We start from the raw sequence: 57,253 nt of genomic DNA, 5'->3' as shown, positions 1-57,253 counted from the left end.
CGCCGCTGCGAATGGCGTAGGTTTCGCGCCGGTATTGGCCGCCGGCCGCGATATTGCCGCCCGCGAGCACGCCATCGAGGGGGAGGGACAGGGCGAGGTCGCCGACATGCTGGGCATAGGTCACGCCGCCCGAATCGAAGGTGGTCGGGCTCGCCAACCCCAGCGAGACATTGGCGGTGTCATAGACGCGGAAGTCCGCCTGATTCTCGCCATAACCATAGCTGACATCGGCGCGCAGCCGGCCTAGTTCGGTCCGCAAACCGACGGTCCCGCCGATGTCCTGGATGCGCGGTTCGATGATCGGCAGGAAGCCATCGGGATAGAGCTGCGAAAAACCCGGCACGCGAAATCCCGCGGCATTGTTCGAAATTTTCCGCGTGACCGCGCCGAACGCATAAAGTTCTGCGGTGCCGAGCGGCAACGCGGCATCGAAGGCGAAATTGGAGACGCGCGCCTCAGGATCGCCGATGCGATAAGTCACGCGGTTGAAACGCCGATCGACGAAGGCGCGGTTGGTCGCCTCCTGTCCGCGCGCGAGGACGGTCAGCGTCAGATGGCCGCCGTCGCCCACGCGGAATCCGGCGCTGGCGGTGGCCATCGCGTTTGCGCCATCGCCTTCCTCGGTGATACCGGCGAGCAATTCGCCATAGCCGCCCGACGCGTTCGATTTGAGGATGATGTTGATGACGCCGGCGATCGCGTCCGACCCATATTGCGCCGCCGCGCCGTCACGCAGCACCTCGATCCGCTGGATGGCGCTCTGCGGGATCGTGTCGAGATCGACGCCCGCCGACCCGCGACCGATGCTGTTGTTGACGTTGAGTACGGCATTGGCATGCCAGCGCTTGCCATTGACCAGCACCAAAGTCTGGTCGGGTGAAAGCCCGCGCAGCGTGATTGGCCGTGTGTTTGCGGCGCTTGCCGTGGTCGCGGCGCGGGCGAAGTTCACCCCCGGCTCGAGGAAATTGAGCGCGCGCCCCATATCCGGAAAGCCGCTATCGAGAATCTCCTCGCCGGCAACGACGTCGATCGGCGCCGAGGATTCGAGGGCCGCGCGTCCTTCGGCACGCGTGCCGGTCACGACGATGTCGTCTTCGTTCGACGTGTCCCGACTCATTTCCTGGGCATGTGCCGCGAATGCCGAAAATGCAGCGGTTGTCAGTAGCAGTGTGCGAATCATAATTACCCCCGGAAGTGCCGTTCGGGGGCGCCTCTAGCTTCGATCGAAGGGGCCTCGGTATCGCTCTGTCGGCGACAGCTGTTGCGCGTTCGGCAACAGCGGAATTTCTCTCAGTCAACGACGACCGTGAACTGCATACCATAGGCTTTCGTCACGGCTGGGCTTCTTATCGCCGTAAATCTTTCGGAATCCGATCTAAGCGAGAGGCCGAACTTGGGCATCAAACCGGGCAGGGGGCAGCTATCGCCATGCAGCTGCATATTTATGCGATAATATATATTATGTTAAATCATAATGGAGACGAGTGAGACAAAACCCCCCTGCCATTGGGATCACGCCATTTTTCCCGCGACGTCGGTGCCGTCGCATAAGTCCCGCGATCAAGTGACGACCTGCCACGTCCGGATGACCAGGAACACCAGTCCAAAGATCGCCACCCACGCCAGCGCCATCTTGATCCAGTCGGCCATCGGCAGCCGCCGCGCGACCAGTGAGCTGATCACCAACGCGAACGCCCCGACAAACCATATCAGCTGTACACTCGTGTCGCCGCTCATAGCTGCACCTCCAGCCCATCATACCCCGGCTCGACCCCCGGCGGCAATTCGGCCGCAAGGTCGTCATAATCCATCGTATTGTCCATATGCGTGATGATCGCGCGCGGATTGCCGCATTTGTTCAGCGCCTCGAGCGTCATCGCGAGGTGCGGATGCGTCGGATGCGGGTAGCGCCGCAGGGCGTCGATCACGAACAGGTCGACGCCCTGGAAAAAATCGACCATATCATCTGTAAACTTAGAAAAATCAGTAGCATAGGCGATCTTGTGCGCACCATCGCTGAAGATCAGACCGGTCGCCTTGATTGGTCCGTGCGGCATTTCGATTGCCGACACCTCGATCGGGCCGATCGACTGGTGGTCCTTCAGGTCGATCGGATCGACCGACGCCGGATAACCCGCGTTGCCGGCAAAGGCGTAGGTGAAGCGCCACTTCAATATGTCGAGCACATGATCGCGGGCATAAGCCGGAACGGCGGAGCCGCGCAGGTGCATGACCTGGCGCAGGTCGTCGAGCCCATGGGTGTGGTCGGCGTGTTCGTGCGTCCAGATGACCGCATTGACCTCACCGACCCCGGCGTCGAGCAGTTGGAGCCGCATATCGGGGCTGGTATCGACGAGCAGGCGAAAGCCGCCGAGCGAGATCAGGATCGAGGCGCGGCTGCGCAGGTTGCGCGGATTGTCGGGGTCGCACTGCCCCCAGTCGTTGCCGAGCCGCGGCACGCCCGACGAGGTGCCGGAGCCGAGGATACGGACCTTCATGCGGCGCGTGACGTCATGGCGCCGCCTTGTTGAAAAGCGCGTAGAAATTGGCGCTTGTCGCTGCTGCCAGCGCGTCCTTGTCATCGCCGCGGAGTTCGGCGAGGAACGCCAGCGTATCGGCAACGAACGCCGGCTCGCCGGTTTTGCCGCGGTGCGGGACGGGGGCAAGGAAAGGGGAATCGGTCTCGATCAAGAGGCGGTCCTGCGGCAGCCATTTGGCGGTTGCCTGCAGGTCGGCGGCGTTCTTGAACGTTACGATGCCCGAGATCGAAATGAAGAGCCCGAGATCGAGCGCCTTGCGGGCAAAATCGTCACTTGCGGTGAAGCAGTGGATCACGCCGGGGAATTCTGCTTTCCCCATTTCCTCGCCGAGCAATGCCAGCGTGTCTTCCTCGGCATCGCGCGTATGGACAATGATCGGCAGCCCGGTCTGTTGCGACGCATGGATATGGCGGCGGAAACTGTCCTGCTGCCGCGCGCGGTCACTCTTGTCGTAATAATAGTCGAGCCCGGTCTCGCCGATCCCGATCACGCGCGGATGCGCGGCGCGTTCGACGAGTTTCGCGGTGTCGACATCGGGGTGATGATCGGCGTCGTGCGGATGGATGCCGACGCTCGCCCAGACATCGGCATTCGCTTCGGCCGCTGCGAGCACATCGTCCCACTCGCTTTCGCGCGTCGCGATGTTGAGCATCGCGGTGACGCCTTTCGCGCGCGCGCGCGTCAGCACCTCGCCCTGCTGTTCGGCGAGCCCCTTGTAATTGAGGTGGCAGTGTGAATCGACGAGCATTATGCCTCCCCTTCCCCTTCTCCCTCGGGCAGTTCGAGGCGCGGGAAGATCGGCACCGGCTGGCCGACGGTGAAGCCGCTTGCGGCGAGCTTGGCAAACCAGTCCGGGTCGGAAAGCGCCACAAAATCGCGGGCATCGGCGGCGATACCCATCTGGTCGAGCAACTTGTCGGCAGCTGCCGGCACGACCGGACGGATCGCTATCGCGAGCGTCCGCACCGCCTGTAACAGGGTCATCAGCACCGCGCGCATCCGCTCGGGGTCGGTCTTGCGCAGCGCCCAGGGTGCCTGCGTGTCGACATATTGGTTGCACGCGAACACGGCGCGGATCCAGTCCTCGATACCCACGGAAAAGGCGAGCTGCTCGAATTCACGCGGCAGGCGGATCGCCGCCATATCGGAAAGGTCGGCGAGCAGGTCAATATCGTCCTGCGTCGGTGCATAGTCCGCCGACAGTTTGCCATCCAGATTCTTGAAAATCATCGACAAACTGCGCTGCGCCAGATTGCCGAAACTGTTCGCGAGATCGGCGTTCGCGGTGCGCACGATCGCCTCGGCCGAATAGGTGCCGTCCTGGCCGAAGCTGACTTCGCGCAGCAGGTAATAGCGCAGCGGGTCGACCCCGAACTGGTCAGCGAGCGCCATCGGGTCGACGACATTGCCGAGCGACTTCGACATCTTTTCGCCGCGGTTGAGCAGGAAGCCGTGGCCAAACACCTGCTTGGGCAGCGGCAGACCCGCACTCATCAGGAAGGCTGGCCAGTAAACCGTATGAAAACGCACAATATCCTTGCCGATCATATGGATGTTCGCCGGCCAGAACCGGCCGAAATCGCCGTCGGGATCGGGATAGCCCAGCCCGGAGAGATAGGTGGTCAGCGCGTCGACCCACACATACATCACATGCCCCGGCGAACCCGGCACCGGCACGCCCCAGTCGAAGCTGGTGCGCGAGACGCTGAGGTCCTTGAGCCCGCCCTCGACGAAACGCATCACTTCGTTGCGGCGGCTTTCGGGGCGGATGAAATCGGGCCGGCCGTTATAGAGCGCGAGCAGCTTGTCCTGATATTCCGACAGCTTGAAGAACCAGCTTTCCTCGACGGTCCATTCGACTGGCGTCCCCTGCGGCGACAGGCGGACGCCCCCTTCGCCATCGGTCAGCTCGCTCTCGTCGTAATAAGCCTCGTCGCGGACCGAATACCAGCCCTCATAACGGTCGAGATAGAGGTCGCCATTCGCCTCCATCGCACGCCAGATTGCCTGCGACGCCGCGTGATGCGCGGCATCCGACGTGCGCATGAAAACATCATAGCTTATGTTCAGGGCAGCATACATTTCACGGAAATATCCCGACATTTCATCGGCGAGATCGATCGTTTCGCGCCATTGGTCACGCGCCGTCTGGAACATTTTCAGCCCATGTTCGTCGGTGCCGGTGATCAGCCGCACGTCGCGGCCGCGCGCACGTTGGAAACGGGCCATGACGTCGGTCGCGATCGCCTCATAGGCGTGGCCGATATGCGGGCGGCCGTTAGGGTAGCTGATCGCGGTGGTGATATAGAAAGGTTCGGTGTTTTCGGACATGCGCGCGCCTTAGCCGGTGTGGCGCGAGAGGGAAAGCGTCAGCGTGCGGCCTGCCCTGTCCGCGGCGCCAGTTCGGCGAGGCAATTGCCGATTTCAAAGCCCACCATCGCCCCGTCATACGAACCGCGAATCGCGTCGCGAACGGTGCGTTGCACCCGGTCCCATTGCGCGAGGATCGGCGCGATCTCGGCAACCGGGCGTTCGCGTGCGAGGCGGGCTAGCAGGCCCGGAACGATGTCGATCACCAGTTCGAGCCGCGCGCGATTGCTCGTGCCGCCGACTTCGCGCGCGAGCGCTTCGCGCAGCCGGTTCTCGGGGTCGCCGCTCGTCGCAATGGCGAGCAGCTTCTTCTCCATCACTGCGACATCGCTGTCGATCAGTGCCAGCGCCTTGCCCGGAACGCCGCCTGACGCCGCGACGATCGCGCGCACCTCGGTCATCTCGAGCATCGGGCGCAGATCGTGCAGCCAGGCTGTCATGACGTCACGGGCAACGGGTTGAAAACGCAGCGTTCTGCACCGCGACCTGATCGTCGGGAGCAAGCGCCCCGGCGAGTGGCTGACGAGCAGGAACAGCGTCTTGGCGGGCGGCTCCTCGAGCGTCTTGAGCAGCGAATTGGCGCCGTCGGTCTCAAGATCGTCGACCGCATCGACGATGATCACGCGCCACTCGCCGAGCGACAGCGACAGGTGCAGGCGGCGGATCATCGTCCGCACCTGATCGATCGTGATGTTGCGCGCGAGTTCCTTGCCCTTGTCCTTCGGCTGGCGCGCGAGGTGGAGAATCTCGGGATGATTGCCGGCGTCGACAAGACGGCCCGCTGCGCCGTCGCCCACATCGTCGAGGGTCAGCGCCTGCCCATCGCCGCCGCGGCCATGGGTGACGAGGAAGCGCGCGATGCGCGCGGCGAAGGCGCCCTTGCCCATCCCTTGCGGCCCAGCGAGCAGCCAGGCGTGATGAAGCCGCCCGCCCTGCCAGCCTTCCAGAAAAGCGGTCACTGCGTCTTCATGCCCGATCATGGCAGCCACAGCTCGAGTTCGGCGAGGATGGCCGCGGTAACCCGATCGGCGGGCGCATCGGCATCGACCACCCGCCAGCGCGCGGGCTCGGCTTCGGCGATTTCGACGAAACGCGCGGCGAGACGCGCCTGATAATCGGCGGGTTTGCTGCCCATCCGGTCGCTGCCGCCGCGCTCGGTCAGCCGCCGCGCAGCTTCGACGGGACTGACCGTGAGCAGGAAGGTGCGGTCGGGAAGCAGCCCGACCGAGCCGAAACGGTGCAGCGCCAATATATCGGCGTCGGTGATCCCGCCGCCGCCACCCTGATAGGCGCGGCTCGAATCGACAAAACGATCGCAAAGCACCCACGCGCCGCGCGTCAGCGCCGGGCGAATGGTCCGCGCGACATGGTCGGCGCGCGCCGCGGCAAACAGCAACGCCTCGCTCCGCGCGTCCCAGCGGTCGTCGCTGCCTTCCATCAGCAGCGTGCGGATCGCCTCGGCCCCCGCACTGCCACCGGGTTCGCGCGTCGCCACAACCTCGACGCCGCGCGCTTCGAGTGAGGCGGAAAGTGCGCCGATCTGGGTCGACTTGCCCACCCCCTCGCCGCCTTCCAGGGTGATGAAGCGCCCGCTCATAATCCGGTCAGCCGGTGAAAGCCGGTGCGCGCGCGGGCCCACCACCCGCCTTGACCGACATCCGCCGCGGCGAGCAGCGGTGTCGTCTGCGGCGGCAGGCCGTCGGGGGTGACGACCAGGTCGGCAACCCGCGTCCCGCGTGTGACGGGCGCGATGATGGGAGTATGTGCGCGCATCACCGCGCGATAACCGCCGGCATAGCCTTTGGGAACCGTCATGCGGACCGCGATACCCGTTTCGGTGGCGACCGTGGGCGCTGCCCCCTTCCCCACGTCGATGCGGCCAAGGCTGGCGCCGGCGGGGACGAGTTCGCGCCCCTCCCATTGCTCGAAACCCCATGTCATCAGCCGCTCGGCCTCGTCGCGGCGCGCTTTTTCGCTGCCCATCCCCGCGACGACCATGATCAGGCGGCGCCCGCCGCGTTTCGCCGAACCGAGGAAGCAATAACCCGCTTCGGCGGTGTGGCCGGTTTTGAGGCCGTCGGCGCCGTCAAAACGGCCGAGAATGGGGTTGCGATTGGGCTGGACGATCGGCTTGCCGTCGGGCGATTTGCCATGTTGGAGCCTGGGCAGCGAGAAATAGCGCGCATAGCCGTCCGGATGGTCGCGGATCAGCCGGTCGGCGAGCGTGATAAGGTCGGCGGCGCTGACCTTGGTGACGCCACCATCGGGCCAGCCGTTCGGTGTGCCGAATTGGCTCGATGCCATCCCAATTTTGGCCGCTACTACATTCATTCTTTTGACGAATGCTTCTTCGCTGCCGTCGATGCCGACCGCCAGCGCGGCGGCGGCATCATTGCCCGAGACGGTGATCAGACCCTTGAGCAGCTCATCGACCGAAATCTTTTCGTTCGGGCGCAGGAACATCGTCGAGCCGCCGGTGCTGCCGTTCCATTTCTTCCATGTCGCTTCGCTGACGATGAGCTGCTTGTCGCGCGCGAGCTCGCCCTTTTTGATAAGGTCGAGCACGACATAGGCGGTCATCACCTTCGCCATCGAGGCGGGAGCAAAGCGCTTGTCGGCACCGCGCGAGAACAGGATCGCGCCCGAATCCATATCCTTCAGCAGCACGATCGGCGCCTGCGTGACATAGAGCGGGCGGCTGGCGGGGGCGCTTTTCGGGCGTGCATCGCCCGCCGACGCCGCTGGAAAGGCGGCGGCCAGCGCGAGCACGGCCAGCGCCGTGGCGCCGCTCCTCGCGATGATGGCCGATCGTCGCACGCGCCCGACCGTCAGCGGTCGCGCTGGACCACCGCGTCGCGGAAGCCCTTGGCCTTTGCTTTGCCGAGCGCGCTTTGCGCTTCGGCTTCGCTGGCGAAAGGCCCGACGCGCACACGCCAGAGGTTGCCCGCCTTGACCACGGTTCCGCCCACCGACCTGGCGGCGGCATTGGCACGGCTTTCGCTGCTGAACGCCGCAACCTGGACGGCATATTTTCCGCCGGGGGCCGGTTTGGCGACCGCGGGTGCCGGTTTCGCAGCGGGCGCGGGTTTGGCTACCGGTGCAGGCCTGGCAGCTGGCTTTGCCGCGCCCGGCCCTTCGACAATGAAGCGATCATCGCCCGGCTTGGCTTTCGCCGACGCGATTGGCGCTGCTGGCTGGGCCGCTACAGGCGCCGCGGCAACCGCAGCTTTCGGTATCGGCAGCGCCTTCATCTTGCCGCGTAGGATGGTCAGCAGCGAATCGGGTGTCGCGAGCCGTTCGGGAACTGGCTGTCCGGCACGAAGCTGCGCGCGTTCGGCGGCGGGCGGGTTGGTGCGGCGGACGCGCACCGCTGCAACACCGCCGCTGATGCCCAGCTGGTCCGCCGCGCCGCGCGACAGGTCGATCAACCGGTCGCCGACCATCGGCCCGCGATCGTTGACGCGCACCAGGATCGTCCGCCCGGTGTCGAGCGCGGTGACTTCGACATAGCTTGGCAGCGGCAGCGTCTTGTGCGCCGCGCTGATTCCCGCGGGGTTGAAAATCTCGCCATTGGCGGTCGGCCGCCCGGCGAGTTCGTCGCCGTACCAGCTCGCGTAACCGACATCGTCATATTCGGGGATGTCGGCGGGAGCATAAGTGACGCCGCCGATCGAATAGGGATCGCCGATCTTCACCGGCGTGTCGGTCACACCCGACGCGGTCAGCGCGGGCGTCGGACTCGCGGTCGGTCCGCCCTCGCGCTTACCATCGAAACTGCCGCAACCTGCGAGCAGCAACGCCGCTCCCGCCATCAGGCCCCCGCCCCTAACGATCGATTTCATCCGCCAATAACCCCACAGACAGTGCGTAAAAGTTGGAACAATTATAGTCCAATATCGCACGATAATTACCGGTCAGCAAATAGGCTGTGCGACCGGGTCCGTCGGGCTCGAGAAGCGTCGCCTGCACATTGGCGTCGGGCCAGCGTCCGCCGAGCGGCGCGATGCCGTCGGCGCGCCATTCGGCCATCGAGCGCCAGCGGCTGTGGCGGTCGAAAACGCGCGGGCAGCGGGGTGGGGAAAGGCGGTTTGCAACGCGCGCGCGGTCGAAGCCGGCGGGCACGCTGACCGCGACGCCCCAAGGCTGCCCGGCGCGCCAGCCCGCGCGGCGCAGATAGGAACCGATCGATTCGATCGCGTCGGCCTCGCTCGACCAGATGTTCGCGCGCCCGTCGCCGTCGCCGTCCTCGGCGACCTGCAGATACACCGACGGCAGGAATTGCGGATAACCGAAGGCGCCGGCCCAGCTGCCCTTGAGCGCATTGCGCGGTACGCCGCGTTCGACCATCACCATCGTCGCGATCAGCTCGGGTTCGAACAGGCTGCGCCGCCGGCCTTCATACGCCAGCGTCGCCAGCGCTTCGGGAAGGTCGAAATTGCCCGTCACCTGCCCATAAGCGGTTTCATGGCCATAGATGGCGATCATGATGCTCGTCGGAACCCCGGTGCGTGTCTCGATGCGCGACAGGAGCGGGAGCAAGCGGTCGTGAACACGCCGTCCGCCGCCGATGCGCGCCGCGTCGACATGCTTGGCCCGGTATGGGGCAAAAGCGGGGATCGGCGTATTGGGGCTGGGCGGACTGCCCAGATTGTCGCGGTCGAGCGCCACGACGCGCGCGTTGTAGCTGAGCCCCGCGGTTACCCGGTCGAACGTCGTTCGCGACACCCCGCGCGCCTGCGCTTTGGGCCATAGCGACTGGATATAGGCATCGAAGCCAGTATCGCCGCTCTGCGCATGGAGCGGGGCTGAGGCCGTGAGCATCCACGCCGACAGGATCGCGGTGGCGAGAGCGAAAAGGCGTCCGATTCTGAAAGTGATAGCGTGCATGATGTCCCCACCCATAGGACGTGTTTCGCACAGATGCGAGCGGCTTGGCTAGCTCACCGCGGGACAAAGCGAGTCATTCGCACGGCGGATCGAGCGGGCAAGGTTTCGCTTGCCGCAAGGCCGTCACGCGCTATGGCGGCGAACGCCGGACAGGTGGCCGAGTGGTTTAAGGCAGCGGTCTTGAAAACCGCCGTGGGTGCAAGCTCACCGTGGGTTCGAATCCCACCCTGTCCGCCACCGCTTCGCTTCGGATTTCACGAGCGCCACGCCGCCACGATTTTTTTCCAAGGCCGCGCCGTGCCGGCTCCGTCTTGTGTTTGTCCCCGGGAAGATGTCCCGGGCCCGATCACAAGAGGAACCCGATGCGCAAGACCTTGCTGGCCTCCACCTGTCTGGCCGCCCTTCTTTCGACGACCGCCCAGGCGGAAACGACGATCACCACCGCCACCACGACGCCGGTGCGCACCTCGACCGTCAAGGCGGGCGCGCCTGATGATGTGAAGATCACCTCGACCGGGTCGGTCAAGCCGACGTCGGGCACCGCGGTCACCATCGACAGCAACCACAAGGTCATCAACGAAGGCACGATCGAGATCAACAACGTCAACGGCGCGACGGGTATCTTTGCCAATGCCGGGACGGGCGGTATCACCAACGCCGCGACCGGCAAGATCATCATCGACGAACCCTATGCGCCGACCGACATCGACAATGACGGCGATATCGACGGCCCCTTCGCTCTGGGCAGCAACCGGGTCGGCATCGCGACGGGCGGCGCCTTTGCCGGCAATATCGTCAACAGCGGCTCGATCACGATCGAAGGCAATGATTCCGCCGGTATCCGCCTCGGCGGCCCGCTGACCGGGAATTTCACCAACGACGGCACGATCGCGGTCCTCGGCGATCGCGCGCTGGGGGTCGGGCTGCAGGATGTGACGGGCAATGTCCGTCTCGCCGGCACGATCACCGCGACGGGCGTCGACGCCACGGCGGCCCGCCTTGCCGGCAACATCAACGGCGCGCTTGTCGTCCAGGGAAAGCTGGTCTCCACCGGTTACCGCTTTACGACGCCGCCGGCCGACCCGTCGAAGCTTGATGCCGACGACCTGCTCACCGGCGGCGTCGCGCTGTCGATCGAAGGCAATGTCACCGGCGGCATCATCCTTGCCGCGGCCCCGAAGGACACGAAGCCCGACGACAAGGACGAGGATAAGGACGGCATCGACGACGACAAGGAAGGCACCGCCGCCGTGGCCTCCTTCGGTTCCGCCGCTGCGCTCCGCATCGGATCGGCGACCCAGGCCGTCACGATCGGTCCTGTCGCGGGAACCGGGACCGGGCTTGGCCTGATCATCGACGGCGCCGTGGTCGGCAATGGCCTTTACGCCGGCAAGGACGGCAACGGGATGCAGATCGGCGGCCTCGGCGGCACGGTGAACATTGCGGGCGGGATCGGCATCGGCGGCAGCGTCTCGGCGCTTTCGAAAGATTCGGCGGCAACCGCGATCCGCATCGGCAGCGGTGCGACGACCCCCGAGATCCGCAACGCCGGCAAGGTCGAGGCGACCACCGCCGGCAACGCCGCGAACGCCGTCGCGACCGCGGTGCTGGTCGAGGCCGGCGGCGATGTCGCGCTGATCCGCAACAGCGGCACGATTGCGGCCAAGACGGGCGGCGACAATGGCACCGCGCGCGCAATCGTCGACCTGTCGGGCAAAGTCGGCACGGTCGAAAACAGCGGCACGATCAGCGCCACCGGCGCGCTTGCCAGTTCCGACCGCAATATCGCGATCGACCTGTCGGCGAACGCCGCCGGCGCGACGGTCAAGCAGACCGCGGTCGCCTCGGGGGTCACCGCCCCCAGCATCGTCGGCGACGTCCGCTTCGGCGGCGGCAACGACGTGTTTGACATCGCCGACGGCTCGGTGAAGGGGAACAGCTTCTTCGGCGCCGGCAACAACAAGCTCGCACTGTCGGGGGACGCCACTTATGCTGGCAACGCGCGCTTCGGCGGCGGCAACGACACGATGACGCTGGCCGGAACGTCGAAATTCACCGGCGCGGCCGATTTCGGCGGCGGCACCGATACGCTGACCATCGGCGGTACCTCGATCTTCTCGGGTTCGCTGGCGAATTCGCAAGGTCTGGCGGTTGCGGTCAGCGGCGGCACCTTCGACGTCACCGGCGCGGCGACGATCGCCTCGCTTGCGGTCACCGACAAGGGTGTGCTGGGGGTGTTGCTCGACACCGGCAGCACCGGCACCGCGCTTCAGGTGACCGGTAACGCCAGCTTCGGCGCTGAATCGAAGCTCGCGCTCAAATTGACGAGCATCGAGAAGGCCGAAGGCCAGCATATCGTGCTGACCGCCGGATCGATCACCGGCGCGGACAAGCTCACCGCCTCGTCGGCGCTGATGCCGTTCCTCTACAAGGGCGCGCTGAGTTCGAGCGCCACCCAGCTGATCGTCGATGTGTCGCGCAAGAGCACGACCGAACTCGGGCTCAACCGTTCCGAATCCAGCGCGTTCGACGCGGTGCTCGATGCGGTCGTCGCGGATCAGAAGATCGAGGATGTCTTCCTCGGCATCGTCGATGGCAACCAATTCCACAACCAGCTCGGCCAGATGCTGCCCGAACATGAGGGCGGCGTTTTCGAAACAGTCACCTCGGGCTCGCGCGCGCTGTCGCGCTACCTCCAGGATCCCAATGCGCCGTTCCAGGACGAGGGCAAGTGGGGTTATTGGGTCAACCAAGCGATCTGGGGCACGTCGAAAAGCGTCGGCAACACCGCGAGCTATGACGTCAGCGGCTGGGGCATCTCGCTCGGCGCCGAAATCGAAAGCGACGCCGGCAATTTCGGCGGCTCGGTCGCCTATCTCAGCGGCAAGGACGGCAACGGCAGCAACGCCAATGAAGTCAGCACCAGCCAGTTCGAAGGCGCGCTGCACTGGCGCCTGCGGTCGGACGGCTTCATGGCGAATGCCCGCGTTTCGGGCGCGCCGATCAGCATGAAGGGCACGCGCATCTTCCGCGCCGAAGCCGGCGCCGAAGACATCGAAAAGACGATGAAGGGCAAATGGGACGGCACCCTGTGGTCGGCCTCGGGCTCGCTTGCCTATGACGCGCGCGCCGGTGGTCTGACGATCCGCCCGATGGTCGCCGTCGATTACTTCAAGTTGAAGGAAGACGGCTATCAGGAAACCGGCGGCGGCGATGCGCTGGACCTCAAGGTGCTCAGCCGCGACAGCGACGAGCTTGCCGTGTCGGGTACGGTGGCCGTCGGCCTCGATTTCGGCGGCCTCGACCAATATGACGGCTGGACGCGCTTCGAAATCGAAGGTGGGCGCCGCCAGATCGTGAGCGGCACGCTGGGCTCGACGACTGCGTCGTTCAAGAACGGCACGCCCTTCACGCTAGTTCCTGATGATCGCACGAGCGGCTGGGTCGGCCGTCTCCGTGGCATCGCCGGCAATTCGGCCTTCCAGGTCGCCGGCGAAATGTCCGCGGAGGAACAGCAAAGCCATATCGGCTGGGCTTTCCGTGCGAGTCTGCGGGTCGGCCTCTAGCCCCCCTGGCCGGCCCCGCCTGCAAGGGGGAAGCGACCCCTCCCCTACCCACGCTTCCCCCTTGCTTTGGCGAACCGAACGAAGAAACCGATGCTTGCACAGGCCATCACCCCTCTCCCCCCGCCGCGGTTGCACCGCAGGGCATTGGCGCTATATGACGGCTGCATCAGGGGGACGTATGGCGCACATCGGGGTGGCGCCCACCGGCAAAAGATGGCGTTCCAAAGCAAGCAATCCATGACCAGTTCGCGTGACCGAACCGACGCCGCACAGGGCATCGAAGGCGTATTGCTCGCCAACCGGGACCGTATCGTCCGGTTTCTGGAGGTGCGCGGCGCCGGCGATAGCGCCGAAGACCTGTTCCAGGATCTGTGGATGCGCCTGACCGACCGGCGCACGGGCCCGATTGCCGAGCCCCTCCCCTATATCATGCGCACCGCGAACAATCTGATGCTCGACCGCTATCGATCGGCGCGGCAGCGCGAATTGCGTGACACGGCGTGGGGAGAAACCTCCGCAGCAGAGAGCCCATCGACCGAAACCTCGCTGATCTCGCGCGAGCAGCTCGCGCTTGTCGAAACGGCGATCAGCGCCACCGGCGAGCGCCCCGCCCGCATCTTCCGCCGCTTCCGTGTCGACGGTCTCGGCCAGCGCGACATCGCCAGCGAAATGGGGGTCAGCCTGAGCACCGTCGAAGCCGATCTGCGCAAGGTCTATGCGGCGCTCGCTGCGATACGGAGGCAGTTCGATGCAAGCTGACACGGCGAACGCCGAAGCGCGCGCGATCGACTGGCTGATCCGCCAGCGCGACCCCGCTTTTGCCGACTGGGACGGCTTTGCCGATTGGCTCGCCGAAGCCCCCGAACATGCCGCCATCTATGACGCGGTCGCGAGCCTCGACCAGGACCTGGGCGCGCTGCCGCCGACGCACAGCCCCTCGGTCGCGATCATGCCCGACGCACCGCGCCGGCCTTCGCGGCGCGTCTGGTTCGGCGGCGCTGTGGCGGCCGCACTTGTCGCCGTGGTCGGCCTGTCGACCTTCAATCCGTTCGGCGGCGCTGGCCGGATCGAAACCGCGGCGGGCGAACATCGCACGATCGAACTGGCCGATGGTTCGAAGATCGAGATCAACGGCGCCTCGGTGGTCGAGATCGACAAGGATCGCCCGCGCTTTGCTCGGCTCGAATCGGGCGAAGCGATGTTCCATGTCGTGCACCGCGACGACGATCCGTTCGTGGTCGAAGCCGGCGGCGCGAAGATCGTCGACCTCGGCACCGCCTTCAATGTCGTGCGGCGCAATCGCCAGACATCGGTCGCGGTTTCCGAAGGCGTCGTCCTTTACAACCCCGATCGCGACAAGGTCCGCGTCGTCGCCGGCAAGGGGATCGACGCGCGCGACGGTGACCCGAAGGCGCCGGTCGTGCAGGACGTCGATGTCGCGAGCGTTGGCGGCTGGCGCACCGGGCTCCTCGTTTATAACGGCACCCCGCTTGGCGTCGTCGCCGAGGATCTCGAGCGGACCGCCGGGATGCGCGTGCGCATCGCGCCCGAAGCCGCCAACCTGTCCTTTCGCGGCGCACTGATCGTCGACAAGGACCGGAGCCGTACCATCGCCGATCTCGCCGCCTTGTCGGGAACGACGGCCCGGCGGCAGGGCAATGGCTGGATATTGACACGCTGAGCATGAACCCGCGCCTTTCCCTCCGTCTCTCCGCTGTCGCGACAGCGATCTTGCTGAGCCTGCCGGCGCAGGCAATGGCGGCGGAGGAGCGCGCGTTCGACGTTCCCAAGGGCAATCTTTCCCGCGTGCTGCCCGTCATCAGCCGGCAAGCCGGGGTCAGCATCAGCGTCGTCGATGCCAATCTATGGCAGTCGCGGGTCAAATCGGTGCGCGGACGGATGAGCGTCGAAGAAGCGATCCGGCGGCTGCTCGCGGGATCCGACGCCCGCGCGGTGCGGGTCAGCGCGACAAGCTGGCGCATCGAACGTCGCCCGGCCCCGCCGCGCGTCGCATATCGCGCCGCCCCGCCCCCGCGTCAGGCGCCGCAGCCCCGGGCACGCGAGCCCGCCAACGATATGGTCGCGGCGGCGCACGACGAAATCATCGTCACCGCGTCCAAGACCGACCTTCCCTATTCGCACTTTGCGGGCGTCGCCACCCAGTTGGATGGCGGCGATTTGGCGTTTGGCGGCGAACGCGGAATGGACTCGATCCTGTCGCGGACCGCGAACGTCTCCTCGACCCATCTGGGGTCCGGGCGCAACAAGCTGTTCATTCGCGGCATCGCCGATTCAAGCTTCACCGGCCCGACGCAGGCCACCGTCGGGCAATATCTCGGCGACATCCGCCTCAGCTATAACGCGCCCGACCCCGACCTGCGCCTCTATGACATCGATAATGTCGAAATCCTCGAAGGACCGCAGGGCACGCTCTATGGTGCCGGATCCTTGGGCGGCATCATCCGCGTCGTGCCCAAAGCACCCGACCCGCGCGCGATGTCGGTGCAGGCGATTGCCGGGCTCTCGGTGACGCAGCATGGCGATCCGGGCGGCGACATTGCCGCGATCGCCAACCTCCCTGTCGGCGACAATGGCCATGCGCTGCGGCTGGTTGGCTATATGCTCACCGATGGCGGCTACATCGACAATCCGCTGCGCGGGCAGGACGACGTCAACCGCGTCCATGTGCGCGGCGGCCGCGGCACCTTTCGCTTCGAGGCCGGCGACGGCTGGACGATCGATCTCGGCGGCATCTATCAGGCGATCACGTCCGACGACGCCCAATATGCCGACAAGGACGCGCCGCCGCTGATCCGCAATTCGCTTGTCCAGCAGAATGCGAAAGCACGCTACGCGCTCGGGACGGTGGTGGTGATGAAGGATTGGGGCGACCTCCGCTTCCAGTCGTCGAACGCCTTTATCGACCACCGCCTGTTCGAACGCTTCGACGCGACCGTTCCCGACGGCGATCAACAGGGAAGCGTCGATGTCACCCGCCTCTTCTCGCCGGTCAATGTCAGCCTGATCATCGACCGCCCGCGCGTTCTCGACCAGCGGAACGAAACCCGCATGTTCGTCAGCGAGAACCGGCTGTCGCGTCCCTATCACGATGGCCTCGGCTGGGTGATCGGCGCGAGCTTTATCGACAATCGCGCACGGCAGCGGCGCGATTTCGGTATCGCGGGTTTCGGTGTTGCGGGTTTCAGCAAGGCGCTGCCCGCCAGCATCGATTTTATCGGTCCGCCCGAAGCACTGCAAGGCGTCGTCACCTCGCGCGGCATCAGCGCGATGTTGCCCGGCGTGACCAACCGGATCACCGAAGTCACCGGCTATGCCGAGGCGACCGTCGAACTGATGCCCGACCTGATTGCGTCGGGCGGGCTTCGCCTGTCGCACGCGCGGCTCGGCGGCGCCGCCGAGGGGGTGTCCTTCGCGGTCGCCGAAGCGCAGCGCGCAACGACCGCCTCGCGCAACGAAACCGACCTCTTGCCATCCGTCTCGCTGCTCGCGACCCCGCTGCACAATGTCCGGGTCTATGCGCGCTATCAGGAAGGTTTCCGCCCCGGTGGCCTTGCGGTCGACGGCAATTTCGTGCGGCGCTTCCTCAACGACCAGGTGCGGACATGGGAAGGCGGGGTCCGGTTCGGCGACAAGGGGCACAGCCTGTTCGATGCGAGCCTTTCGCTCTCGCATAGCCGCTGGCGCAATATCCAGGCCGATTTCATCGACAGCAACGGTTTCCCGACCACCGCCAATATCGGCGACGGGCGTATCACCAGCCTGTCGGGGGCGCTTGCGGTGCGGCCGACCGAAGCGCTGACGTTCGAACTCGGCGCGGTCTATAATCACAGCCGCGTCGACGATCTCGCGCCGCAGATCCTGCCGGTGTTCGACGCGGCGCCTGCCCGGCTCGGCCGCATTCCCAATGTCGCGAAACATACGGTCCGCGGGTCGATCAACTATGCGACCGTCATCGGCGACCAGGATTTCCGCGTGAACGGCTGGGCCAATTATATCGGCCCGTCGCGGCTCGGGATCGGCCCGGTCCTCGGCGAAAGTCAGGGCGATTATGTCGACACGGGGCTCGCGATGCGCGTCGGCAACGCGCGCCGCGGTGTGTCGCTGACGCTGACCAATCTGTTCGATTCGCGCGGCAACCGCTTTTCGCTCGGCACGCCTTTTGTCGAGGGCAACGAGGGTTTCATGACGCCGCTGCGCCCGCGCACGCTCCGGATTGCGGTGGACGTGGCTTATTGAGTAAGTCCGCCCTCCCCCTTGATGGGGGAGGCAGCGAGACTTGCCAGCTTGCTGGCTAGTCGCAGCGGTGGGGGTGCGGTCTCGGCCTGAAACGACGGTGCAGGGACGCACCATCACCCCCATCCAACTTCGCTTAATCGCTTCGCGATAAGGCTACATATTCTTCCCCATCAAGGGGAAAGATTTCCAAATGTTCAATCCCCCAGCGTCAGCCGCTCGTATCGATCCATGTGGTAATCATGGCTGCCGAACTGGCCCTCGATCATCGTCGCGCGCTTGAAATAGTGGCCGATCGCCAGTTCCTGCGTGATGCCGATGCCGCCATGCGTCTGGATCGCATTCTGGCCGACGAAGTTCGCGCCGCGGCTGACTTTCGCCTTGGCCGCCGAAACCGCTGCCATGCGCTCATTCGCGGGCAGGTCGAGCTTCAAAACGCCCATGATCGTCATCGACCGCGCCTGTTCGACCTCCATGAACATGTCGACCATGCGGTGCTGAAGAACCTGGAACTTCGCGATCGGCACGCCGAACTGCTTGCGCTGCTGCGTATAGTCGAGCGTGCCTTCATGCAGTTTCTGCATCACGCCGGTCGCCTCGGCACACACTGCGACGGTCGCTTCGTCGACAATCTGCTCGATCAAAGGCAGGCCGGTGCCCTCGCCGCCGAGCAGCGCGTCGCCGGGGATCGCGACATTTTCGAAATAGATTTCCGAGGCGCGGCTGCCGTCGACGTTCGGATAATCGCGGCGAACGATGCCCGGAAGATTGGCGTCGATCAGGAACAGCGAGACGCCCTCGCGGTCGCGCGGACCGCCACCGGTGCGCGCGGTGACGAGCAGGTGCGTCGCCCAGGGCGCGGCAATGACGACGCCCTTGTGTCCGTTCAGCACATAGCCCGCGCCGTCCTTCTTCGCCGTCGTGCGAAGATTGGCGAGGTCGTAGCGTCCCTGCGGTTCGGCATAGGCAAAGGCGATGATCGCATTGCCCGCGATGATTTCGGGGATCAGCGCATCGGCCTGCGCTCCGCCGACGGCCTTGAGCGCACCGCCGCCGATCACGACGGTCTGCAGATAGGGCTCGATGCCGAGCACCTTGCCCAGTTCTTCCATCACAATCGCATTTTCCAAAGCGCCGCCGCCGAGGCCGCCCTGGTCTTCGCTAAACGCCGCGCCGAGCATGCCAAGCTCCTGCGCCAGCGCCTGCCAGATGCCGGGATCGCGGCCCGCATCGCTCGCGATGAATTTCTGGCGCGTCTCGAAATCATAGGTGTCGCTGAGGAAACGCGCGAGCGTGTCGCGGATCATGTCCTGCGTTTCGGTGTAGGTGAAATCCATTGTCGTCTCTTTCTTCGTTCCCCGGCGAAAGCCGGGGCCCATTTCCGCCAGCGGTCCTCACGGCCGCCCGAGACCCCGGATCGAGTCCGGGGTGGTTTTGGGTCAGAGCCCCAAAACCATCTTTGCGATGATGTTGCGCTGGATCTCGTTCGATCCGCCATAGATGGTGGTCTTGCGCACGTTGAAATAGGTCGGCGCGGCGCGATGCGCATAGTCGGGCCCGATCGGATGTTCGTTGTCGCCCTCCCCAAAACCGCGGAAATAGGGTGCGCCATAATGGCCGACGGCTTCGAGCGTCAGTTCGGTCAGCCGCTGCTGGATTTCGCTGCCCTTGATCTTGAGCAGGCTCGATTCCGGCCCGGGGCCGCGACCGGCGTTCGGACCCGCCAGGCTGCGCAATTCGGTGAACTCGAGCGCGGCGAGATCGACTTCCAGTTCCGCCACCTTGCGCTTGAAAAAGGCGTTGGCGAGCAGCGGCTTGTCGCCGTCGAGTTCGGTCCGCGCGATATTCTTCACCTTCTCGATCCCGCGCTTCGACGCCGCGACGCCGGCGATGCCGGTGCGCTCGTGCGCGAGCAGGAACTTGGCGCAGGTCCAGCCCTTATTCTCTTCATAGACGCGCTGCGATTGCGGCACGCGGACATCCTCGAGCCACACCTCGTTGACTTCATGTTCGCCACCGAGCGTGATGATCGGGCGCACGGTGATCCCGGGTGATTTCATGTCGATCAGGAGGAAGCTGATGCCTTCCTGCTGCTTCGCTTCCTTGTCGGTGCGGACGAGGAAGAAGCCCCAGTCGGCGTGCTGAGCGAGCGTCGTCCAGGTCTTTTGCCCGTTGACGATATAGTCATCGCCATCGGCGACGGCCGTCGTGCGGAGCGAGGCAAGGTCGGAGCCCGAACCGGGTTCCGAATAGCCCTGGCACCACCAATCCTCGCCCGACAGGATGCGCGGCAGGAAATGGGCTTTCTGCTCGGGGGTGCCGAAGGTGTAGATGACAGGGCCGACCATCGCGAGACCGAAGGGCATCAGGCGGATACAGTCGGCGCGCGCGGTCTCTTCGGACCAGATAAAGCGCTGCGTCGGGGTCCAGCCGGTGCCGCCATATTCGACCGGCCACGCGGGGGCGATCCAGCCCTTCTTGTACAATATCTTGTGCCAGGCGAGGAAATCCTCCTTGGACAGCTCTTCGCCCTCATCCTGTTTTCCGCGCAAATCGGCGGGATAATTTTCGGCGATGAAGTCGCGCACTTCCTGTTGGAAGGCCAGATCTTCGGGGCTGAATTCCATGTCCATCACGAATCTCCCATTGGGCACTGGCGCCCTTATACTGAGCGCTCACCTTTACGTAAACGGCAAGTTGCGACTTGCAACTTTCCCTCACCCGATGATTGCGCGTAACGACGCCACTTGTCCAGCGCGCGCAGCCATCGCCAGCGGGCAAAAAAGGCGAGGAATGGAGCTGAAGCTGGTTCTAATTTGTGCGGCGCGTGACGAGCACGACGGCACCGTCGCTGGCGTAAGGCCCGCGCACCTCGGCAATCGACAGTGTGACGTCGACCGCCGATCCCTCGCGCGTCACCAACTGCGAAGCCACGCGCGCTGGCTCACCCGACCGAAACACCGATTCCAGCGCCTCGACAAAGGCCGAGCGCTGGCCGACCGCCAATAACGCCGAAAAGCGCACGCGGCGGATTGCGGCCGCCTCGACGCCGAGCAGGCCGGCCAGCATGTCGTTCGCCGCCTCGACCGTCTCGCGCACCGAAATCCGCGCGTGGCCGATGCCGCCATCGGCTTCGAGCGCGCTCAGCATCGCCTGCCGCGCATCGCCGGTAGCGAACTCCGCCATCGCCTCGCTGACATCGCGCAGGACGATGGCGCCGCCGATCGGCGCCGGGACAAGGTCGACGCGCAGCCACTGGCGCGGACGAAGCATGTCCGGAACCTCTCCCGAAAACCGCTCGCGATGATCGATCATGCGGATGAGGTGATGGAAGACGAGGCTGTCCTTGAGGCCGGGGACCGTGGCCGCCAGATGCGCGCCGACCAGTTTCGCCGCCGGCGCGTCGAGCATGTCGGTTGCCGCGGGATTGAGCGCGGCGATTCGCGCGCCAGGGTCGCACCGGTCAGGTCAAGGTTGCGGAAGGATCGAGGAAATCGGATTGGACCTGTCATGTCCGCCAATATGGCGGCCGGTAAATGAAAGCGGCGTCGAGAGAACCCGACGCCGCTTTTGCGTATTTTACGGATTTTGCCCCGGGCGAAAGCCGCGGAAATAGCGGCACAGCGCCCATAGTTGACGCGCCGCTAAGATCGGCTCCACGCCTTCATTCGAAAAACCCGCCTATTCGGCCGCCTCCAGCTTGTCCTGCGTGCGCAGCTCAAAGTCCGATGCGTCGTGCCGTTCGTGCAGCTGGCTCGCCGGATCGCCCATCACGCGGTTGACCATGCGCCCGCGCTTGACCGCCGGGCGCGCGGCGATCTGGTCGGTCCAGCGCTGGACATGTTTGTAATCCTGCACCTGCAGGAACTCGCCCGCGTCATAGACCAGCCCCTTGGCGAGCGCACCGTACCACGGCCACACCGCCATGTCGGCGATCGTATAGTCGGCGCCGCCCAGATATTCGCTTTCCGCGAGGCGCCGGTCGAGCACGTCCATCTGGCGCTTCACCTCCATCGCATAGCGATTGATCGGATATTCCTGCTTGGTCGGCGCATAGGCGTAGAAATGGCCGAAGCCGCCGCCGAGGAACGGCGCGCTGCCCATCTGCCACATCAGCCACGACAGCACCTCGGCGCGCTTGGCGGTCTCGGTCGGCAGGAAGGCGCCGAATTTCTCGGCGAGGTAGATCAGGATCGCGCCCGATTCGAACACCCGGATCGGCTCCGCGCCGCTGCGGTCGATGAGCGCCGGAATCTTGCTGTTCGGATTGGCATCGACGAAGCCGCTCGAAAACTGGTCGCCATCGCCGATCTTGATCAGCCACGCGTCATATTCGGCGCCGCTGTGGCCCGCCGCGAGCAGTTCCTCGAGCATCACGGTGACCTTCACGCCATTGGGCGTGCCGAGCGAATAAAGCTGGAGCGGATGCTTGCCTACGGCCAACTCCTTGTCGTGCGTCGGTCCGGCGATCGGGCGGTTGATATTGGCGAAGCGCCCGCCGCTTTCGGTATCCCAGGTCCAGATCGTCGGCGGCACATATTCTTGGGCGTCGGTCATTGCGGGCTCCTGGGGTTGAATTTTATACTGACCGGTACTTAAACGGTGATCGCCGCCTCGTCCACCCTCGCCCGCTCAAATAATCCTATCCGCGCGCAAAGCCGAAATCGCTTCGGCATCGTAACCAAGCTCGGCGAGGATCGCGTCGCTATGCTCGCCCACCTGCGGCGCCCGGCCTGGCTCGGCCTTGTCGCAGGCCGAAAGGGTGATCGGCGCGCGGATCATCGGAACGTCCTTATGAGCGCCGGGATAAGCGACCGGCTCGACCAATCTCATCGCGGCGACCTGTGGCTGGCCCAGCGCTTCGCCCGCGCGCAGCACCGGTGCCGCCGGAACGCGCGCGGCGGCGAGTTCTGCAATGGCTTCGTCGCTCGTGCGGTCGATGCACCAGCGCTGCATGATCGCGCTCAGCTCCGCGCCATTGTCGCCGCGCAATATGTCGCTGGCATAAAGCGGATCGTCGATGAGTTCGGGGCGCCCGACCAGCGTCGCCCAGCGCGCAAAGATCGGTGCGCCGACGATCTGGGTGAGGATCCATCCGTCGCGCGCGCGGAAAATGTCGGTCGGCCCCGAACTGAAGGCGCGATTGCCGATCGGCTGGCGATCGATGCCGTTCAGCGCATGGTCGATCGTCAGCGCGTTCGACATCGCGAGCGCGGTGCCGAGCAGCGATCCCGACACGCATTGCCCCTTCCCCGTCGCCTCGCGTTCGCGCAGTGCCAGCATGACCCCGAAGGCGCAGTGCAGAGCGGTGCCGAAATCGACATAATTGACCTGCGCGCGATACGGTTGGTCGGGCGTGCCGGTCAGGTGCACCGTCCCCGACATCGCCTGCCCCACCGCGTCGAACCCGACCCGGCTCGCCAACGGCCCCTCGCTGCCGAACGCCGATGCGGTCGCGAGGATGATGCGCGGGTTGATCGCCGACAGGCTGTTGTAGTCGAGTCCCAGTTTGATGAGCGCGTCGTGCGGCATATTGGCGATCACGACATCGGCGGTTTCGACAAGCCGCCTCACGATCTCGCGCCCCTCCGCGCTGCCCGGCTTCAGCGTCAGGCAGCGCTTGGCGCGGTTCATCTGCATGAACATCGCGCCCGACCCGTCCGCGGCGACCGGCACGGTATAGCGGTCGTCATTGCCGCCGGGCGCCTCGATCCGGATCACGTCGGCGCCATAATCGGCGAGCAACGCCGCGCAATAGGGCCCGGCGATATAGCGGCCGAAATCGAGGACGCGGATTCCGGTCAATGGCACGATCACTCTCCCTGCCCGCACTCCGCCGGGCTTGGGACCGGGCTAGCAGCCGCTCGTCGACGCTGCCAGTGGCTTCATCGAAAGCCGCCGCTTGCGCTCACCGCGCGAAGCCATATGGTATACGAATATTTCAAACAGGGGATGCTTCATGACGCGCTTCGCTCTCGCCCTCGCGGCGACTTTGGCTTGTTCGACTTCCGTGTGGGCGCAAACTGCACCCGCTGCCGATGCGAAGCCCGAAAAATGGGACGTCAACGCGCCTCCCGGCATGACGACGCACAAGGTCCCGATCGCGGTCGACGAGGGCAGCTGGATGAATGTCGACGTCGCGCCCGACGGCCGCACCATCGCCTTCGACCTGCTCGGCGACATCTACACGATGCCGATCGAGGGCGGCACCCCGACGCGCATCGCCGAAGGCCTCGCTTATGAGCATCAGCCGCGCTTCTCGCCCGACGGCAAGCGCATTGCCTTTGTCTCCGACCGCGCGGGCGGCGACAATATCTGGCTGATGAACCACGACGGCAGCGACAAGAAACAGCTCTCGAAGGAAGATTTTCGCCTGCTCAACCAGCCGAGCTGGAGCCCCGACGGCCAGTTCATCGCCGCGAAGAAGCATTTCACCACCGGCCGTTCGCTGGGCACCGGCGAAGTATGGCTCTACCATGTCTCGGGCGGCGCCGGCGTCCCGCTCGTCAAGAAGCCTAATGAAAAGCACCAGAAGGAACTCGGCGAGCCCACCTTCGCGCCCGACGGCAAGGGCGTCTATTACACGCGCAACGTCACTCCGGGACCGATCTTCGAATATGCGCAGGACAGCAACACCGACCTGTTCCACATCGAACGCTATGACCTGGGCGACGGCGAGGTCACGACGATCGCCGCGGGCTCGGGCGGCGCGGTCCGTCCTTCGCCCTCGCCCGACGGCAAGCGCATGGCCTATGTCCGCCGCGAAGGCACGCAGTCGAAGCTTTACGTAAAGGACCTCGCCTCGGGCGCCGAACGCAAGGTCTATGACGCGCTCGATCAGGACGTGCAGGAAACCTGGGCGGTGACCGGCGTCTATCCGAACATGAGCTGGACCCCCGACAGCCAGGACATCATCTTCTGGGCGGGCGGCAAGCTGCGCCGCGTCAGCGGCAATGGCGGCGAGGCCCGCGTGATCCCGTTCAGCGTCAACGACGACCGTGTCATCATCGATGCAACGCATCCCACCGTCGAGATCGCACCCGACAGCTTTACGACCAAGATGCCGCGCTGGGCCGAGGTGTCGCCCGACGGCCGCACTGTCGTGTTCGAAACGCTCGGCAAGCTCTGGGTCAAACCCGCGACCGGCGGCTCCGCCAAGCGGCTGACCGCGGCCAAGGATGAAGCGTTCGAACTGTGGCCGAGCTGGTCGCGCGACGGCCGTTCGGTCACCTTCGTGCGCTGGACCGATGCGGGTCTTGGCGAAGTCCATGTCGTCGGCGCGGCGGGCGGCGCTTCGCGCAAGATCACCACTACGCCGGGCCATTATGCCGAACCGCGCTTCTCGCCCGACGGCAAGACGATCGCCTTCGAACGCCGCGCGGGCGGCGGGCTGCGCTCCGAACGCTGGGGCGAGAACCCCGGCATCTACCGCGTCGCCGCGACCGGCGGGACGCCCGAGCGCGTCGCCGACAATGGCGCCAAGCCGCAATATGGCTCCGCCAACGACCGCATCTTCATGGTGACCGCCGCCGACGGCAAGAGCCAACTCGTCAGCACCGATTTGAGCGGTCAGGACAAGCGCGTTCACGCCAATGGTGAACTCGTCAGCGACTATGAAATCTCGCCCGACGGCCGAACGCTCGCCTTCCGGCAGAATTACGACGCCTATGTCACCCCACTGATGCCCGGCGGGCAGGATGTGTCGCTCGGCACCAAGAGCGGCGCGCTGCCCGTTACGCGGGTCAGCGGCAGCGGCGCCGACTATATCCATTGGTCGAACGGCGGAAGCCGCCTCCACTGGAGCCGCGGACCGACGCTCTACAGCGCCGACCTCGGCAGCTTCTTCGCGAACGCGCCGGTCGACGACAAGGCACCGAAATTCACCCCGCCGACCGACGGCGTGTCGCTCGCGATGACGCAGGCGGCGTCGAAACATAAGGGCATTGTCGTCATCACCGGTGCCCGGATCGTAACGATGGCGGCCAAGGACGGCGGCATTATCGAAAATGGCGCGATTATGATCGAGGGCGACCGGATCACCGCGGTCGGCCCGGCGGGCGCGATCACGGTTCCGGCGGGCGCGGTCACCGTCGATGCGGCGGGCAAGACGATCGTCCCCGGCTTTATCGACGCGCATGCGCACGGTTCGCACGGCGACGACGAGCTCGTGCCGCAGCAGAACTGGTCCGAAATCGTCAACCTTGCGATGGGCACGACGACGAACCACAACCCCTCGTCGCGCGCGTCCGAAATCTTTGTGTCGTCCGAAATGCAGCGCGCCGGGGTGATCCTCGCGCCGCGCATCTTCTCGACCGGCGAGGTCATCTATGGCGCGAAGGCGGCGGGCGTTTACGCCGAGATCAACGGCTATGACGATGCCCTCGCGCACGTCCGCCGCCTGAAGGCACAGGGTGCACACAGCGTCAAAAACTATAACCAGCCGCGCCGCGAACAGCGCCAGATGGTCGTGAAAGCCGCACAGGCCGAAAATATGGAGGTCGTGCCCGAGGGCGGCTCGCTCTATACGCAGGACGTGACGCTGATCCAGGACGGCAATTCGACCGTCGAGCACAACATCCCGCTCGATGTCTTCTACAAGGATGTGGTGCAGCTGTGGGGCCAGACGACGGTCGACTACACCCCGACGCTCGTCGTCACCTATGGCGGGCCCGCGGGCGATCCCTATTGGCGCGCACACACCAATGTATGGGAACACCCGATCCTGACCAGGCATATCCCGCCGACCGAACTCGCCGCGAACAACAAGCGCCGCACGATCGCGCCCGAGGGCGACTATGTCGACGATGATTCGGCGCGCGAGGCGGGCAAGATTGCCGCGGCGGGCCGCATGGTCTCGATCGGCGCGCACGGCCAGCAAGCCGGGCTCGGCGCGCATTGGGAAATCTGGTCCTTCGTGCGCGGCGGCTGGAGCAATATCGACGCGCTGCGCGCCGCGACGATCATGCCCGCGACCTCATTGGGCTATGCCAAGGACGTCGGCTCGCTCGAGGCGGGCAAGCTCGCCGATCTCCTGATCCTCGACGCCGATCCGACGCAGGATATTCGCAACACCGAGAAAATTCACCGCGTGATGCTCGGCGGGCGGCTCTATGATCCGCTGACGATGAACGAGGCCGAGACGGGCAATCGCAAGCGCCAGCCCTATTGGTGGGAAGCCGACAAACCCTGACCATTTCTCGTCACCCCGGTGCAGGCCGGGATCTCTCCGTTGCGACCTGATGCACTGTCGAGACCCCGGCCTGCGCCGGGGTGACGATTTGAGACGGTGCTTTTGTGACTAGAGGGTTGCAACGGCGACGGACCGCCGCTAGGGGCGTCTGCTCTCAGCGAGGAGAGTTGGCTGAGTGGTCGAAAGCGTCGCACTCGAAATGCGAAGTGCCGGCAACGGTACCGAGGGTTCGAATCCCTCACTCTCCTCCATTTTTCCCTGATTTGACCACCAGGTGGGCCGCCGCCCCGACACGACGCCGGGACGGCTGGCGAGCATTATCCCCTGATGCTGAGCAACGACGGCGCCGTCACTGCGGCGATGACCGCTCCGACGATCAGGAACAGCACGATCGCGACGATGACGACGACGACCGTATAACCGAGCGCCTTGTCCTGCGGCACTTTCATCAGCACCGGCAGGCCGAGGTAAAGAAGATAGAGACCATAAAGGCCGAACAATACACCGATCAGCCCGAGCGCGGGAACGAGCCCGAAAATGCCGCCGACCCATCCGGCGGTCGCCGAATAGGCCGCGACCTTGAGGGCCTGGACCTGATCCTTTTGCCCGCCGAAGCTCGGCGCGAGGGCATCGATCACCAAGGCAAGAATGAAAACGGTCGCAAGCGCCAACCCATAGGAGAGGATCGCCGACACCAGCGAGCCGACCAGCGGTGGATGATAGGTGATACCGCCCCCGGTAAATCCGAACACCTGCATGCCGATGAATTGGGCGATCGGTCCGATCGCGGCCAGCGCGACCACATAGGGGACATAGATCGATTGCGTGCTGGCGGGCTCTGCGGCGATAACCGGCCAGGTCTCCTTGGGCTTGAGAAGGATGTCCTTCGCGCGCTGGATAATGCCCGATGCCGGGCTGGGATTATTGGGCGGTACGTCAATCATCATGCGTCTCCCCTGATCGTCGCGGCCCACAACCCGATCCGGATATGCAAAAGGCCAGAGGAGCGTGATAGCCCCCAGGGCTCGTACATCTGTAACCTAGATCACAGCCTGATTCGGTAAACCGCAGCCGGGCCCGGAGTGTAACGGACTTGAAACGTGCGTAAACAGCCATAGATTGATAATATGACACCCGAATCCTCCTCCGACATACCCGCGACCGTGATCGCGCCGCTCATCGGCTGCGCCAGCTTTGCGCCGGGCGACATTGTGCGCCACCGCATGTTCGATTTTCGCGGCGTCATATTCGACATCGACCCCGTCTTTGCGAACAGCGACGAATGGTATGAAGCAATCCCCGAGGAAATCCGCCCGGCGAAGGAGCAACCCTATTACCATCTGCTCGCCGAAAATGGCGATTCAGCCTATATCGCCTATGTCAGCCAGCAGAATCTGGTCGCCGACGGCGACGGCGGGCCGATCGACCATCCGCAGATCGAGGCGATGTTCGACGGGATCGAGCGCGGCCGTTACCGCGTCCGCGCCATTCACCGCCATTAAGGCGTGATCAGGCCTTCAGCTTCCAGCCCGACGCCAGCAGGCGATAGGTCAGCAGTCCCAGCGCGATATTGACCGCGACCAGCACAACAAGCGCGGTCGTCACCGGATTGGCGATCGTCGAATCGACCGTTCCGATGAAGCCGTAGCGAAAGCCCATGATGGCATAATAGACGGGATTCGCGTGCGCGACCGTCTGGAACCACGGCGCGAGCCGGTCGACCGAATAGAAGGTGCCCGACAAAAGCGCGAGCGGCGTGACGACGAAATTGGTCACTGCCGCCGCATGATCGAATTTCTCCGCCCAGATCGAAGTAATAAGCCCAAGGAACCCGAGCATCGCGGCGCCGAGCACGCCGAACGCCGCAACCGCCCAAAGGTGATCGGGCATCACATGCACGCCGGGCCAGAGCAGCATCGCGAGCCAGAGCGCGCAGCCGACGAGGATCGACCGCGTGATCGCGGCGCCGGTCAGCGCGATGATCAACTCGCCCACCGCGAGCGGCGGCATCAGATAATCGACGATCGTCCCCTGGATCTTGCCGACGAGCAGCGAAAAGCTCGAATTGGCGAAGCTGTTTTGCAGCATCGCCATCATGATCAGCCCCGGCGCGATGAAATCGGCAAAGGGAACGCCGATGACCGTGCGCCCCGCGCCGCCCAGCGCGACGGTGAAAATGACGAGGAACAGGAGGGTGGTGATCGCCGGGGCCCAGATAGTTTGCAGCTGGACCTTGAAAAACCGCCGCACCTCCTTGACATATAGGGCCTGCATGCCCGGCACGTTCAGCGTGTGGATATGCGGTACGCCGGGTTCCGCAAAACTGGGAACTGCGGCAAAATTGCTCGAGGGTTTGCCCGACTCCGGGCGCGAAATTTGGGGCTGGTCGTTCATGGCGTTCTCGCCTATCGCCTCCCCGATCTTACCGCAAGCTGGGCAGCGACTGGTGCCGGTCCCCAAAGGATCGACAACGCGGATCGTCGAGCCGCCCGCGGCGTGGAATGATAAGGAATAGAAGATGTCATGGACTGACGAGCGCATCGAAAGCCTGCGCAACATGTGGGAAAAGGGGCTGACTGCCAGCCAGATCGCCGACGAACTTGGCGGTGTGAGCCGCAATGCCGTGATCGGCAAGGCGCATCGCCTCGGCCTGAAATCGCGCCCGTCGCCCGTGAAGGCGGCCGAGAAGGCCAAGCCCGTCAAGGCTGCGGCACCCGCCGCGCCGAAACCTGCCGCCCCTGTTTCGGCGCCGCGCGCCGCCGCGCCTGTCGCCCCGCGTCCTGCTGCCGCGGCGCCCAAGCCCGAGCCGAAGGCGACCGCCGACGGGACATCCGAAGCCGAAGCGGCGCCGGATGACGCCCCGCGGAAGGCCGACGCGCCGCGCATCGTTTCGATCGGCCCCGGAGGTTTCATCCGCCAGGGCCCCGGCGATCAGCAGGCGCCGATCCCGCCCGCGCCGCCGCGCCGGCTGGTGCCCGCGAAGCCGAGCCCCGAGATCGCCGACAAGACGACCCTGCTCGACCTCAACGACCGCATCTGCCGCTGGCCGATGGGGCATCCGGGCGAACCCGATTTCCATTTCTGCGGCGAAGCAGTGAATCCCGGCTTCCCCTATTGCGTCGAGCATTGCGGCCGCGCCTATCAGGCGCAGCTGCCGCGCGGCACGCGCCGTCCGCCCCCGCCCCCGCCCTTCGGAGGCCCGCGCGTCCGGTGAGGCCGTTTGCGCAGGAGTTTGAATTCGCCCGCGCGCTCGGTCTGCAAATGGTCGAGCGCCGCGACGGACGCTGTACCATGGCGATCGACGTTGAGCGCGAGCGGCATTTCAACCCGCAAGGCGCCGCGCACGGCGGCGTCGCCTATTCGCTCGCCGATACGGCAATGGGCGGCGCGCTGTCCAGCGTGCTGGGCGACGATCAGTGGTGCGCGACGATGGAAATCAAGTTCAACTATCATGTCCGCGTCGGCGAAGGCCGGCTGACCTGCGAGGCCGAGGTCCTGCATCGCGGCAAGCGCGTCGCGAATATCGACGCGCGGCTCTATCAGGACGGCCGTCTCGTCAGCAGCGCGAACGGCAATTTCGCGATTTTCGCGGCGCCCGCCACCGGATAAGCGAAAGGCGCCGGGTCTTGCGACCCGACGCCTCCCGTTCCCGCTCCCAAGAGGTCAGAAGCGGAAGCTCAGCGAACCACGCACGCTATGCGTACGGAAGTGGGGGTTGCTGCGCTGGATATCCGTCCCGCCGCCATTCAGCAGGAAGGGATTGGTGGGCGGCGCGGTGCCCGGGCCGACGTTGACGACATAGTCCTTGTCCTTGAGATCGGTGTACAGATACTCGAGGCCGACCGAGATGTTGTTGGTCACCATGACCTCGGCACCGCCGCCCGCGGCATAGCCCCAGCCATTGGTCTTGCCATTGTCGGCAAAGCTGTTGGCGCCGTTGCTCGTCGTGAACTTGTTGTCGAGGCGCGCATAGGCACCGCCGCCCGTCACATAGAACAGCGCACCGCCGCCGGGGGTGTAACCGGCGCGCAGGCGGGCGCCGGCCTGATAATCGGCCTCACGGCTCATCGTGTAGCGCGCGGGCGTGGTCGAAAAGCCGCTGACGCTATCGCGCGCGTGGCTGCGGCCGCCTTCGACCACGAGGCCGACGACGAAGTTGCCCATGCGCTTGTCATAACCGGCGCGTGCGTAATATTCCGGGCCGTCCTTATCGTTGCGGCAGCCAAGGTTGGCCGTGCCCGTCGCGGCGCCATTACAGAAACCGGGCGAAAAGGCATCGGCGCCGGTTGTCGTTGTCACGGTATCGCCATAGGTGCCGTCGCGGTTGGTATCGAAGACCAGCGTTTCGCCGCGATCGCTTCCCTGAAGCGTGCCGCCGCCGACGATGCTGACATAGGGACCGTTGAAATCCTGCGCGGTGTCGCGGCCGTCCTGGGCCATCGCCGGCATCGCCATGGCGCTGGCCGCAACCGCGGCAAGGAGAGAGACTTTTTTCATTTTTTACTCCACTTTTTGAATGACTTTGCAGTCAGCGTCGAAAACCCGTGCATGCACCCAAAGTTCCTTTCCCACACCGAAATAGGACGAACGGAGCCGCCGGCGTGACGCACGAGGCGGGCCAAAACCGCCCTTGCCAGCGGCCTTTCCCGCCCCCTATAGCCACATCATGAGTCACGATTTGTTCGACGCCGCGAACCCCGCCACCGAAAGCTACAACGCTTCGCAGATCGAGGTGCTGGAAGGGCTCGAACCCGTCCGCCGGCGCCCCGGCATGTATATCGGCGGAACCGACGAGCGCGCGCTGCACCACCTTGCCGCCGAGGTGATCGACAACAGCATGGACGAGGCGGTCGCGGGCCACGCGAACCGCATCGAAGTCACGCTCGACGTCGGCAACCGGCTGACGGTCATCGACAATGGCCGCGGCATGCCGGTCGACCCGCATCCGAAATTCCCCGGCAAATCGGCGCTCGAGGTCATCATGACCATGCTCCATTCGGGCGGCAAGTTCGAGGGCAAGGCCTATGCGACCTCGGGCGGCCTCCACGGCGTCGGAGTCAGCGTCGTCAACGCGCTGTCGGTCGACACCGAGATCGAGGTCGCGCGCAGCAAGCAACTCTATCGCCAGCGCTTCTCTCGCGGCACCCCGCTCGGCGGGCTCGAAGAACTCGGCCCGACCCCCAACCGGCGGGGGACGAGCGTCAGCTTCGTCCCCGATCCCGAAATCTTCGGCGATCACGGCCGCTTCAAGCCGCAGCGCCTCTATCGCATGGCGCGCTCCAAAGCCTATCTCTTCGCCGGCGTCGAAATCCGTTGGAAATGCGCGCCCGAGCTGATCGGCGACGACACGCCCGCCGAGGCGACCTTCCAGTTCCCCGGCGGCCTTGCCGATCATCTCACGGAACAGATCGGTACGCGCGAATGCGCAACCGCCGAACCCTTTATCGGACGGCAGGATTTCCCGAACGATCAGGGTCGCGCCGAATGGGCGATCGCCTGGCCCTTGTGGTCCGATGGAAGCTACAGCTGGTATTGCAACACCATCCCCACACCCGCGGGAGGTACGCATGAAGCCGGCCTGCGTTCGGCGCTGACCAAGGGGTTGCGCGCCTTTGGCGAGCTGATCGGCCAGAAAAAGGCCACGCAGATCACCGCCGAGGACGTGTTCAACGGCGGCGAGATGATGCTGTCGGTCTTCATCCGCGAACCGCAGTTCCAGAGCCAGACCAAGGATCGCCTGTCGAGCCCCGAGGCCGCGCGCTTTGTCGAGAATGCGGTGCGCGACCATTTCGACCATTTCCTGTCGGACAATATGGACCGCGGCCGCGCGCTGCTCGGCCTCGTCCTCGACCGGATGGACGAACGGCTGAAGCGCAAGGCCGAACGCGAGGTCAAGCGCAAGACCGCGACGAGCGGGCGCAAGCTGCGCCTGCCCGGCAAGCTCACGGATTGTGCGAACCACGGCCCCGAAGGCACGGAATTATTTATCGTCGAAGGCGACAGCGCCGGCGGCAGCGCCAAGCAGGCGCGCGACCGCAAGACGCAGGCGATCCTGCCGATCCGCGGCAAGATTTTGAATGTCGCGAGCGCCAGCAACGACAAGATCCGCGCCAACCAGGAAATCGCCGACCTCGCGCTCGCGCTGGGCTGCGGGATGCGCAAGGATTGCGACGCCGACCGGCTGCGGTATGAGAAGATCGTGATCATGACCGACGCCGACGTCGACGGCGCGCATATCGCGACCTTGCTCATGACCTTCTTTTTCCAGGAAATGCCCGACATCGTGCGGCGCGGTCATGTCTATCTGGCGCAGCCGCCGCTCTATCGCCTGACCTCGGGCAACACCTCAGCCTATGCACGCGACGATGCGCACCGCGCCGAGCTCGAGGCGACGCAGTTCAAGGGCAAGAAGGTCGACGTCGGCCGCTTCAAGGGCTTGGGAGAAATGAACCCCAACCAATTGAAAGAAACGACAATGGACCCGACGACGCGCTCGATGCTGCGCGTCACGCTGCCGCAGGAATATGAGGAGCGCCATCTGGTCAAGGATCTGGTCGACCGGCTGATGGGCAAACACCCCGAACACCGCTTCCAGTTCATCCAGGCCAATGCCGCGACGCTCGACGAGGCGGCGATCGACGCCTGACGAGGCAGGATCACATCGCCTCTCACTCCGACCCGTTCGTGCTGAGCTTGTCGAAGCGCCGTACTTCTTTCGGGCAGCGCCGAAGAACAGAACGGCCCTTCGACAAGCTCAGGGCGAACGGATAATATGGAGCGATGAAGGCCGTTCACGACACCTTGCTTTGCGCCGCACTCCTGGGAGCCGCTCTTCCTATTTCCGGCGCAACTGCCCAATCGCGCGAGGCCACTACACCAGCGCCAACAACCACAGCCTTCGACCGCCGCGCCGCGCAGCTCGTCGACCTGCTCGGCGGAAAGATCGCCTTCGCCGACTATTTCGATCCGTCGTTCCAGGCGGCGATCCCCGAGGCGCAGTTCCAGGCGATCACCGCCAGCCTGATCGCGCAATATGGCCGTCCGGTCGCGACCCAAAAGGCGACGTCGGCCGACGGCCGTTCGGGCACGATCCTGCTACGCTTCGAAAAGGGTGTCGCGACGGTCCTGCTCGACGTCGGCGCCACGGCGGATGCGCGCGTCACCGGCCTTCGCGTGACCGGCTTTACAGTCGCCGACGACAGTTACGCCAAGGTTTCGGCCGAAATCGCGACGCTGCCCGGACAGACCGGGTTTCTCGTCGCCGAACTGGGCGAGGCCGGCATCCGCCCCCTCGCCTCGGCCAACGCGGACCGGCAATTCGCCGTCGGCTCGACGATCAAGCTCTATATCCTGGGCGAACTCGCGGCGCAGGTCACGGCGGGCAAGCGCAAATGGTCCGACGTCGCGCCGTTGTCGCATTTCAGCTTTTCGTCGGCGGGCACCGCGAACTGGCCCAAGGATACACCCGTTACGCTCCAGACGTTCGCCAACTGGATGATCTCGGTCAGCGACAATGGCGCCACCGACACGCTGATCCACCTGCTCGGCCGCGAGCCGATCGAGGCGCGGATGCGTGCCGCGGGGCATAGCGACCCGTCGCGCAACATCCCGCTGCTCACGACGGTTGAGGCCTTTGCGCTCAAGGGCAATAATTTCAACGACCTGCGCCCGCTCTTCATCCAGGGCGACGATGCGGCGCAGCGGAGGCTCATCGAGAGCAATCAGGACCGCCTCACGCTCGCCAATGTCGACGGGGTCAGCTTCACCGCGGGGCCGCGCTTCATCGACAGCCTCGAATGGTTCGCCAGCCCGAACGACATCGCGCGCGTGATGGCCGACCTGCGCGCACGTCAGTCGAAACCGCTGCTCGCCGCGATGGCAATCAATAATGGCGTCGGCCCCGTCGCGGCCGCTGACTGGCGCTATCTCGGCTACAAGGGCGGGTCGGAGAATGGCGTGCTGTCGATGAGCCTGCTCGGTCAGCGCAAATCGGATGGCAAGTGGTTCGTCGTCACCGCCAGCTGGAACAACTCCGACGCCAATGTCGCAACCGAGCCATTGGTCGGGCTGGTGACGCGGCTGCTGGCGCTGGCAGCGAAGTAGCTAAGGCGAAATCCCGGCCTTCGCCGGGATGACGAGGTTAGGGAGATTTACCCCGTCAACGCCGCAACCAGCGCCTTTACCTTCGCCTGCCGCCATTGCGGCGTCGGCGCGACCAGCCAATAGCCGCGTTTCACGGCAAACTCATCGCCAACCTGCCGCACACGGCCCGCCGCGATGTCGGCCTCCGCCAGCATCGCGGGCACATTGGCCTGCCCCAGCCCGTTCGCTGCCGCGTCGATCGCCAACCCGGCGTCGCCAAGCCGCAGCGCGGGCTCGCCGTCGGCGACCGGGCAGCCCGGCCAGGCAATCCGCGTGTCACTGCTGCTCCCGGGGCCCGCGACGGTCACCATCAACGCGTCAGCGAGCGCCACGCCTTCATGCTCGCCCGCGCTGTCGGTCCAGAAGATCGCGAGATCGAGGTTGGCTTCGGTAAAATCGATCCCGCCATCGGCCGACACCAACGTAAAGCGCACGTCGGGCGCCTGCTGGCTGTACCGTGCGAGCCGCGGCGCGAGCCATTTTGCAGTGAGGTCGCGCGGCGCGGCGATCGTCAGCGACTGCGACGATTGCCCAGCCTGCATCGCGCGCACCGATTCCTCGAACTGCAAAAAGCCCTGGCGCAGCGCGTCGAGCCCGGCATCGGCCTCACCCGTCAGCTCGAGCCCCTTGGGCGTGCGCCGGAACAGCACGACGCCCAGCATATCTTCCAATGCGCGGATCTGTTGCCCCACCGCGGCGGGGGTCACCGCCAGCTCATCGGCGGCGCGGGTGAAGCTCAGGTGCCGGGCAGCGGCGTCGAAGACGCGCAGGGCGTTGAGCGGCAGGTGGGTGCGCTTCATGACGCGGTCGCGGGCGCCACGAGCGGGAAATGCGGGATCGCGACGAGCATCTGCGATCCGTCGCCCATCTCCATCGCATAGCTGCCGACCATCGATCCTTCGGGGGTCGACAGCGGACAGCCCGAAACATAGTCATACGCGCCGCCCGGTCCGATCAGCGGCTGTTCGCCGACGACGCCCTCGCCCTCGACTTCGCTCATCTGGCCGCGCCCGTCGCTGATCCGCCAATGACGGCTGAGCAATTGCACCGCGACCTCGCCGTGATTTTCGATCCGCACATGATAGGCCCAGAACCAGCGGCCGAGCGCCGGGTGCGACTGCTCGGGCAGATAGCTGACCGACACGCGGACGGTGATCGACCCGGTGGTCGCCGCAAAGGGAAAGAAGGAGTCGATCATCGCCCGCACAGACTCCACTAAAGCCCGACCTTGGTCAATGCCTGGTCCAGGTCGGCGATGATGTCGCGTGGGTCCTCGAGCCCGATATTGATCCGCAGCATGCCCTCGACCACCCCCATATCGATGCGCGCGTCCTCGCTGACGCCATAGTGGGTGGTCGACCACGGATGACAACAGAGGCTGCGCGAGTCGCCGATATTGTTGCTGATATCGACGAGCTCGAGCGCGTTGAGGAACGCCATCGCCTGCTCGCGCCCACCGTCGAGGACGAAGGAGAAGATCGGCCCGCACGCATTTGACTGGCTCATCGCCAGATTATGTTGCGGATGGCTCGGAAGGCCAGGGTGGAGCATGCGCGCGACGCGGCCTTCAATCGCCTTGCCGACGCTCAGCGCATTTTCAGACTGGCGCCGCGCCCGCAGGTCGAGTGTCTCGAGCCCCTTCAGCACCACCCACGCGTTGAACGGCGACAGGTTCGGTCCGGTGTTGCGCTGGAAGGGCAGCAACACGTCGTTGATGAACTTCTCGGTCCCGCACACCGCGCCGGCGAGGACGCGCCCCTGCCCTTCCATCAGCTTGGTCGCCGAGTAAGCAACGACATCGGCGCCGAAATCCAGTGGCCGCTGCAGCACCGCGGTCGCAAAGGCGTTGTCGACGACGCTGGCGATGCCATGCGCCCGCGCCAGCCCGCACACATGCTTCATGTCGACGATGTCCATCGTCGGATTCGCGGGGGTTTCGAAGAAAAACACCTTGGTGTTCGACTGGATCGCCTTTTCCCAGGCATCATTGTCGCGCCCGTCGACCACCGTCGTCTCGATCCCGAAGCGCGGGCAGAGATGGTCGACCAGCCAGCGGCACGACCCGAACGCCGCCTTTGCCGCGACAATATGGTCGCCCGCCGACAGCTGGCAGAGCAGCGCGGTGGTCATCGCCGCCATGCCGGTCGCCTGCGTACGGCAGGCCTCGGCGCCCTCCATCAGCGCGATGCGCTCTTCGAGCATCGCGACGGTCGGGTTTTGCAGCCGCGAATAGGTCATGCCCTGTTCTTCGCCGGCAAAGCGCGCCGCGACTTCCTCGGCATTGTCGTAGGTATAGCCCGAGGTCAGGAAGAGCGCTTCCGACGTCTCGCCATGCTCGCTGCGCCACGTACCGCCGCGCACCGCCTGCGTCGCGGGGTGCCAGTTCTTCGTCTTGCTGCGATCGAAACCCGTCGTTTTCTTCATCTCATCTATCCGTTCAAAGCCGAAACAACAGCATCGCCCAATGCCGCCGTTCCCATATTGCCCCCCAGATCGGCACCGCGACAGCCGTCGGCGAGCACCGTCGCTACCGCCGCCTCGATCCGCGCCGCGCTCGCCTCGTCGCCGCCCGAATGGCGCAGCAGCATCGCGAGCGACAGGATCATCGCCAGCGGGTTGGCAACGCCCTTGCCCGCAATGTCGGGCGCGCTGCCGTGGATCGGCTCGTACAGTCCCTGCTTGCCTTCGCTCAGCGAGGCCGAGGCGAGCAAGCCGATCGACCCGACGCACATCGACGCCTGATCCGAAAGAATGTCACCGAACAGGTTGCCGGTGACGACGACGTCGAACTGCCCCGGGTTGCGCACCAGCTGCATCGCGGCGTTGTCGACATACATATGGCTGAGCGTCACATCGGGATAATCCGCGGCAACCTCGATCACCACGTCGCGCCACAACTGCGACGTTTCGAGGACATTCGCCTTGTCGACCGAGCAAAGCCGCCCTTTGCGCCCCTGCGCGGCGCGGAAGGCGACATGCGCGATGCGCCGCACCTCGCTCTCGCTGTACGACATGATGTCATAGCCCTCGCGCTCACCGCTCGCCGTCGTGCGCGTACCCTTCTCGCCGAAATAAACGTCGCCGTTGAGTTCGCGGACGATCAGTAGGTCGATCGCCGACGCGACTTCGGGACGCAGCGCCGAGCTGTCTTCCAGCCCGGCAAACAGCTTGGCGGGGCGCAGATTGGCAAACAGGCCAAGTTCGGCGCGTAGCCCCAAAATCGCTTGCTCAGGGCGCAAATGGCGTTCGACATTGTCGAACCGCGGATCGCCGACCGCGCCGAACAGGATCGCATCGGCCGCCTTGGCTTTGGCCAGCGTTTCGGGCGGCAACGGATGGCCGGTCGCTGCATAAGCGGCCCCGCCGACAAGCGCGCAGTCGAGCGCTACCGGCAGCGCGAGCACCGCGAGTATCTTCTCGGCCTCCGCCATGATCTCCGGACCGATACCGTCGCCAGCCAGCAGCAGGATTTTCAACATGTCGCCCTTTCGTGTCTCGCCAGCCGCTTAGACAGCGGCGGCGCGTCACGCAACTGCCCTGCCCAACCGGGAAACCAATCTTTCCCTTACGGTCAGCAAGTCGCGGTTGCGCCCGTCGAGAAGGTCGCGGTCGATGAAATGCCGGGTGATCGCGAGCCCCTCGAGAACATCGGCCATCGCCGGGCTCGCATCATGGCCTCGCAGGAACGGCGGCAGGCGCAGCAACCGCTCTTCATAACCCGCCGCGGCGCCGGCGCTCACGGCGCCGCCCGATTTCGGGCTCACAAACCCCAGATCGGCCGATGAGCCCGTCACGACGCATTCGTCGAGGTTCAGCCCGAACCCCAGCTCGGCGAGCAGCAACAGCTCATAGCGCGTCAGCGCCGCCGCCCATTGCCGCGCCGATGATGCGACGCCGATCGCATCGAGCACCGCCGACAGCGCCGAGAAAAGCGCGGGATAGGGCTGGCTTTCGGGCAAGATCGCCGCGGTCAGGCTCGTCACCCAGTCGATCGCCGCCGCGGGCAGCGGTTCGGCGAGCAACGGGGCGCGGCTCGCGAGCAACTCCGCCGTGGCGCTTGCCAGCTGCTCCTCGGTGCGCGCGCGCAGTTCGAGGGCAATCAGGTTTCCCGGCACCAGGATCGGGCGCAGCCGCGTCGATCGTCCGCCGCGCACATAACCCGCAACCAGCCCCGCCTCCTCGGTCAGCGCGCGCAGGATCGCACCATGCTCGCCGTGCGCGCGGACTGCACAGACGATGGCGGGGGCGGTCAGGCTGGCCAAAGCACCAGCTGCGTCTGCGTCACCAGCGCGACATCGGCGCCATCCTCGGCGCGGATGCGCGTCTGCCATACCGACAGGCGCTTGCCGATCTTCACCGGCGTCGCCTCGCCGACCAGCACTGCCCCGACCGGGCCGGCGCCAAGGAAATTGGTCTTGCTCTCGATCGTCGTCGTTCCGTTCGCGCCCTCGGGGAGCGTCAGGAATGCGCCAACCGCGCCGAGGCAATCGGCAAACGCCATGATCGCGCCGCCATGGACGATATTCCCTGCGGTGCAGATTTCGGGGCTGACGGGCAATTTCCCGGCGACACGGTCCTTGCTGCCCTCGTCGATTGTGATGCCCAACGTTGCGGCCAGTGGCATCATTGCGGCGAAATCCATATGCGTTCCTTCCCAATACGCCCTCCCCTGAAGGGGTGGGGCTAAATCACCGCCCCGAATGATAGAAATCATGCACCGCTTGCGCGACCGCCGCGCTCACCCCCGGCGCTTTCTGCAAATCCTCGAGGCTCGCGCCGCGCACGGCGCGCGCTGTCCCAAAGTGCATCAGCAGCGCCTTTTTGCGCGATGGACCGATGCCCGGCACCTCGTCGAGCGGCGACGCGCCCATCGCTTTCGAGCGTTTCGCCCGGTGCGCGCCGATCGCGAAGCGATGCGCTTCGTCACGCAGCCGCTGGATATAGAAGAGCACCGCATTGTTCGGCGGCAAGGTGAATTCGCGCCCGTCGGGATAATAGAAGGTTTCGCGCCCCGCATTGCGGTCCGGCCCCTTGGCGACGCCGATAAAGGGCAAATCGTCGATCCCCAGTTCGGCAAACACCGCCGCGACCGCCGACACCTGTCCCTTGCCGCCGTCGATCAGCACCAGGTCGGGCCATTCGCCTTTCGTGCGCTCGGGATCCTCCTCGATCGCGCGCGCGAAACGGCGCTGGAACACCTCGCGCATCATCGCGAAATCGTCGCCGGGCATCGTCTCGGCGCGCTTGATGTTGAACTTGCGATACGCGCCCTTGATCCAGCCCTCGGGCCCCGCGACGACCATCGCGCCGAGCGCGTTGGTGCCCTGGATATGGCTGTTGTCATAGATCTCGATCCGCTGCGGCGGGTTTTCGAGATCGAACAGCTCGGCGAGCTCGCGACCCAGCTTCGCCTGTGAACTGCTCTCGGCGAGCCGCCGATCGAGCTCCTCGCCCGCATTGCGAACCGCCTGTTCGAGCAAGCGCCGGCGATTGCCGCGCTGCGGGATGCTGATCTCGATCCTGCGCTCGGCCACCCCGCCCAGCGCTTCGGACAGCAGCGCGCATTCGGCGGGCTCGCGGTCGACGAGGATCAGCTTCGGCGGCGGCACGCCTTCGTAGAATTGCATCAGGAAGCTCGCCATCACCTCTTCCTCGGGCACCCCCGACACATGCGCGGGAAAGAAGCTGCGATGGCCCCAATTCTGCCCGCCGCGAATGAAGAAGCCCGCGATGCACAGCTGCCCGCCCTTCGCTGCCAGCGCAAAGACGTCGGCGTCGCCGAGCCCGTCGGCGTGGACCGACTGGCTGCCCTGGATAAAGGTCAGTGATTTGAGCCGGTCGCGTAGCACCGCCGCCTGCTCATAATCCATCGCCTCGGCCGCGTGCGTCATCGCGCTGCCCAGCCTTTTCTGCACCGCGGTCGAACGCCCCTCGAGGAAATCCTGCGCGTCGCTGACCAGCCCGGCATAATCTTCCTTCGAAATCCGGTCTACGCACGGGGCGCTGCACCGCTTGATCTGATAGAGCAGGCACGGGCGCGAGCGGTTGGCGAAGAAGCTGTCGGTGCAGCTGCGCAGCAGGAAGGTCTTCTGCAGCGCGTTGAGCGTCTGCGCGACCGACCCCGCGCTCGCGAACGGCCCATAATAGCGCCCCTTCGCGCGCCGCGCGCCGCGGTGCTTCTGCACGCGCGGAAAGTCATGATCCATGCGCAGCAGGATGAAGGGGAAGCTTTTGTCGTCGCGCAGCAGCACATTATATGGCGGGCGGTATCGCTTGATCAGCTGCGCCTCGAGCAGCAGCGCCTCGGCCTCGCTCGTCGTCGTCACGATCTCCATCGCGCGCGTCTGCGACACCATGCGCTGCAACCGCTGCGGCAGCCGCGCGACCTGGGTGTAATTGGTCACCCGGTTCTTGAGCGCGCGCGCCTTGCCGACATAGAGCACGTCGCCGCGCGCATCGAGCATGCGATAGACGCCGGGCCGCGTCGGCAATTTGCGCACGACGCTGCGGATCGCTTCGGCGCCGCGCTCGAGGTCGGGCTGGTCGCCCTCCCCGTCACCGCCGCGCATCACATAGGTGGCTTTATCTTCGTTGAATCGGTCGGGAGCGTTCGGGCGAGCCATGATTTTGCATGTAGGCGATGGCGGTGCGACCCGCCATAGTGTGCAAGGTAAAACAACATGGGAGGGGGTCTTATGGATGTTCGCGGAAAACTCGCCCTGGTCACGGGCGGCAGCGACGGGATCGGGCGCGAGATCGCGCTGCAACTGCAGGCAGCGGGCGCCGACGTGATCGTGACGGGGCGATCGTCGGAGAAATTGCAGACCATGACAGCACTTGGCTTCGGGACGATCGCGGGCGATTTGTCGACTCCGGCGGGCGTCGACGCGGTCGTGGCCGGCGTAGCGAGCAAGCCGCTTGCGCTGCTCGTCAACAATGCCGGCGTCGGCAGCGAATATGAGCTCGACAAGACGGAAACGCTGGAGAATGCCGCACACTGCATCCGCACCAACCTCGATGCGCCGATCGCGCTTTGCACACGGCTGTTGCCGGTGCTGCGCGCGCAGCCCGAAGCGGCAATCGTCAACGTCACCTCGGGCCTCGCGATCGCGCCGCGTGCGGGCGGCTCGGTCTACTGTGCGACCAAGGCGGGGCTGCGCAGCTACACCCAGGCGATCCGCCATCTGCTCAAGGACAGCAGCGTCCGCGTGATAGAAGCCCTGCCGCCCGTCGTCGAAACCAACATGACCGCGGGCCGCGCGGGCAAGAAGATGCGCGCGCACGACTGCGCCGCCGAGATCGTGCGCGGCATCCGTACCGGCAAAAGCGAGGTCAATGCGGGAATGGTGAAGATGTTACAGCTCGTGTACAGCATCTCACCCGCGCTCGCGCGGCGCATCATGATCCAGTTCTGAGGATTGCAGCATGATCACCCTATACGGCGAAGGACGGGGCTTCCGTGTTGCCTGGTTGCTTGAGGAAATGGGGCTTCCCTACCGGCTGCGGCAGGTCGACCTGCTCGCCGGGGTCGAACAGGACACCGAGTTTCTGGCGATCAACCCCGCCGGCTTCATTCCTGCGATACAGGACGGCGACACGGTCATGGTCGAATCGATCGCGATCATCGAATATCTGCTCGCGCGTTACGGTCCAAGCCCGCTTGCGCCAACACCGGACGACCCGGCGTTCGCCACTTATCAGCAGTTCCTCCACATGGGCGAGGCCGGCCTAGCCGGTCCGATCAACGCCATCGTCGCGACCAATATCCTCGCACCCGAAGCCGAGCAGAAGAACTGGACCGCAAACTGGGCACTCGGCATCTTCAAGAGCCGCCTCGGCCTCGTAACGCGCCAGCTTGCCGGCACGCCCTATATCGCGGGCGACTGCTTCACCGCCGCCGACATCTCGGTGACCTATGCGCTGGAATTCGCCCAACGAACCGGCTGCTTCACGCTCGGAGCGACTGAGCGCGCCTATGTCGCCCGCACCACCGATCGCGACGGGTATCGGAGCGCGATGGACAATTGCCCCGCTACGAAGGCGTGGGTCGCGACGATGGCCGGATCAAACGCAACCTAATATCGTCATCCCGGGCTTGACCCGGGATCGCCGCAAGCTGGACCCAGATCAAGTCCGGGGTGACGAAAGAGATTTGTATATCTTAAAAGCAAAACGCCCGCGGAAATCCGCGGGCGCTCTGTTTTTCTGCGATGTCGAAGAAGTCAGCTCTTGGCGACGCCGGCGATCGCCTGATCGACCAGCGCCTTGTCGGCGCCGGCATCATGCTTTTCGGCAATCAGCTTTGCCGCCGCTTCGGTCGCCGCCTTGGCGGTCGCCGCGCGTACTTCGGCGAGCGCGGTGGCTTCGGCCGCGGCGATGCGGTCTTCGGCCATCTGCTTGCGGCGGCCGATCAGCGCGGTCGCGTCGGCCTTCGCCTTGGCAACGAGCGTTTCGGCTTCGCTTGTCGCGCGCACGCGCATCTCGTCGGCTTCCTTCGCCGCGGTGGCGAGCTTCGCCTCATATTCGGCCTTGAGCGCTTCGGCATCGAGCCGCAGCTGTTCGGCTTCGCTCAGCTGCTTCGAAATCTCGGCGATGCGCTTGTCGAGCATCGCGCCAATCGCCCTTGGCACGCCTTTCCAGACGAGGATGCCCAGGAAAACGAGCATCGCGATCGAGACCCAGACGGTCGCGTCCAGGCCGAACGCGGTCGGATCGGCGTGCGCTTCGCCCGCCGCTTCGGACAGGACAGACAGGAAATTAGCCATGGAGCACCGCCTTCACCGCCGCCTTGGCATCCGCCGCGCCGACTTTCACGCCCGACAGCTTGGCGACGAGGTCGCCCGCCGCTTCGGCCGCGACCGATTCGATTTCGGCCATCGCCGACTTGCGCGCCGCGGCGACATCGGCTTCGGCGGCCGACAGCTTGTCGCCCAGTTCGGCATCGACCTTGGCGAGACGCTTTTCGGCATCGCGCGCGGCCTTGTCCTTGGCTTCGGCCACCGCTTTCTGCGCGGCGGCGCGGCTCGCGTCGCTCTGCTGGCGGTAGCTTTCTTCCAGATTGTCCGCTGCGGCATGCGCCGCTTTCGCTGCCGCCAGATCGTCCGCCACCTTGCGGTCGCGGGCATCCACGGTCGCTTCGATCTTTGGCAGCATGCCGCGGCCGATCACCAGGTAAATCCCGGCAAAGACGACCAGCAGCCAGAAAAGCTGCGAGGCAAGATACCAATTGTCAGCGGTGAGCTGGGCTATTTGAGGCATGAAAGGCGAACCTTAACTTACTGAAAAACCAGCATGGCAACGCCGGTCCCGCGGGGACCGGCATCACCCGATCGTCTGCTTAGACGACGAAGAGCAGGATCATCGCAACGACGAACGCCAGCAGGCCGAGAAGTTCGGCAGCGGCGAAGCCGATGAACAGGCGGCCCTGCTGGCCGTCGGCGGCTGCCGGGTTGCGCAGCGCGCTTTCGAGGAAGCTGCCGAACACGTTGCCCACGCCGATGGCGGCCATGCCGGCACCGATAGCGGCCAGACCGGCACCGATCAGCTTTGCTGCTTCTGCGTCCATTATAACTACTCCTTGGTATAATCGTTTCAAAGTAAACGGTATTAGTGAAGGTTGACCGCGTCGTTGATGTACAGCGAGGTCAACAGGGCGAAAACATAGGCCTGGATACCGGCGACGAGCAGTTCGAGCGCGCTGATGCCGATCATCAGGGTGAAGCTGAGCACCGACACGACCGAACCGATCACGATGTTGTCGGCGTTGAAGCCGTTGATCACGAAGCCCGACAGCACCTTCAGCAGCACGTGGCCCGCGGTCATCGCAACGAAAAGTCGCAGGCCGAGGCTGAACGGGCGGATCATGAACGAGATGAACTCGATCACCGCGATGAAGGGGATCATCGGCAGCGGCGTACCGTGCGGCACGAACAGCGAGAAGAAGTGGAAGCCGTGGCGCCAGAAACCGACCACGAGCACGATCGAGAAGGAGAGCAGCGCGAGGACGCCGGTGATCGCGATATGGCTGGTGACGGTGAAGGGGTGCAGCCCCAGCACGCCCAGCGGCAACATGCCGAGCAGGTTGCAGAAGAGGATGAACATGAAGAGCGAGAAGACATAGGGCGTATATTTGCGCCCTTCGGTGCCGATATTCGCCATCATCATGCTCGAGATGAAGCCGGTGAAGCCTTCGACCGCGGCCTGCCAGCGGCCCGGAACGAGCTGGCGGCGCATCCCGCCCCACATGAACAGGCCGAGCGCGACCGCCGCGATCACCATCCACAGCGCGCTGTTGGTGAACAGGACGTCATGCCCGCCCAGGTTGAAACCGCCGCCGAGCGGGGTCACCTCGAACTGGTGCATCGGGTCGATCTTGCCGGATTCCGCCGCCACTATTCACTCCACGCGTATGGCGAGACGGCTGGATATGCCGTCCCGTGAAAATATCATTTGCGTCCCGCTATTTACGGGGCGTCGATGAGATGCGGATGATGTTCCGGAAGGCAACGACTATGCCCAGGAACAACATCCCCAACAGGCCCCAGGGCGACGTTCCCGCGAAACGGTCGATCAGCCAGCCAAACAAGGCCCCACCGATCAGTCCGCCCAGCAGCTCAGCCAGAACACGGTTGCCGAGCCGGTAGTTGGCATCGGATTCCGGTCCGGCGTTCACCGCGGTCCGTTTCGCTTCTGCGGCTTCGGCCCGGTCCAATCGCTCTTCGAGCGAGACCAGGCGCGAATCCTCCGAAGCTGGTTCCGGATCGCTGCCGTTCCCCGTCATTTTGCGCCATCCTCCTGAAACAGAACCGGAAAGCCCCGATTCCGCCTGCGAAAAAAGGCCCGAAAATTCGGGGGACCCCTAAGGCGCGGTCCGTTTAGGAATGCCGCCCGATTAAGTCAATGCTTCTGCTGCGCCGCGCAAAAATGCCGCCGCGTTTAGGGGCGCGGCGGCATCTGAGGACCCGCAGGTCCTTTATGCGGTTTGTTGCGTTACGGGCAGCGTGCGTCGCGCTCGGGCGGGCTGCCGTCGCGGGTTTTCCACGCACCGCTGGGCGTCTGGTATTTCTCGCCCGGTTTGGTGCTCGCAATCAGGTTGCAGCCGCTGGTGAAGGCGAATTGCTCGACCGTGCTACCGGTCGACTGCGCGCTCGCGGTATAGGCCGCCTTGCGCTTGATATTGAGGTCCTGCACCAGCGCGCGGATCGCCGGGGTCGGCGTCGTTGCAAATCCCAGATAGCCGTCGGGCTGTTCGCCGATCTGTCCCGCGGCGCGCGCGGCGGCGTAGGCGGGATCGCGCTGCGCCATCGCCGATGGCACCGCGAGCGCAACGGCGGCGGTCGCCGCGATCGCAGCCAGCGCCAGTCCGGTCGGTTTCCACATTTTCATCACCATTACATTCTTCCCCATCAGAATATCTCGCTATTCTGCTCGATGAGCTTCTTGGCATCGCCGTCCAGCCTATACACCACTTCCTGACGGATGTTGATGTTCAGGTTGATCTCGATCGGCTTGTCGGGCGTCTCGATCTGCACACAGCCCGCGAGGGCCGATACGCCGATCATCACCGCACCAATCCGACCGTCAATGGCCAGCCTCCTAGCTCCAGTCTTGGTCGTCTTCATTGCACGGGCTCGCTTTCTGGGGGCTGAACGGGAGTGATTGTTGCTTTCTTCGCGTCTTCCTGTGCGCGGATCAGCGCAGGCAGATTCTGTTCGATCAACAACGACGGGTCGTAAAATCCCTTCGCCGACGTCAACAGCTGGCGGAACGGCGCCCTGATCTTCACATTGAAGATAAAGGGCAGTTTCGCGACCTGGTTGGTCAGGAAATTGCGCGTCGCGCCCTCGCCCTGCCCCACGCCGCCAAAGCGAATATCGGTCACCATCTCGCCGTCCAGATCCCCGTTCAATATGATCGTCAGATCGTCATATTTGAGGCTGCGCAGCGCGCCAAAGGCAAAATTGGCGATCACGCCCAGATTGCGGTTCGACAATTCGCCGACATAGGCGAGCGTGCCGCCGCCGGCGCGCGAATCGATGCGCCCGCCCACGATCCGTCCGCCCTGCCCGTCGAACACGACCGGCAACGTCCCGTCGAACACCCCCGTGGCGTTGATATTGTCGAACCCGAAGCTTTGCAGGAACACCGCGGCGTCGACGCCGACGATGTCGAACGACAGTCGCCGCGCCTGTTCCGCGTTGAAATCGATCGTCGTCGGATGGAGCAGCAATTGCCCGCCCGCGAACGGCCAGCTTCCGCCCTCGACCCGGACACGATTATCGCCGAGCAGCTGATATTCGATCGTGCCGTCGATAACCGGGATGCCGGGGTTGATGTCCTTGATCCGCGCGATCTGCCCCGGCGCCGATTTGAGTCCGATGAGATCGTCGAAGCTGAGCGTCGTCGTGAGCCCTGTCACCGGGCCGAAGGCGGCCGCCAGATTGGTGTCGGCGGTCGCGAACGTACCGCGGCTCGTCACCCCCTCGGCGGTCCAGTCGATCCGCCCGTCGCCGACGACCGAGCCCTGGACATTGGCGACGACGCCGAGCGCGAGGTTGGTCAGCTGGTCGGGCTGGAAAGCCTCGCCGAAACGCAGCTCCCTGACCATCAGGTCCGCCGAGCCGCTGCTGTCGGCAAGCCGGTGCCGGATGACCGTGTCGAGAATTTTGGTCCCCGTCTTCTGCTCGTTGAACCCCGCCTTCGCGTCGATAACACCGTCCGCAAAGCGCAGGCTGGCGTTGTTGCTGACCAACGGGAAGAAGCGCGCGTCGGGGGCAGCGTCGGTGAGCAACAGCCCGCCGTCGAGCGTCAGCGCGCCTTTGGCGAAGCGCCACTGCCCGTCGATCTCGCTCATATCGAACGGCACCGCGCCGATCTTGCCGTTCGCGCCGCGCAGTTCGCCCGCCATGCCCTGCGTCGCCGCGCGACCCGTCAGGCTCTGCGCGCTGAAACGGGTCACGCTCTCGCCCTCTCCCATCCGGAAATCGGCCAGCGCGAGCGACCAGCGCATCGCGGCCAGGTCGATACTCGCCGGCCCGCTTTTCAGACTGAACGGCGAACGGCCGCTCGTCCCGCGCAGCGCAAGGCCGGGAATGCGGATATTTCCGCGCAGCCCGTCCGGCCCGGCGACCAGCAAAGCGGCACCCGGGCGGCTGCACAGGTCGATCGCGCTCTTCCCCAGCCGGAATCCGCCGACGTCGATCCGGTCGGCGCCCACACGGCTGCATCCGCCGTTGAGCGCGAGCGTCCCGGTCGGCGAGAGAACGCCGCCCAGCGGCACGTTCAGCCGCTCAACCCGCCCGCCCGCGAGCGGCCCCGACAGGTCGATAGTGGTCGCAAAGCGCACAAGCCCGCTGCGGTCGCCCGAAAACCGCATCGGCGCGAGAATGAGGCGCGCGCCATCGGCGCTATAGGGCTCAAGCCGCGCCCACCCCGTCACCACCCCTTCGGCGCTCCGGTCGAGGCTTATCGTACCCGTGGGCAGGTCGCCGCCGTCGAAACTCCAGCGCCCCGACGCGAGGACCGCCGGCGCCGGCGCGCCATAAAGATAGCCGATGCGGCTGTCGGCGCTGCTCGTGAAGCGCGCACCGCTCGCGCTTGTCAGCTGCGGCGCGATCAGGTCGACGCGCGCTGTCGGCCCCTCGCCGAGCAGTGCAAACTCGCCGCTGCCGCTGGTGTCGGCCAGCATCTGGCTGAGGGCCAGGCCTGCCTTCGTCGCCAGCGGCCCGACCGGCGTTCCGGCCAGCCCGCGCACGCTCTCGGCAATCGAACGCCGAAACGCGGCGCTGCCGCTCGCGCGCGCAAAGCTGATCCGCCCGTCGAGCTTTGGCGCCGCGCTGCCGATCAGACCCCCGGCATCGAGGCTGACCGTTTCGGCGGCGAAATCGGCGCCGCGCAGGCGCGCCATATCGGCATCGATCGCGAGCTTCGTCGATACCGCGGTCCCGTCGAAGCGCGCCAGCACGCCAAGCCGGTCGGCCTCCACCGGCCCGGCCACCAATTCGGCGATGCTCGCATCGGCCTCGCCCTTCCAGCTTTGCAGATCCTCCGACAGCGACAGGTCGAGCGCGATCTGCGGGGAGGTTGCGGTCACGCGACCCTCGGCACAGCTGAGACTGCGCCCGCGCAAGGGGCCGACGAGCTGCGGACGGACACCCCGAACGAGCAACGTGCCGTAAAAGCTGACATCGCTGCCGCTGCATCCCGCCGCCGCCACGTTCGGCGCGACCAGCGCCAGCTTGCCGGTAAAGTCGTGGCGCAGATTGCCGCCGCCGTTCAGCGCCGCGCCGACGTTGCCCCACGGCGTTTCGACCCGCGCCCGCGCATCCTTCAGCACCACCGACAGGTCGGGCAAGGCAAAGGGGTCGGTGCTGGCCGGATCGCGAAATTTGTCGAGCGCGCCGAACGACAGCCGTCCCTCGGTAAAACGCCCATAAAGCCGCACGCCTTCGGCGCGGATTCCCGAAACATAGGGCCCCGACCAGCCATAGCCGAGCAGCACCTCGACGCGTTTCGCGGTGAGGTCGGGGCGCGCCGGATCGCCGATCACGACATTCGACAATCGCTCGCTGCGAAAGCCGATCGCATCGATCTGGTAGCTCGCCGGGACGCCGCGGGTGCCGAGCTGGTCGCTGATGAAACGGTCGGCGATCGGCTCGCGCGCCAGCCAGACCCCGGCGACCAGCGCGGCGACCGCGCCCGCGGTCAGCCAGCGCTTCTTGAACAGCAATGTCCTGTGCCGCCACCTGAGCTTCGGCGTCTCATCCATGGCCGTCATGCCGTGGCCGCGGAAAGCGGGAAAAGGCAGGATGGCGAAGCCGACGATGACGTCATGGCGTGCACATATCGTCCTCCGGCCCCGCTGCCGATCCTGGCCCCGTTCAAGGCACCAACGCCGGAAATCCCGTTTCGCTGCAGGAAATTGGTCCGGATCGCCATCATCCTTTCCTATGACCGTTGAGTGCGCGTCACAAGGCGGTTATTCCCGGCCCATGGGGGATAGCGACACACCGGATCACCTGGGTCACCGCGCGCGGCTGCGGGCGCGCCTGCTGGGCGACGCCGACGGGCTGGCCGATTACGAGCTGGTCGAATATCTGCTCGCCCTCGCCGTGCCGCGCCGCGACACCAAGCCGCTCGCCAAGGCGCTGCTCCGCGAATTCGGATCGCTGGCGCAGCTCGTCAGCGCCGACCCCGATGTACTGCGCCGCGTCGACGGCCTCGGCGACACCGGCATCGCCGCGCTGAAAATCGCCCAGGCGGTGAGTCTGCGATTGCTGAAAGGCGAATTTCGCGACAAGCCACTGCTGTCCAGCTGGGACGCGTTGCTCGACTGGCTACGCGCCGACATGGGCCCGATCGACGTCGAGCGCGTCCGCGTCCTCTACCTCAATTCGCGCAACATGCTGATCCGCGACGAACTGGCGAGCGAAGGGTCGATCGACCAGTCGGCAATCTATGTTCGCGAGGTGATCAAGCGCGCGCTCGAACTCGGCGCTTCGGCGATCATCCTCGTCCACAACCATCCGAGCGGCAGCCCCGAGCCGAGCCGGCAGGACATCGCGATCACCCGCGATATTGCCGAGGCCGCGGCGAAGCTGGGAATCGCGCTGCACGACCATATCATCATCGGGGGCAGCGATTATCGCAGCTTCCGCGCAATGGGGCTTCTCTGACACCCGTCCGCGCCACCTCGATTTGACTTCGCACGGCCCCTGCGACATCCTTTCGGACATGCAGATTCGGCGCGGCCTTTTCCTCCGCTTCCGCCTTCACGGGGGACAGCTTCTCGCGGGCATTTAGCCCCGGGTTCCGGCGCGATTGCCCCGAACCCGGGGCAAACTCCTTCCCAACACTGCCGCGCGCGGGATGACCGCGCGCCAGCCGGAAAGCCCGTGCCATGACCAAACATGCCCTGTCCAAAATCGAGGCCGCAAGGCCGCAAATCCGCATGATCGACAGCGAAGCCGACACGCTGACCGAACTCACATTGCAGAAGCAGCGCGATTCGATACGCCTGTATGAATTGCTGCTCGACGAAATCGATCGCGCCACCATCTGTAGCCGCGCCGATATGCCGTCCCATGTCGTAACCATGGGGTCGGAAGTAACCTTCCTCGACGAAAAAACCGGCGCCGAACGCACGGTACGCATCGTCTATCCCGGCGATGCCGACATTGCCGCCGGCCGTATGTCGATCCTCACCCCCGTCGGCGCCGGGCTGATCGGCCTCGGGGTGGGGCAGTCGATAAACTGGCCCGACCGCGGCGGTGCGGAACACAGGCTGACGATCATCGCCGTGCGTCAGCAGTAGCGCCGTCGTCGCCCTCCCAGCCCCATTTGCCTCGCCCAAACGGATGCAGCCGCCGGATCGCTCCGACGGCTGCAACCACCCCGTGCGGGGCGCTGGTTAGGCGCCGCGCGACAGGAAACCGGTCAGTTCGGTCTTGTTCACCGCGCCCGACTTGTCGCCATCGGCCGAGGCGAAAGCCTGTCCGATCCACGTCTTTACGTCGGCCGATTCGGGGTCGACGCTCGGGTCGGTCGCCGCGCGCAGCTTCTTCATCCACGCGCCGAATTCGGCTTCGTTGAGATCGCCGTTCTTGTCGCCGTCATAGGTCGGAAACTCCTGTTCGACGATCTGCGCGATCTGGGTCGGCGTCGCCGCGGATCCCGAAGGCGCGGGCTGGCTGCCCGCGGCCGGCGGGGTCGACGTTTCAGCGCCCGGAGCCGGGGTCGGAGCCGGGTCGGCCGGCGGCGTCGTCGAATCCGCGCCCGGGGCCGGTTCGGCGGTCGGCGGCGTGGTGGCCGGATCGGCCGGCGGGGTCGATTGCGCCAGCGCGGGGAAACTCACCGCGGCGGCACCGATCAAAAGAATCTGCTTCAACATGGTCTTGCTCCTGTCTTGGGATGGGGTTGTTTACCGGGGCTTCGATTCAGGTTCGGGCTCCGGAGCCGGCTGGTCAGTCGGAGGGGTGGGCTCGGCTGCCGGCGGGGTGTCGGACGGGGCGGCATCTTCGGTCGGCGCGGCGTCGTCCGACGGCGTTGCGTCGTCGGCAGGGGCGGCATCGTCCTTGGGCTTTTTCTTGTCATCCGGCGCGGGCGCCGTGGTGTCGGTCGGGGCCGGTTGCGACTGGGTCGTGGGCGCCGGTTCTTCGCCTGCGGGCGCCGTCGTCTGGGCCAGGGCCGGGAAGCTCATCGCCGCGGCGCCGATCAAAAGCACTTGTTTCAACACATGTATTCTCCTGTAGCGGCGACGTTGATGGTATTTGCGACCTGTCGCCATTTCTGATGGGGCATGAGGGCAACTCATCGAATTTGCGCAAAGTTGCCGCGCAGTTGCATTTGGCGAAACGCCCCGTCCCTGCTACGGGGCGGCCCGTCGTGGTTCCGCAGGGATTCCGCGATAAGACGCCATAAAAGGAAGGAAATTCAATGGTTCCGCGTTACGCCAGGCCGGAAATGACCGCGATCTGGTCGGCCGAGAATCGCTTGTCGATCTGGTTCGAGATCGAAGCGCACGCCACCGACGCCCTCGCCGAACTCGGAACCGTTCCCAAATCTGCGGCCAAGGCGCTGTGGGATTGGTGGGCGACGAACCCGGTGATCGACGTCGCCGCGATCGACGCGATCGAGGCGGTCACCAAGCATGACGTGATCGCCTTCCTGACCTGGGTTTCGGAAAATGTCGGCGACGAAGCGCGCTTCATGCACCAGGGCATGACCAGCTCCGACGTGCTCGACACCTGCCTCGCGGTCCAGCTCAGCCAGGCCGCCGACCTCCTCCTTGCCGACCTCGACGCACTGCTCGAAGCGATCAAGCGCCGCGCCCATGAGCACAAACTCACCCCGACGATCGGCCGCAGCCACGGCATCCATGCCGAACCGGTGACCTTCGGGCTCAAGCTAGCGCAGGCTTATGCCGAGTTTGACCGCTGCAAGGCGCGCCTGCTCGCGGCGCGCGCCGAGGTTGCGACCTGCGCGATCTCGGGTGCGGTCGGAACCTTCGCCAATATCGACCCGCGCGTCGAGGCGCATGTCGCGGCCAAGCTCGGCCTCGCGGTCGAACCCGTGTCGACGCAGGTCATCCCGCGCGATCGCCATGCGATGTTCTTTGCGACGCTCGGCGTCATCGCCGGATCGATCGAACGTCTCGCGACCGAAGTCCGTCACCTCCAGCGGACCGAAGTGCTCGAGGCCGAGGAATATTTCTCGCCGGGCCAGAAAGGCTCGTCGGCGATGCCGCACAAGCGCAACCCGGTGCTGACCGAAAATCTCACGGGCCTCGCGCGCATGGTGCGCAGCGCGGTCGTCCCGGCGCTCGAAAATGTCGCGCTGTGGCATGAACGCGACATCAGCCATTCGTCGGTCGAACGCTTCATCGGTCCCGACGCGACGATCACGCTCGACTTCGCGCTCGCGCGGCTGACCGGCGTTGTCGACAAGCTGCTCGTCTATCCTGCGCGGATGCAGAAGAATCTCGATCGCATGGGCGGCCTTGTCCATTCGCAGCGCGTGCTGCTGGCGCTCACCCAGGCGGGCGCGAGCCGTGAGGACAGCTATGCGCTCGTCCAGCGCAACGCGATGAAGGTGTGGGAGAGCGACGGCGCGCTGTCGCTGCTCGAACTGCTCAAGGCCGACGCCGATGTCACCGCAAAGCTCTCGGCCGACGAGCTGACGGCGCTTTTCGACCTTGGCTATCATATGAAGCATGTCGACACGATCTTCGCGAGGGTGTTCGACTAAGCTAAATCCGTCATCCCGGCGAAGGCCGGTATCTCGACGGGGCCAAAAGGCGCGACGATGAGATCCCCGCCTTCGCCGGGATGGCGATGCAACGAAGAAGGGCGATGCGCCCCCGGGACTGGAAACCCGCGCAAAACTCGCTTAGGGTCGTGCGACGGACCGACGGAGGAGCAAGGTAAAGTGGGAATCCTGCGAACGATCATCTGGGTCTTGCTGACCGCCACCTTGGTCATTTTCGCCATGGCGAACTGGATTCCGGTCACTGTCACCATTTGGCCGGGGCAGGTGCTCGACACCAAATTGCCGGTACTGATCTTCGCTGCCTTCCTGATCGGCAGCGTGCCGATGTGGATCGCGCTCCGCACGACGCGCTGGTCGTTGAAGCGCCGCCTCGACGCCAGCGAGCGCCAGCTTGCCGACATGCGCGCGCTCGCGAACCGCCCCGTCGACCCCGCTCCGGCGGCGCCCGCGCCCGCGCCGGTCAACGACACGCCTTCCCTGCCATTGGACATGCCATGACGTCACCGCTCTATCTCGCCATCGACACCACGCACCTCGACGCCGCGCAGACGCTGGCGCAAAAGGTGCGGCATCATGTCGGCGGGTTGAAGCTGGGCCTCGAATTCTTCTGCGCCAATGGCCATCACGGCGTGCATGAAATGGCGAAACTCGGCCTGCCGATCTTCCTCGATCTGAAATTGCACGACATCCCGAACACCGTCGCCAAGGCGATCCAGGCGCTGCGTCCGCTCGAACCCGCAATCCTGACAGTCCATGCTGCGGGGGGCCGTGCGATGCTCGAAGAGGCAAAGGCCGCGGCCGGGTTGAACACCAAGGTAATCGCGGTGACCGTGCTCACCAGCCTCGATGCGCCCGACCTCGATGACATCGGCGTCGGCGGCACCCCCCACGATCAGGTCGTCCGGCTCGCGGCGCTGGCGCGTCAATCGGGGCTCGACGGCATCGTTTGTTCGGGTCAGGAAGTGAAGGCGGCGCGCAAGGCGTGGCCCGGCGGCTTCTTCGTCGTCCCCGGCGTTCGCCCCGCGAACGGCAACGCGGGCGACCAGAAGCGCGTCGTCACCCCGGCGCAGGCGATGGCCGACGGCGCCTCGATCCTCGTCGTCGGCCGCCCGATCAGCCAGTCGGGCGACCCCGATCTTGCCGCGCGCGCGATCGAGGCGACGCTTTAACAGAAACACTCGTCATCCGGGCGAAGACCGGTATCTCACCGTCGCGGCATAGCGCGCCATGGAGATTCCGGCCTTCGCCGGAATGACGACAGGATAAGATGAACATGCCCCCACTCGTTAAAATCTGCGGTCTCAAGACTCTTGAAGAGGTCGATGCGGCCATCAAACATGGCGCGACCCACATCGGCCTCAATCATTATGAGCCAAGTCCGCGCTATGTCGATCTGAAGACGGCGGCGACCTTACGCAAGCGTGCGGGGCCGCACGTCAAGGTCGCGCTCCTGCTCGTCAATGCCTCGCAGCAATTGACCGGCCAGGCGCTCGCGGCTGTGCGCCCCGACATCATCCAGTTTCACGGCAACGAAACGCCCGAATGGCTCGCGGCGGTGAAGCGGCTTGTCCCCGCCGAAATCTGGAAAGCCGTGGGCTTGAAGGACGCCGGCACCCTCGAACGCGTGCAGAAATATCACGGCATTGCCCACCGCATCCTGTTCGACGCCCCCGCGGCGGCGATGCCCGGCGGTACCGGCACCCGCTTCGACTGGTCGCTGCTCGCAAACCATCGCCACAGCATGGACTGGGGCATCGCCGGCGGGCTGACTCCCGCCAACGTCGCCGAAGCGATCGCCGCGACCGGCGCGCCGCTCGTCGATGTATCCTCGGGTGTCGAAAGCGCGCCGGGCGTCAAGGATGTAGACAAGATCGCGGCGTTCCTTAAAGCGGCGGGTCGATGACCCACGCACCCAACAGCCTCCGCACCGGCCCCGACGAACGCGGCCATTTCGGCCAGTTCGGCGGGCGCTATGTCGCCGAAACGCTGATGCCGCTGATCCTTGATCTCGAGCGTCATTATCGTGCGGCGCAGGCCGACCCCGCGTTCAAGGCCGAGTTCGACTATCTGCTCAAACATTATGTCGGCCGGCCGAGCCCGCTGTGGCTCGCCGAGCGGCTGACCGAGCACCTCGGCGGCGCGAAGATCTACCTCAAGCGCGAGGATCTCAACCACACCGGCGCGCACAAGATCAACAATTGCATCGGCCAGATCCTGCTCGCGAAACGGATGGGCAAGACCAAGATCATCGCCGAGACCGGCGCCGGCCAGCACGGCGTCGCGACCGCAACCGTCGCCGCGCTGTTCGGCCTGCCGTGCACCATCTTCATGGGCGCGGTCGACGTCGCGCGCCAGCAGCCGAACGTGTTCCGCATGAAGCTGCTCGGCGCCGAAGTCGTCGCGGTCGAATCGGGCGCGAAGACGCTGAAGGACGCGATGAACGAGGCGCTGCGCCACTGGGTCGCGAACGTCCACGACACGTTCTACATCATCGGCACCGTCGCCGGCCCACACCCCTATCCCGAACTCGTCCGCGATTTTCAGTCGGTGATCGGCGACGAGGCACGCGCGCAGATCCTCGAAGCCGAAGGCCGCCTCCCGGACATGCTGATCGCTCCCGTCGGCGGCGGCTCGAACGCGATCGGCCTGTTCCACCCCTTCCTCGACGACGCCGAGGTCGAGATCGTCGGCGTCGAGGCCGCGGGCGAAGGCCTCGACGGCAAGCACGCCGCCAGCCTCGCGGGCGGCCGCCCCGGCATCCTCCACGGCAACAAGACCTATCTGCTGCAGGACGAGGATGGCCAGATCACCGAGGCGCACAGCATCTCGGCGGGGCTCGACTATCCGGGCATCGGGCCGGAACATAGCTGGCTCCACGAAATCGGCCGCGTTCGCTACGAACCCGTCACCGATGCCGAGGCGCTCGCGAGCTTCCAGAAGCTGACCAAGCTCGAAGGCATCATCCCGGCGCTCGAAAGCGCGCACGCGATCGCCGCCGCCGAACGCATCGCGCCGACGCTGGGCAAGGACAAAATCATCATCGTCAACTGCTCGGGCCGCGGCGACAAGGACATCTTCACTGTGGCCGATGCGCTGGGGGTGGAACTCTAATGCAATCGAAGCCGGTTCGGATTTTTACCGATTTCTGCCTCTTTCTGGTCGTCTTGTCGTTCGCCGACCTGCTGTTTCGGTATGGCTTGAATTTCGACGCTTGGAATCTCGCCTCCGCAAGACTGGCCTATAATGCGAGCATTGCTGCCGTGTTCGCGATTGTCTTTTATTTGAGGGCGCCTTCCCGATGACCCGTTTCGCAGCTACCTTTGCCAAGCCGCGCCCGGCGCTCGTTGCCTTCATCACCGCGGGAGACGGCGACACCGGTGCAAACCTCGACGCGCTCGTCGCCGGCGGCGCCGATGTGATCGAGCTCGGCATGCCGTTCACCGATCCGATGGCCGACGGCCCTGCGATTCAGGCCGCGAATTTGCGCAGCCTCGCGAAGGGCACGACGACCGCCGACATCTTGAAGATGGCCGGCGCTT

At 65.3% G+C, this 57,253-nt stretch carries 55 protein-coding genes and 2 tRNA genes (2 of these 57 only partly in view); 22 read left to right on the top strand and 35 right to left on the bottom strand.

Annotation, left to right across the window (positions count from 1 at the left end; translation table 11 throughout):
* The 10 genes from V6M50_RS10995 to V6M50_RS10950 form a co-directional block, all read right to left on the bottom strand.
* Positions 1-1,117, bottom strand: the 5' portion of a protein-coding gene (locus tag V6M50_RS10995; RefSeq protein ID WP_332818600.1) for a TonB-dependent receptor plug domain-containing protein. The gene continues 1,112 nt to the left of window position 1, outside the view; only the first 1,117 of its 2,229 coding nucleotides appear in the window; its start codon is at positions 1,115-1,117; the stop codon falls past the left edge of the window.
* Positions 1,118-1,560: 443 nt separating this feature from the next.
* On the bottom strand, positions 1,561-1,683 hold the full coding sequence (locus V6M50_RS10990) for a hypothetical protein (RefSeq protein ID WP_332818599.1): 123 nt from the start codon (positions 1,681-1,683) through the stop codon (positions 1,561-1,563).
* 50 nt (positions 1,684-1,733) lie between these two features.
* Positions 1,734-2,498: an MBL fold metallo-hydrolase gene (locus V6M50_RS10985; RefSeq protein WP_332818598.1), complete on the bottom strand. Its 765-nt coding sequence runs from the start codon at positions 2,496-2,498 to the stop codon at positions 1,734-1,736.
* 13 nt (positions 2,499-2,511) lie between these two features.
* Positions 2,512-3,288, bottom strand: coding sequence for a TatD family hydrolase (locus V6M50_RS10980; RefSeq protein ID WP_332818597.1), 777 nt, complete (start codon positions 3,286-3,288; stop codon positions 2,512-2,514).
* Positions 3,288-4,871 (bottom strand): methionine--tRNA ligase, encoded by a 1,584-nt coding sequence (metG, locus tag V6M50_RS10975; protein ID WP_332818596.1) that lies wholly within the window; start codon positions 4,869-4,871, stop codon positions 3,288-3,290. The genes V6M50_RS10980 and metG overlap by 1 nt, the downstream gene beginning before the upstream one ends.
* Positions 4,872-4,909: 38 nt before the next feature.
* Positions 4,910-5,869 carry a DNA-directed DNA polymerase gene (locus tag V6M50_RS10970; protein WP_332818595.1) on the bottom strand — a complete coding sequence of 320 codons (960 nt, stop codon included), beginning with the start codon at positions 5,867-5,869 and terminating at the stop codon, positions 4,910-4,912.
* A gap of 17 nt (positions 5,870-5,886) precedes the next feature.
* Positions 5,887-6,510: a dTMP kinase gene (tmk, locus tag V6M50_RS10965; protein ID WP_332818657.1), complete on the bottom strand. Its 624-nt coding sequence runs from the start codon at positions 6,508-6,510 to the stop codon at positions 5,887-5,889.
* The gene (locus V6M50_RS10960; protein ID WP_332818594.1) at positions 6,504-7,727 is read right to left on the bottom strand and encodes a D-alanyl-D-alanine carboxypeptidase family protein; all 1,224 of its coding nucleotides are present in this window, start codon (positions 7,725-7,727) and stop codon (positions 6,504-6,506) included. The genes tmk and V6M50_RS10960 overlap by 7 nt, the downstream gene beginning before the upstream one ends.
* A gap of 11 nt (positions 7,728-7,738) precedes the next feature.
* The gene (locus tag V6M50_RS10955) at positions 7,739-8,752 is read right to left on the bottom strand and encodes a septal ring lytic transglycosylase RlpA family protein (RefSeq protein ID WP_332818593.1); all 1,014 of its coding nucleotides are present in this window, start codon (positions 8,750-8,752) and stop codon (positions 7,739-7,741) included.
* Positions 8,736-9,797, bottom strand: coding sequence for a lytic murein transglycosylase (locus tag V6M50_RS10950; protein WP_443030498.1), 1,062 nt, complete (start codon positions 9,795-9,797; stop codon positions 8,736-8,738). The genes V6M50_RS10955 and V6M50_RS10950 overlap by 17 nt, the downstream gene beginning before the upstream one ends.
* Before the next feature lie 147 nt (positions 9,798-9,944).
* Here V6M50_RS10950 and V6M50_RS10945 point away from each other — a divergent pair.
* From V6M50_RS10945 to V6M50_RS10925, 5 genes are all read left to right on the top strand, one after another.
* Positions 9,945-10,034 (top strand) — tRNA-Ser (locus V6M50_RS10945).
* 125 nt (positions 10,035-10,159) lie between these two features.
* On the top strand, positions 10,160-13,363 hold the full coding sequence (locus V6M50_RS10940; protein WP_332818592.1) for an autotransporter domain-containing protein: 3,204 nt from the start codon (positions 10,160-10,162) through the stop codon (positions 13,361-13,363).
* A 237-nt stretch (positions 13,364-13,600) separates the two neighbouring features.
* On the top strand, positions 13,601-14,122 hold the full coding sequence (locus V6M50_RS10935; protein WP_332818591.1) for an RNA polymerase sigma factor: 522 nt from the start codon (positions 13,601-13,603) through the stop codon (positions 14,120-14,122).
* Positions 14,112-15,044 (top strand): FecR family protein, encoded by a 933-nt coding sequence (locus V6M50_RS10930; protein ID WP_332818590.1) that lies wholly within the window; start codon positions 14,112-14,114, stop codon positions 15,042-15,044. Before V6M50_RS10935 ends, V6M50_RS10930 begins: the two co-directional genes overlap by 11 nt.
* A gap of 2 nt (positions 15,045-15,046) precedes the next feature.
* On the top strand, positions 15,047-17,620 hold the full coding sequence (locus V6M50_RS10925; RefSeq protein ID WP_332818589.1) for a TonB-dependent receptor: 2,574 nt from the start codon (positions 15,047-15,049) through the stop codon (positions 17,618-17,620).
* Positions 17,621-17,814: 194 nt separating this feature from the next.
* Here the strand turns inward: V6M50_RS10925 and V6M50_RS10920 are convergent, their stop codons facing one another.
* The 5 genes from V6M50_RS10920 to V6M50_RS10900 all read right to left on the bottom strand — a co-directional run bounded on the left by V6M50_RS10920 (position 17,815) and on the right by V6M50_RS10900 (position 23,428).
* Positions 17,815-18,954 (bottom strand): acyl-CoA dehydrogenase family protein, encoded by a 1,140-nt coding sequence (locus tag V6M50_RS10920; protein WP_332818588.1) that lies wholly within the window; start codon positions 18,952-18,954, stop codon positions 17,815-17,817.
* A gap of 102 nt (positions 18,955-19,056) precedes the next feature.
* On the bottom strand, positions 19,057-20,250 hold the full coding sequence (locus V6M50_RS10915) for an acyl-CoA dehydrogenase family protein (RefSeq protein WP_332818587.1): 1,194 nt from the start codon (positions 20,248-20,250) through the stop codon (positions 19,057-19,059).
* Between the two features lie 178 nt (positions 20,251-20,428).
* On the bottom strand, positions 20,429-21,028 hold the full coding sequence (locus V6M50_RS10910) for a hypothetical protein (RefSeq protein ID WP_332818586.1): 600 nt from the start codon (positions 21,026-21,028) through the stop codon (positions 20,429-20,431).
* Positions 21,029-21,298: 270 nt separating this feature from the next.
* Positions 21,299-22,174: a glutathione-dependent disulfide-bond oxidoreductase gene (yghU, locus tag V6M50_RS10905; RefSeq protein WP_332818585.1), complete on the bottom strand. Its 876-nt coding sequence runs from the start codon at positions 22,172-22,174 to the stop codon at positions 21,299-21,301.
* A gap of 75 nt (positions 22,175-22,249) precedes the next feature.
* Entirely contained in the window at positions 22,250-23,428 is a 1,179-nt protein-coding gene (locus V6M50_RS10900) for a CaiB/BaiF CoA transferase family protein (RefSeq protein WP_332818584.1), read from the bottom strand.
* Positions 23,429-23,576: 148 nt separating this feature from the next.
* Between V6M50_RS10900 and V6M50_RS10895 the strand changes: the two genes are divergently transcribed.
* Positions 23,577-26,807 (top strand): amidohydrolase family protein, encoded by a 3,231-nt coding sequence (locus V6M50_RS10895; protein WP_332818583.1) that lies wholly within the window; start codon positions 23,577-23,579, stop codon positions 26,805-26,807.
* Positions 26,808-26,968: 161 nt separating this feature from the next.
* Positions 26,969-27,058 (top strand) — tRNA-Ser (locus tag V6M50_RS10890).
* Between the two features lie 66 nt (positions 27,059-27,124).
* On the opposite strand, the gene V6M50_RS10885 is transcribed toward V6M50_RS10890, so the two are convergent.
* Positions 27,125-27,754, bottom strand: a complete 630-nt coding sequence (locus V6M50_RS10885) for a Yip1 family protein (protein ID WP_332818582.1) — start codon at positions 27,752-27,754, stop codon at positions 27,125-27,127.
* Positions 27,755-27,934: 180 nt separating this feature from the next.
* Between V6M50_RS10885 and hspQ the strand changes: the two genes are divergently transcribed.
* Positions 27,935-28,309, top strand: coding sequence for a heat shock protein HspQ (hspQ, locus tag V6M50_RS10880; protein ID WP_332818581.1), 375 nt, complete (start codon positions 27,935-27,937; stop codon positions 28,307-28,309).
* Between the two features lie 7 nt (positions 28,310-28,316).
* Here the strand turns inward: hspQ and V6M50_RS10875 are convergent, their stop codons facing one another.
* On the bottom strand, positions 28,317-29,201 hold the full coding sequence (locus V6M50_RS10875) for an ABC transporter permease (RefSeq protein ID WP_332818580.1): 885 nt from the start codon (positions 29,199-29,201) through the stop codon (positions 28,317-28,319).
* A gap of 124 nt (positions 29,202-29,325) precedes the next feature.
* Here V6M50_RS10875 and V6M50_RS10870 point away from each other — a divergent pair, with 124 nt between their 5' ends.
* A complete protein-coding gene (locus V6M50_RS10870; protein WP_332818579.1) occupies positions 29,326-30,021 on the top strand; it encodes a GcrA family cell cycle regulator in 696 nt (231 codons plus the stop codon).
* Positions 30,018-30,416: a PaaI family thioesterase gene (locus V6M50_RS10865; protein WP_332818578.1), complete on the top strand. Its 399-nt coding sequence runs from the start codon at positions 30,018-30,020 to the stop codon at positions 30,414-30,416. Before V6M50_RS10870 ends, V6M50_RS10865 begins: the two co-directional genes overlap by 4 nt.
* Before the next feature lie 54 nt (positions 30,417-30,470).
* On the opposite strand, the gene V6M50_RS10860 is transcribed toward V6M50_RS10865, so the two are convergent.
* Entirely contained in the window at positions 30,471-31,304 is an 834-nt protein-coding gene (locus tag V6M50_RS10860) for an outer membrane protein (RefSeq protein ID WP_332818577.1), read from the bottom strand.
* A gap of 169 nt (positions 31,305-31,473) precedes the next feature.
* On the opposite strand from V6M50_RS10860, the gene parE reads away from it, so the two are divergent.
* Together parE and V6M50_RS10850 are read left to right on the top strand one after the other, a co-directional pair.
* Positions 31,474-33,453 carry a DNA topoisomerase IV subunit B gene (parE, locus tag V6M50_RS10855; protein ID WP_332818576.1) on the top strand — a complete coding sequence of 660 codons (1,980 nt, stop codon included), beginning with the start codon at positions 31,474-31,476 and terminating at the stop codon, positions 33,451-33,453.
* A gap of 134 nt (positions 33,454-33,587) precedes the next feature.
* Positions 33,588-34,910 (top strand): serine hydrolase, encoded by a 1,323-nt coding sequence (locus tag V6M50_RS10850; protein ID WP_332818575.1) that lies wholly within the window; start codon positions 33,588-33,590, stop codon positions 34,908-34,910.
* Positions 34,911-34,957: 47 nt separating this feature from the next.
* On the opposite strand, the gene V6M50_RS10845 is transcribed toward V6M50_RS10850, so the two are convergent.
* Genes V6M50_RS10845 through uvrC form a run of 7 tightly spaced genes read right to left on the bottom strand, consistent with a single transcriptional unit; the run spans position 34,958 to position 41,572 of the window.
* Entirely contained in the window at positions 34,958-35,749 is a 792-nt protein-coding gene (locus V6M50_RS10845; RefSeq protein WP_332818574.1) for a LysR family transcriptional regulator, read from the bottom strand.
* Positions 35,746-36,147: a Co2+/Mg2+ efflux protein ApaG gene (apaG, locus tag V6M50_RS10840; RefSeq protein ID WP_332818573.1), complete on the bottom strand. Its 402-nt coding sequence runs from the start codon at positions 36,145-36,147 to the stop codon at positions 35,746-35,748. Before apaG ends, V6M50_RS10845 begins: the two co-directional genes overlap by 4 nt.
* A gap of 17 nt (positions 36,148-36,164) precedes the next feature.
* Positions 36,165-37,373 carry a trans-sulfuration enzyme family protein gene (locus V6M50_RS10835; protein WP_332818572.1) on the bottom strand — a complete coding sequence of 403 codons (1,209 nt, stop codon included), beginning with the start codon at positions 37,371-37,373 and terminating at the stop codon, positions 36,165-36,167.
* Between the two features lie 5 nt (positions 37,374-37,378).
* Positions 37,379-38,425 (bottom strand): 3-isopropylmalate dehydrogenase, encoded by a 1,047-nt coding sequence (leuB, locus tag V6M50_RS10830; RefSeq protein ID WP_443030500.1) that lies wholly within the window; start codon positions 38,423-38,425, stop codon positions 37,379-37,381.
* A gap of 48 nt (positions 38,426-38,473) precedes the next feature.
* On the bottom strand, positions 38,474-39,211 hold the full coding sequence (gene recO, locus V6M50_RS10825; protein WP_332818570.1) for a DNA repair protein RecO: 738 nt from the start codon (positions 39,209-39,211) through the stop codon (positions 38,474-38,476).
* Positions 39,199-39,591 carry a PaaI family thioesterase gene (locus V6M50_RS10820; protein ID WP_332818569.1) on the bottom strand — a complete coding sequence of 131 codons (393 nt, stop codon included), beginning with the start codon at positions 39,589-39,591 and terminating at the stop codon, positions 39,199-39,201. Before V6M50_RS10820 ends, recO begins: the two co-directional genes overlap by 13 nt.
* Before the next feature lie 46 nt (positions 39,592-39,637).
* A complete protein-coding gene (gene uvrC / locus V6M50_RS10815; RefSeq protein ID WP_332818568.1) occupies positions 39,638-41,572 on the bottom strand; it encodes an excinuclease ABC subunit UvrC in 1,935 nt (644 codons plus the stop codon).
* 72 nt (positions 41,573-41,644) lie between these two features.
* Here uvrC and V6M50_RS10810 point away from each other — a divergent pair, with 72 nt between their 5' ends.
* Together V6M50_RS10810 and V6M50_RS10805 are read left to right on the top strand one after the other, a co-directional pair.
* Positions 41,645-42,364, top strand: a complete 720-nt coding sequence (locus tag V6M50_RS10810; protein ID WP_332818567.1) for an SDR family oxidoreductase — start codon at positions 41,645-41,647, stop codon at positions 42,362-42,364.
* Between the two features lie 10 nt (positions 42,365-42,374).
* A complete protein-coding gene (locus V6M50_RS10805) occupies positions 42,375-43,028 on the top strand; it encodes a glutathione S-transferase family protein (protein WP_332818566.1) in 654 nt (217 codons plus the stop codon).
* 143 nt (positions 43,029-43,171) lie between these two features.
* Here V6M50_RS10805 and V6M50_RS10800 read toward each other — a convergent pair whose 3' ends face one another.
* From V6M50_RS10800 to V6M50_RS10765, 8 genes are all read right to left on the bottom strand, one after another.
* Positions 43,172-43,714, bottom strand: coding sequence for a F0F1 ATP synthase subunit B family protein (locus V6M50_RS10800; RefSeq protein ID WP_332818565.1), 543 nt, complete (start codon positions 43,712-43,714; stop codon positions 43,172-43,174).
* Positions 43,707-44,207, bottom strand: coding sequence for a F0F1 ATP synthase subunit B family protein (locus V6M50_RS10795; protein WP_332818564.1), 501 nt, complete (start codon positions 44,205-44,207; stop codon positions 43,707-43,709). The genes V6M50_RS10800 and V6M50_RS10795 overlap by 8 nt, the downstream gene beginning before the upstream one ends.
* Positions 44,208-44,286: 79 nt before the next feature.
* Entirely contained in the window at positions 44,287-44,514 is a 228-nt protein-coding gene (locus V6M50_RS10790) for a F0F1 ATP synthase subunit C (protein WP_003044110.1), read from the bottom strand.
* A 41-nt stretch (positions 44,515-44,555) separates the two neighbouring features.
* Positions 44,556-45,341: a F0F1 ATP synthase subunit A gene (locus tag V6M50_RS10785; protein WP_332818563.1), complete on the bottom strand. Its 786-nt coding sequence runs from the start codon at positions 45,339-45,341 to the stop codon at positions 44,556-44,558.
* 67 nt (positions 45,342-45,408) lie between these two features.
* Positions 45,409-45,729 (bottom strand): AtpZ/AtpI family protein, encoded by a 321-nt coding sequence (locus V6M50_RS10780; protein ID WP_332818562.1) that lies wholly within the window; start codon positions 45,727-45,729, stop codon positions 45,409-45,411.
* Between the two features lie 209 nt (positions 45,730-45,938).
* Positions 45,939-46,355: a YdbL family protein gene (locus V6M50_RS10775; protein WP_332818561.1), complete on the bottom strand. Its 417-nt coding sequence runs from the start codon at positions 46,353-46,355 to the stop codon at positions 45,939-45,941.
* On the bottom strand, positions 46,355-46,570 hold the full coding sequence (locus tag V6M50_RS10770) for a YnbE family lipoprotein (protein WP_332818560.1): 216 nt from the start codon (positions 46,568-46,570) through the stop codon (positions 46,355-46,357). Before V6M50_RS10770 ends, V6M50_RS10775 begins: the two co-directional genes overlap by 1 nt.
* On the bottom strand, positions 46,567-49,725 hold the full coding sequence (locus V6M50_RS10765) for a YdbH domain-containing protein (RefSeq protein ID WP_332818559.1): 3,159 nt from the start codon (positions 49,723-49,725) through the stop codon (positions 46,567-46,569). The genes V6M50_RS10770 and V6M50_RS10765 overlap by 4 nt, the downstream gene beginning before the upstream one ends.
* A 214-nt stretch (positions 49,726-49,939) precedes the next feature.
* On the opposite strand from V6M50_RS10765, the gene radC reads away from it, so the two are divergent.
* Complete coding sequence (gene radC, locus V6M50_RS10760; protein WP_332818558.1) at positions 49,940-50,623, top strand: RadC family protein; 684 nt, start codon at positions 49,940-49,942, stop codon at positions 50,621-50,623.
* A gap of 224 nt (positions 50,624-50,847) precedes the next feature.
* Entirely contained in the window at positions 50,848-51,261 is a 414-nt protein-coding gene (gene rnk / locus V6M50_RS10755) for a nucleoside diphosphate kinase regulator (RefSeq protein ID WP_332818557.1), read from the top strand.
* A gap of 96 nt (positions 51,262-51,357) precedes the next feature.
* Here rnk and V6M50_RS10750 read toward each other — a convergent pair whose 3' ends face one another.
* Together V6M50_RS10750 and V6M50_RS10745 are read right to left on the bottom strand one after the other, a co-directional pair.
* Positions 51,358-51,837, bottom strand: a complete 480-nt coding sequence (locus V6M50_RS10750; protein ID WP_332818556.1) for a calcium-binding protein — start codon at positions 51,835-51,837, stop codon at positions 51,358-51,360.
* Between the two features lie 30 nt (positions 51,838-51,867).
* Positions 51,868-52,182, bottom strand: a complete 315-nt coding sequence (locus V6M50_RS10745) for a hypothetical protein (protein ID WP_332818555.1) — start codon at positions 52,180-52,182, stop codon at positions 51,868-51,870.
* A 200-nt stretch (positions 52,183-52,382) separates the two neighbouring features.
* Between V6M50_RS10745 and purB the strand changes: the two genes are divergently transcribed.
* The 6 genes from purB to trpA all read left to right on the top strand — a co-directional run.
* Positions 52,383-53,693, top strand: coding sequence for an adenylosuccinate lyase (gene purB, locus V6M50_RS10740; protein WP_332818554.1), 1,311 nt, complete (start codon positions 52,383-52,385; stop codon positions 53,691-53,693).
* Between the two features lie 180 nt (positions 53,694-53,873).
* Positions 53,874-54,212, top strand: a complete 339-nt coding sequence (locus V6M50_RS10735) for a LapA family protein (protein ID WP_332818553.1) — start codon at positions 53,874-53,876, stop codon at positions 54,210-54,212.
* Positions 54,209-54,883 carry an orotidine-5'-phosphate decarboxylase gene (gene pyrF / locus V6M50_RS10730; RefSeq protein ID WP_332818552.1) on the top strand — a complete coding sequence of 225 codons (675 nt, stop codon included), beginning with the start codon at positions 54,209-54,211 and terminating at the stop codon, positions 54,881-54,883. Before V6M50_RS10735 ends, pyrF begins: the two co-directional genes overlap by 4 nt.
* 104 nt (positions 54,884-54,987) lie before the next feature.
* Positions 54,988-55,617, top strand: coding sequence for a phosphoribosylanthranilate isomerase (locus tag V6M50_RS10725; protein WP_332818551.1), 630 nt, complete (start codon positions 54,988-54,990; stop codon positions 55,615-55,617).
* Complete coding sequence (gene trpB / locus V6M50_RS10720; protein WP_332818550.1) at positions 55,614-56,825, top strand: tryptophan synthase subunit beta; 1,212 nt, start codon at positions 55,614-55,616, stop codon at positions 56,823-56,825. Before V6M50_RS10725 ends, trpB begins: the two co-directional genes overlap by 4 nt.
* 187 nt (positions 56,826-57,012) lie before the next feature.
* A protein-coding gene (gene trpA, locus V6M50_RS10715) for a tryptophan synthase subunit alpha (RefSeq protein ID WP_332818549.1) crosses the window boundary here: on the top strand, positions 57,013-57,253 show its beginning. Its footprint extends 557 nt past the window's final position; the window shows 241 of its 798 coding nt (coding positions 1-241); its start codon is at positions 57,013-57,015; the stop codon falls past the right edge of the window.

The organism is Sphingopyxis sp. (genome assembly GCF_036675685.1).
In the GTDB taxonomy this organism is placed as follows: Bacteria; Pseudomonadota; Alphaproteobacteria; order Sphingomonadales; family Sphingomonadaceae; genus Sphingopyxis.
This window is presented reverse-complemented; position numbering and strand designations above follow the sequence as displayed.

Coding starts and splice junctions, on each gene's coding strand:
- V6M50_RS10895 (WP_332818583.1), top strand. CDS start 23,577: ATGACGCGCTTCGCTCTCGCCCTCGCGGCGACTTTGGCTTGTTCGACT.
- V6M50_RS10805 (WP_332818566.1), top strand. CDS start 42,375: ATGATCACCCTATACGGCGAAGGACGGGGCTTCCGTGTTGCCTGGTTG.
- V6M50_RS10985 (WP_332818598.1), bottom strand. CDS start 2,498: ATGAAGGTCCGTATCCTCGGCTCCGGCACCTCGTCGGGCGTGCCGCGG.
- V6M50_RS10845 (WP_332818574.1), bottom strand. CDS start 35,749: ATGAAGCGCACCCACCTGCCGCTCAACGCCCTGCGCGTCTTCGACGCC.
- V6M50_RS10870 (WP_332818579.1), top strand. CDS start 29,326: ATGTCATGGACTGACGAGCGCATCGAAAGCCTGCGCAACATGTGGGAA.
- yghU (WP_332818585.1), bottom strand. CDS start 22,174: ATGACCGACGCCCAAGAATATGTGCCGCCGACGATCTGGACCTGGGAT.
- V6M50_RS10775 (WP_332818561.1), bottom strand. CDS start 46,355: ATGGGGAAGAATGTAATGGTGATGAAAATGTGGAAACCGACCGGACTG.
- uvrC (WP_332818568.1), bottom strand. CDS start 41,572: ATGGCTCGCCCGAACGCTCCCGACCGATTCAACGAAGATAAAGCCACC.
- V6M50_RS10910 (WP_332818586.1), bottom strand. CDS start 21,028: ATGCTCGACGCGCCGGCGGCGAAACTGGTCGGCGCGCATCTGGCGGCC.
- V6M50_RS10885 (WP_332818582.1), bottom strand. CDS start 27,754: ATGATGATTGACGTACCGCCCAATAATCCCAGCCCGGCATCGGGCATT.
- V6M50_RS10790 (WP_003044110.1), bottom strand. CDS start 44,514: ATGGACGCAGAAGCAGCAAAGCTGATCGGTGCCGGTCTGGCCGCTATC.
- V6M50_RS10930 (WP_332818590.1), top strand. CDS start 14,112: ATGCAAGCTGACACGGCGAACGCCGAAGCGCGCGCGATCGACTGGCTG.
- parE (WP_332818576.1), top strand. CDS start 31,474: ATGAGTCACGATTTGTTCGACGCCGCGAACCCCGCCACCGAAAGCTAC.
- V6M50_RS10915 (WP_332818587.1), bottom strand. CDS start 20,250: ATGGACATGGAATTCAGCCCCGAAGATCTGGCCTTCCAACAGGAAGTG.
- hspQ (WP_332818581.1), top strand. CDS start 27,935: ATGACACCCGAATCCTCCTCCGACATACCCGCGACCGTGATCGCGCCG.
- V6M50_RS10770 (WP_332818560.1), bottom strand. CDS start 46,570: ATGAAGACGACCAAGACTGGAGCTAGGAGGCTGGCCATTGACGGTCGG.
- apaG (WP_332818573.1), bottom strand. CDS start 36,147: ATGATCGACTCCTTCTTTCCCTTTGCGGCGACCACCGGGTCGATCACC.
- V6M50_RS10875 (WP_332818580.1), bottom strand. CDS start 29,201: ATGAACGACCAGCCCCAAATTTCGCGCCCGGAGTCGGGCAAACCCTCG.
- pyrF (WP_332818552.1), top strand. CDS start 54,209: ATGACGTCACCGCTCTATCTCGCCATCGACACCACGCACCTCGACGCC.
- V6M50_RS10935 (WP_332818591.1), top strand. CDS start 13,601: ATGACCAGTTCGCGTGACCGAACCGACGCCGCACAGGGCATCGAAGGC.
- V6M50_RS10820 (WP_332818569.1), bottom strand. CDS start 39,591: ATGGATTTCGCCGCAATGATGCCACTGGCCGCAACGTTGGGCATCACA.
- V6M50_RS10860 (WP_332818577.1), bottom strand. CDS start 31,304: ATGAAAAAAGTCTCTCTCCTTGCCGCGGTTGCGGCCAGCGCCATGGCG.
- rnk (WP_332818557.1), top strand. CDS start 50,848: ATGACCAAACATGCCCTGTCCAAAATCGAGGCCGCAAGGCCGCAAATC.
- V6M50_RS10750 (WP_332818556.1), bottom strand. CDS start 51,837: ATGTTGAAGCAGATTCTTTTGATCGGTGCCGCCGCGGTGAGTTTCCCC.
- V6M50_RS10940 (WP_332818592.1), top strand. CDS start 10,160: ATGCGCAAGACCTTGCTGGCCTCCACCTGTCTGGCCGCCCTTCTTTCG.
- V6M50_RS10980 (WP_332818597.1), bottom strand. CDS start 3,288: ATGCTCGTCGATTCACACTGCCACCTCAATTACAAGGGGCTCGCCGAA.
- V6M50_RS10725 (WP_332818551.1), top strand. CDS start 54,988: ATGCCCCCACTCGTTAAAATCTGCGGTCTCAAGACTCTTGAAGAGGTC.
- V6M50_RS10765 (WP_332818559.1), bottom strand. CDS start 49,725: ATGACGGCCATGGATGAGACGCCGAAGCTCAGGTGGCGGCACAGGACA.
- V6M50_RS10810 (WP_332818567.1), top strand. CDS start 41,645: ATGGATGTTCGCGGAAAACTCGCCCTGGTCACGGGCGGCAGCGACGGG.
- purB (WP_332818554.1), top strand. CDS start 52,383: ATGGTTCCGCGTTACGCCAGGCCGGAAATGACCGCGATCTGGTCGGCC.
- V6M50_RS10850 (WP_332818575.1), top strand. CDS start 33,588: ATGAAGGCCGTTCACGACACCTTGCTTTGCGCCGCACTCCTGGGAGCC.
- V6M50_RS10925 (WP_332818589.1), top strand. CDS start 15,047: ATGAACCCGCGCCTTTCCCTCCGTCTCTCCGCTGTCGCGACAGCGATC.
- V6M50_RS10835 (WP_332818572.1), bottom strand. CDS start 37,373: ATGAAGAAAACGACGGGTTTCGATCGCAGCAAGACGAAGAACTGGCAC.
- radC (WP_332818558.1), top strand. CDS start 49,940: ATGGGGGATAGCGACACACCGGATCACCTGGGTCACCGCGCGCGGCTG.
- metG (WP_332818596.1), bottom strand. CDS start 4,871: ATGTCCGAAAACACCGAACCTTTCTATATCACCACCGCGATCAGCTAC.
- V6M50_RS10950 (WP_443030498.1), bottom strand. CDS start 9,797: ATGCACGCTATCACTTTCAGAATCGGACGCCTTTTCGCTCTCGCCACC.
- V6M50_RS10800 (WP_332818565.1), bottom strand. CDS start 43,714: ATGGCTAATTTCCTGTCTGTCCTGTCCGAAGCGGCGGGCGAAGCGCAC.
- V6M50_RS10955 (WP_332818593.1), bottom strand. CDS start 8,752: ATGAAATCGATCGTTAGGGGCGGGGGCCTGATGGCGGGAGCGGCGTTG.
- V6M50_RS10795 (WP_332818564.1), bottom strand. CDS start 44,207: ATGCCTCAAATAGCCCAGCTCACCGCTGACAATTGGTATCTTGCCTCG.
- trpB (WP_332818550.1), top strand. CDS start 55,614: ATGACCCACGCACCCAACAGCCTCCGCACCGGCCCCGACGAACGCGGC.
- V6M50_RS10920 (WP_332818588.1), bottom strand. CDS start 18,954: ATGGATTTCACCTACACCGAAACGCAGGACATGATCCGCGACACGCTC.
- V6M50_RS10780 (WP_332818562.1), bottom strand. CDS start 45,729: ATGACGGGGAACGGCAGCGATCCGGAACCAGCTTCGGAGGATTCGCGC.